At 65.2% G+C, this 54,256-nt stretch carries 61 protein-coding genes (2 of these 61 cut by a window edge); 22 read left to right on the top strand and 39 right to left on the bottom strand.

The features are described 5' to 3' along the window. Together AC1DYL_RS10675 and AC1DYL_RS10670 are read left to right on the top strand one after the other, a co-directional pair. A protein-coding gene (locus tag AC1DYL_RS10675; protein WP_477173112.1) for a zinc-binding dehydrogenase crosses the window boundary here: on the top strand, positions 1-248 show its end. 730 nt of this gene lie to the left of the window's left edge; only the last 248 of its 978 coding nucleotides appear in the window; its start codon lies off the left edge, out of view; its stop codon occupies positions 246-248. A 1-nt stretch (position 249) separates the two neighbouring features. Beyond that, positions 250-942, top strand: a complete 693-nt coding sequence (locus AC1DYL_RS10670; RefSeq protein WP_477173111.1) for a sulfotransferase domain-containing protein — start codon at positions 250-252, stop codon at positions 940-942. Positions 943-1,020: 78 nt separating this feature from the next. Here the strand turns inward: AC1DYL_RS10670 and AC1DYL_RS10665 are convergent, their stop codons facing one another. Further along, on the bottom strand, positions 1,021-2,361 hold the full coding sequence (locus AC1DYL_RS10665; RefSeq protein ID WP_477173110.1) for an NAD(P)H-dependent oxidoreductase: 1,341 nt from the start codon (positions 2,359-2,361) through the stop codon (positions 1,021-1,023). Between the two features lie 44 nt (positions 2,362-2,405). On the opposite strand from AC1DYL_RS10665, the gene AC1DYL_RS10660 reads away from it, so the two are divergent. The 5 genes from AC1DYL_RS10660 (at position 2,406) to AC1DYL_RS10640 (ending at position 7,045) form a co-directional block, all read left to right on the top strand. Further along, on the top strand, positions 2,406-3,422 hold the full coding sequence (locus AC1DYL_RS10660; protein WP_477173109.1) for an enoyl-CoA hydratase/isomerase family protein: 1,017 nt from the start codon (positions 2,406-2,408) through the stop codon (positions 3,420-3,422). 87 nt (positions 3,423-3,509) lie between these two features. Continuing rightward, positions 3,510-3,800 carry an STAS domain-containing protein gene (locus tag AC1DYL_RS10655; protein ID WP_477148484.1) on the top strand — a complete coding sequence of 97 codons (291 nt, stop codon included), beginning with the start codon at positions 3,510-3,512 and terminating at the stop codon, positions 3,798-3,800. A gap of 2 nt (positions 3,801-3,802) precedes the next feature. Beyond that, complete coding sequence (locus tag AC1DYL_RS10650) at positions 3,803-4,162, top strand: response regulator (protein ID WP_055874686.1); 360 nt, start codon at positions 3,803-3,805, stop codon at positions 4,160-4,162. 56 nt (positions 4,163-4,218) lie between these two features. Further along, entirely contained in the window at positions 4,219-6,501 is a 2,283-nt protein-coding gene (locus AC1DYL_RS10645) for a chemotaxis protein CheW (protein WP_477173108.1), read from the top strand. Positions 6,502-6,559: 58 nt separating this feature from the next. After that, positions 6,560-7,045: a chemotaxis protein CheW gene (locus tag AC1DYL_RS10640; RefSeq protein ID WP_477148482.1), complete on the top strand. Its 486-nt coding sequence runs from the start codon at positions 6,560-6,562 to the stop codon at positions 7,043-7,045. A 60-nt stretch (positions 7,046-7,105) separates the two neighbouring features. Here the strand turns inward: AC1DYL_RS10640 and AC1DYL_RS10635 are convergent, their stop codons facing one another. The 3 genes from AC1DYL_RS10635 to AC1DYL_RS10625 are packed head-to-tail and all read right to left on the bottom strand — an operon-like array spanning position 7,106 to position 12,898. Next, positions 7,106-10,444 carry an error-prone DNA polymerase gene (locus AC1DYL_RS10635; RefSeq protein ID WP_477173107.1) on the bottom strand — a complete coding sequence of 1,113 codons (3,339 nt, stop codon included), beginning with the start codon at positions 10,442-10,444 and terminating at the stop codon, positions 7,106-7,108. Continuing rightward, positions 10,441-12,156, bottom strand: coding sequence for a Y-family DNA polymerase (locus AC1DYL_RS10630; RefSeq protein WP_477173106.1), 1,716 nt, complete (start codon positions 12,154-12,156; stop codon positions 10,441-10,443). The genes AC1DYL_RS10635 and AC1DYL_RS10630 overlap by 4 nt, the downstream gene beginning before the upstream one ends. Continuing rightward, on the bottom strand, positions 12,041-12,898 hold the full coding sequence (locus AC1DYL_RS10625; RefSeq protein WP_477173105.1) for an ImuA family protein: 858 nt from the start codon (positions 12,896-12,898) through the stop codon (positions 12,041-12,043). Before AC1DYL_RS10625 ends, AC1DYL_RS10630 begins: the two co-directional genes overlap by 116 nt. Before the next feature lie 175 nt (positions 12,899-13,073). Between AC1DYL_RS10625 and AC1DYL_RS10620 the strand changes: the two genes are divergently transcribed. After that, complete coding sequence (locus tag AC1DYL_RS10620) at positions 13,074-13,505, top strand: tellurite resistance TerB family protein (RefSeq protein ID WP_477173104.1); 432 nt, start codon at positions 13,074-13,076, stop codon at positions 13,503-13,505. 125 nt (positions 13,506-13,630) lie between these two features. Here AC1DYL_RS10620 and AC1DYL_RS10615 read toward each other — a convergent pair whose 3' ends face one another. Continuing rightward, positions 13,631-14,200, bottom strand: coding sequence for a hypothetical protein (locus AC1DYL_RS10615; RefSeq protein ID WP_477148477.1), 570 nt, complete (start codon positions 14,198-14,200; stop codon positions 13,631-13,633). Positions 14,201-14,325: 125 nt separating this feature from the next. Between AC1DYL_RS10615 and ppa the strand changes: the two genes are divergently transcribed. Then, positions 14,326-14,859: an inorganic diphosphatase gene (gene ppa, locus AC1DYL_RS10610; RefSeq protein WP_477148476.1), complete on the top strand. Its 534-nt coding sequence runs from the start codon at positions 14,326-14,328 to the stop codon at positions 14,857-14,859. Positions 14,860-15,045: 186 nt separating this feature from the next. Further along, positions 15,046-15,657: a chloramphenicol phosphotransferase CPT family protein gene (locus AC1DYL_RS10605; RefSeq protein ID WP_477173103.1), complete on the top strand. Its 612-nt coding sequence runs from the start codon at positions 15,046-15,048 to the stop codon at positions 15,655-15,657. A gap of 36 nt (positions 15,658-15,693) precedes the next feature. On the opposite strand, the gene AC1DYL_RS10600 is transcribed toward AC1DYL_RS10605, so the two are convergent. Further along, entirely contained in the window at positions 15,694-16,527 is an 834-nt protein-coding gene (locus tag AC1DYL_RS10600) for an SMP-30/gluconolactonase/LRE family protein (RefSeq protein ID WP_477173102.1), read from the bottom strand. Between the two features lie 137 nt (positions 16,528-16,664). Continuing rightward, complete coding sequence (locus tag AC1DYL_RS10595; protein WP_477156029.1) at positions 16,665-18,167, bottom strand: MDR family MFS transporter; 1,503 nt, start codon at positions 18,165-18,167, stop codon at positions 16,665-16,667. A 534-nt stretch (positions 18,168-18,701) separates the two neighbouring features. On the opposite strand from AC1DYL_RS10595, the gene AC1DYL_RS10590 reads away from it, so the two are divergent. From AC1DYL_RS10590 to AC1DYL_RS10575, 4 genes are all read left to right on the top strand, one after another. Then, a complete protein-coding gene (locus AC1DYL_RS10590) occupies positions 18,702-19,529 on the top strand; it encodes a lysophospholipase (RefSeq protein WP_477173101.1) in 828 nt (275 codons plus the stop codon). 90 nt (positions 19,530-19,619) lie between these two features. After that, on the top strand, positions 19,620-20,042 hold the full coding sequence (locus tag AC1DYL_RS10585; RefSeq protein ID WP_477173100.1) for a DUF5602 domain-containing protein: 423 nt from the start codon (positions 19,620-19,622) through the stop codon (positions 20,040-20,042). Continuing rightward, positions 20,039-20,569: a plastocyanin/azurin family copper-binding protein gene (locus AC1DYL_RS10580; protein WP_477173099.1), complete on the top strand. Its 531-nt coding sequence runs from the start codon at positions 20,039-20,041 to the stop codon at positions 20,567-20,569. The genes AC1DYL_RS10585 and AC1DYL_RS10580 overlap by 4 nt, the downstream gene beginning before the upstream one ends. A 12-nt stretch (positions 20,570-20,581) precedes the next feature. Next, positions 20,582-21,277 (top strand): RNA polymerase sigma factor, encoded by a 696-nt coding sequence (locus AC1DYL_RS10575; protein WP_477173098.1) that lies wholly within the window; start codon positions 20,582-20,584, stop codon positions 21,275-21,277. Positions 21,278-21,280: 3 nt separating this feature from the next. On the opposite strand, the gene dinB is transcribed toward AC1DYL_RS10575, so the two are convergent. Beyond that, positions 21,281-22,528, bottom strand: coding sequence for a DNA polymerase IV (gene dinB / locus AC1DYL_RS10570; protein ID WP_477173097.1), 1,248 nt, complete (start codon positions 22,526-22,528; stop codon positions 21,281-21,283). A 140-nt stretch (positions 22,529-22,668) separates the two neighbouring features. Here dinB and AC1DYL_RS10565 point away from each other — a divergent pair, with 140 nt between their 5' ends. After that, positions 22,669-23,634, top strand: coding sequence for an NAD(P)-dependent alcohol dehydrogenase (locus AC1DYL_RS10565; protein WP_477173096.1), 966 nt, complete (start codon positions 22,669-22,671; stop codon positions 23,632-23,634). Positions 23,635-23,637: 3 nt separating this feature from the next. Here the strand turns inward: AC1DYL_RS10565 and AC1DYL_RS10560 are convergent, their stop codons facing one another. Both AC1DYL_RS10560 and AC1DYL_RS10555 read right to left on the bottom strand, forming a co-directional pair. Beyond that, positions 23,638-24,384 carry an aminoglycoside phosphotransferase family protein gene (locus tag AC1DYL_RS10560; protein ID WP_477173095.1) on the bottom strand — a complete coding sequence of 249 codons (747 nt, stop codon included), beginning with the start codon at positions 24,382-24,384 and terminating at the stop codon, positions 23,638-23,640. After that, positions 24,384-25,034, bottom strand: a complete 651-nt coding sequence (locus AC1DYL_RS10555; RefSeq protein WP_477173094.1) for an NAD(P)-binding oxidoreductase — start codon at positions 25,032-25,034, stop codon at positions 24,384-24,386. The genes AC1DYL_RS10560 and AC1DYL_RS10555 overlap by 1 nt, the downstream gene beginning before the upstream one ends. A 78-nt stretch (positions 25,035-25,112) precedes the next feature. Here AC1DYL_RS10555 and AC1DYL_RS10550 point away from each other — a divergent pair, with 78 nt between their 5' ends. Both AC1DYL_RS10550 and AC1DYL_RS10545 read left to right on the top strand, forming a co-directional pair. Then, entirely contained in the window at positions 25,113-25,937 is an 825-nt protein-coding gene (locus tag AC1DYL_RS10550; protein ID WP_477173093.1) for a polysaccharide deacetylase family protein, read from the top strand. Positions 25,938-26,021: 84 nt separating this feature from the next. Next, the gene (locus AC1DYL_RS10545) at positions 26,022-26,408 is read left to right on the top strand and encodes a YciI family protein (RefSeq protein WP_477173092.1); all 387 of its coding nucleotides are present in this window, start codon (positions 26,022-26,024) and stop codon (positions 26,406-26,408) included. Positions 26,409-26,418: 10 nt separating this feature from the next. Here the strand turns inward: AC1DYL_RS10545 and AC1DYL_RS10540 are convergent, their stop codons facing one another. The 20 genes from AC1DYL_RS10540 to AC1DYL_RS10445 form a co-directional block, all read right to left on the bottom strand. Further along, a complete protein-coding gene (locus tag AC1DYL_RS10540) occupies positions 26,419-27,762 on the bottom strand; it encodes a phospholipase D-like domain-containing protein (RefSeq protein ID WP_477173091.1) in 1,344 nt (447 codons plus the stop codon). A gap of 77 nt (positions 27,763-27,839) precedes the next feature. After that, entirely contained in the window at positions 27,840-29,993 is a 2,154-nt protein-coding gene (locus AC1DYL_RS10535) for a sodium-translocating pyrophosphatase (RefSeq protein WP_477173090.1), read from the bottom strand. 279 nt (positions 29,994-30,272) lie between these two features. Further along, positions 30,273-31,052, bottom strand: a complete 780-nt coding sequence (locus AC1DYL_RS10530; protein WP_477148462.1) for an SDR family NAD(P)-dependent oxidoreductase — start codon at positions 31,050-31,052, stop codon at positions 30,273-30,275. A gap of 49 nt (positions 31,053-31,101) precedes the next feature. Further along, positions 31,102-31,680 carry a TetR/AcrR family transcriptional regulator gene (locus AC1DYL_RS10525; protein ID WP_477173089.1) on the bottom strand — a complete coding sequence of 193 codons (579 nt, stop codon included), beginning with the start codon at positions 31,678-31,680 and terminating at the stop codon, positions 31,102-31,104. A 39-nt stretch (positions 31,681-31,719) separates the two neighbouring features. Further along, entirely contained in the window at positions 31,720-32,028 is a 309-nt protein-coding gene (locus AC1DYL_RS10520) for a DUF167 family protein (protein ID WP_477173088.1), read from the bottom strand. After that, positions 32,025-32,462, bottom strand: a complete 438-nt coding sequence (locus AC1DYL_RS10515) for a GNAT family N-acetyltransferase (protein ID WP_477173087.1) — start codon at positions 32,460-32,462, stop codon at positions 32,025-32,027. Before AC1DYL_RS10515 ends, AC1DYL_RS10520 begins: the two co-directional genes overlap by 4 nt. Before the next feature lie 4 nt (positions 32,463-32,466). Then, positions 32,467-32,760: a YggT family protein gene (locus AC1DYL_RS10510; RefSeq protein WP_477148458.1), complete on the bottom strand. Its 294-nt coding sequence runs from the start codon at positions 32,758-32,760 to the stop codon at positions 32,467-32,469. 96 nt (positions 32,761-32,856) lie between these two features. After that, positions 32,857-33,732: a sigma-70 family RNA polymerase sigma factor gene (locus AC1DYL_RS10505; protein WP_477173086.1), complete on the bottom strand. Its 876-nt coding sequence runs from the start codon at positions 33,730-33,732 to the stop codon at positions 32,857-32,859. A gap of 1 nt (position 33,733) precedes the next feature. After that, positions 33,734-34,189 carry a carboxymuconolactone decarboxylase family protein gene (locus AC1DYL_RS10500; protein WP_477148456.1) on the bottom strand — a complete coding sequence of 152 codons (456 nt, stop codon included), beginning with the start codon at positions 34,187-34,189 and terminating at the stop codon, positions 33,734-33,736. A gap of 70 nt (positions 34,190-34,259) precedes the next feature. After that, entirely contained in the window at positions 34,260-34,874 is a 615-nt protein-coding gene (locus AC1DYL_RS10495; RefSeq protein ID WP_477173085.1) for a DedA family protein, read from the bottom strand. A 152-nt stretch (positions 34,875-35,026) separates the two neighbouring features. Then, positions 35,027-36,841: a translational GTPase TypA gene (gene typA, locus AC1DYL_RS10490; RefSeq protein ID WP_477173084.1), complete on the bottom strand. Its 1,815-nt coding sequence runs from the start codon at positions 36,839-36,841 to the stop codon at positions 35,027-35,029. A 274-nt stretch (positions 36,842-37,115) separates the two neighbouring features. Continuing rightward, positions 37,116-37,307: a hypothetical protein gene (locus AC1DYL_RS10485; protein ID WP_477148453.1), complete on the bottom strand. Its 192-nt coding sequence runs from the start codon at positions 37,305-37,307 to the stop codon at positions 37,116-37,118. After that, a complete protein-coding gene (locus AC1DYL_RS10480; protein WP_477173083.1) occupies positions 37,304-38,743 on the bottom strand; it encodes a radical SAM protein in 1,440 nt (479 codons plus the stop codon). The genes AC1DYL_RS10485 and AC1DYL_RS10480 overlap by 4 nt, the downstream gene beginning before the upstream one ends. Continuing rightward, on the bottom strand, positions 38,727-39,428 hold the full coding sequence (locus AC1DYL_RS10475) for a prolipoprotein diacylglyceryl transferase (RefSeq protein WP_477173082.1): 702 nt from the start codon (positions 39,426-39,428) through the stop codon (positions 38,727-38,729). The genes AC1DYL_RS10480 and AC1DYL_RS10475 overlap by 17 nt, the downstream gene beginning before the upstream one ends. A 42-nt stretch (positions 39,429-39,470) precedes the next feature. Then, positions 39,471-41,600: an EAL domain-containing protein gene (locus AC1DYL_RS10470; protein ID WP_477173081.1), complete on the bottom strand. Its 2,130-nt coding sequence runs from the start codon at positions 41,598-41,600 to the stop codon at positions 39,471-39,473. 90 nt (positions 41,601-41,690) lie between these two features. After that, entirely contained in the window at positions 41,691-42,008 is a 318-nt protein-coding gene (locus AC1DYL_RS10465; protein ID WP_477148449.1) for a hypothetical protein, read from the bottom strand. Between the two features lie 4 nt (positions 42,009-42,012). After that, complete coding sequence (locus AC1DYL_RS10460; RefSeq protein ID WP_477173080.1) at positions 42,013-42,423, bottom strand: hypothetical protein; 411 nt, start codon at positions 42,421-42,423, stop codon at positions 42,013-42,015. Further along, complete coding sequence (locus AC1DYL_RS10455; protein WP_477173079.1) at positions 42,411-42,890, bottom strand: hypothetical protein; 480 nt, start codon at positions 42,888-42,890, stop codon at positions 42,411-42,413. The genes AC1DYL_RS10460 and AC1DYL_RS10455 overlap by 13 nt, the downstream gene beginning before the upstream one ends. Continuing rightward, a complete protein-coding gene (locus tag AC1DYL_RS10450) occupies positions 42,875-43,354 on the bottom strand; it encodes a hypothetical protein (RefSeq protein WP_477173078.1) in 480 nt (159 codons plus the stop codon). Before AC1DYL_RS10450 ends, AC1DYL_RS10455 begins: the two co-directional genes overlap by 16 nt. Positions 43,355-43,568: 214 nt before the next feature. Next, on the bottom strand, positions 43,569-44,795 hold the full coding sequence (locus AC1DYL_RS10445) for an argininosuccinate synthase (RefSeq protein ID WP_477173077.1): 1,227 nt from the start codon (positions 44,793-44,795) through the stop codon (positions 43,569-43,571). Positions 44,796-44,920: 125 nt separating this feature from the next. Between AC1DYL_RS10445 and AC1DYL_RS10440 the strand changes: the two genes are divergently transcribed. From AC1DYL_RS10440 to AC1DYL_RS10430, 3 genes are all read left to right on the top strand, one after another. Then, the gene (locus AC1DYL_RS10440) at positions 44,921-45,388 is read left to right on the top strand and encodes an Lrp/AsnC family transcriptional regulator (protein ID WP_477173076.1); all 468 of its coding nucleotides are present in this window, start codon (positions 44,921-44,923) and stop codon (positions 45,386-45,388) included. A 64-nt stretch (positions 45,389-45,452) separates the two neighbouring features. Next, positions 45,453-46,100, top strand: coding sequence for a LysE family translocator (locus AC1DYL_RS10435; protein ID WP_477173075.1), 648 nt, complete (start codon positions 45,453-45,455; stop codon positions 46,098-46,100). Further along, entirely contained in the window at positions 46,100-46,951 is an 852-nt protein-coding gene (locus AC1DYL_RS10430; protein ID WP_477173074.1) for a 23S rRNA (adenine(2030)-N(6))-methyltransferase RlmJ, read from the top strand. The genes AC1DYL_RS10435 and AC1DYL_RS10430 overlap by 1 nt, the downstream gene beginning before the upstream one ends. Positions 46,952-46,955: 4 nt before the next feature. On the opposite strand, the gene AC1DYL_RS10425 is transcribed toward AC1DYL_RS10430, so the two are convergent. The 6 genes from AC1DYL_RS10425 to thpR all read right to left on the bottom strand — a co-directional run bounded on the left by AC1DYL_RS10425 (position 46,956) and on the right by thpR (position 51,108). Further along, positions 46,956-47,246 carry a hypothetical protein gene (locus tag AC1DYL_RS10425; RefSeq protein WP_477173073.1) on the bottom strand — a complete coding sequence of 97 codons (291 nt, stop codon included), beginning with the start codon at positions 47,244-47,246 and terminating at the stop codon, positions 46,956-46,958. Positions 47,247-47,291: 45 nt separating this feature from the next. Then, positions 47,292-47,756 carry a GNAT family N-acetyltransferase gene (locus AC1DYL_RS10420; protein WP_477148510.1) on the bottom strand — a complete coding sequence of 155 codons (465 nt, stop codon included), beginning with the start codon at positions 47,754-47,756 and terminating at the stop codon, positions 47,292-47,294. A gap of 89 nt (positions 47,757-47,845) precedes the next feature. Further along, positions 47,846-49,072 (bottom strand): dual-specificity RNA methyltransferase RlmN, encoded by a 1,227-nt coding sequence (rlmN, locus tag AC1DYL_RS10415; protein WP_477148439.1) that lies wholly within the window; start codon positions 49,070-49,072, stop codon positions 47,846-47,848. Between the two features lie 161 nt (positions 49,073-49,233). Beyond that, the gene (locus AC1DYL_RS10410) at positions 49,234-49,743 is read right to left on the bottom strand and encodes an invasion associated locus B family protein (protein ID WP_477173072.1); all 510 of its coding nucleotides are present in this window, start codon (positions 49,741-49,743) and stop codon (positions 49,234-49,236) included. A gap of 94 nt (positions 49,744-49,837) precedes the next feature. Next, on the bottom strand, positions 49,838-50,377 hold the full coding sequence (locus AC1DYL_RS10405; protein ID WP_477148437.1) for an invasion associated locus B family protein: 540 nt from the start codon (positions 50,375-50,377) through the stop codon (positions 49,838-49,840). A 191-nt stretch (positions 50,378-50,568) separates the two neighbouring features. Continuing rightward, positions 50,569-51,108 carry an RNA 2',3'-cyclic phosphodiesterase gene (gene thpR, locus AC1DYL_RS10400; RefSeq protein WP_477148436.1) on the bottom strand — a complete coding sequence of 180 codons (540 nt, stop codon included), beginning with the start codon at positions 51,106-51,108 and terminating at the stop codon, positions 50,569-50,571. Positions 51,109-51,392: 284 nt separating this feature from the next. Between thpR and AC1DYL_RS10395 the strand changes: the two genes are divergently transcribed. Both AC1DYL_RS10395 and AC1DYL_RS10390 read left to right on the top strand, forming a co-directional pair. Beyond that, positions 51,393-52,166, top strand: coding sequence for a Bax inhibitor-1/YccA family protein (locus tag AC1DYL_RS10395; protein ID WP_477148435.1), 774 nt, complete (start codon positions 51,393-51,395; stop codon positions 52,164-52,166). An 86-nt stretch (positions 52,167-52,252) separates the two neighbouring features. After that, positions 52,253-52,750: an N-acetyltransferase family protein gene (locus AC1DYL_RS10390; RefSeq protein ID WP_477173071.1), complete on the top strand. Its 498-nt coding sequence runs from the start codon at positions 52,253-52,255 to the stop codon at positions 52,748-52,750. On the opposite strand, the gene AC1DYL_RS10385 is transcribed toward AC1DYL_RS10390, so the two are convergent. From AC1DYL_RS10385 to AC1DYL_RS10375, 3 genes are all read right to left on the bottom strand, one after another. After that, complete coding sequence (locus AC1DYL_RS10385; protein ID WP_477173070.1) at positions 52,747-53,169, bottom strand: GNAT family N-acetyltransferase; 423 nt, start codon at positions 53,167-53,169, stop codon at positions 52,747-52,749. The two genes, AC1DYL_RS10390 and AC1DYL_RS10385, sit on opposite strands and share 4 nt — an antisense overlap. 38 nt (positions 53,170-53,207) lie before the next feature. Further along, positions 53,208-53,606 (bottom strand): DUF2794 domain-containing protein, encoded by a 399-nt coding sequence (locus tag AC1DYL_RS10380; RefSeq protein WP_477156057.1) that lies wholly within the window; start codon positions 53,604-53,606, stop codon positions 53,208-53,210. Between the two features lie 370 nt (positions 53,607-53,976). Then, a protein-coding gene (locus tag AC1DYL_RS10375; protein WP_477173069.1) for a DUF1223 domain-containing protein crosses the window boundary here: on the bottom strand, positions 53,977-54,256 show its end. The gene runs 470 nt beyond the window's last position; only the last 280 of its 750 coding nucleotides appear in the window; its start codon lies off the right edge, out of view; the stop codon is at positions 53,977-53,979.

The raw sequence follows: 54,256 nt of genomic DNA, 5'->3' as shown, positions 1-54,256 counted from the left end.
TGCAGCTCAATCCGGATAACCTCCTTTTCAAGCGGGCGGTGGTGAAGGGGTTCTGGGCTGCGAAGACCTCGACCTTCCACACGCCCGAGCAGATCCGCGGGGCGATCGTCGAGTTCGTCGGCAAGGCGGCGCGCGGCGAGCTGAAGCTGCCGATCGCCGAGGTGTTCTCGCTGGATCAGGCGGCGGAAGCGGCCGAGGCGAGCAACGAGAAGGGCCGGCAGGGGAAGATCGCGATCCGGGGCTCGTGAGGTGATCGTCTGGCTCGCGTCGTTTCCACGCTCGGGCAACACGTTCCTCCGCATCCTGCTCAGCCGGCTGTACGGAGTGCGGAGTTCCACCGTGTATGACGTCGACGGGGTGGCGCTGCGGCTCGGCGAGGGGTTCGTTGGCTACGAAGAGCGGCCGGCGAGCTACGCGGCGATGCGGGCCTCGGACGCGGTGCATTTCGTCAAGACGCACCGGCAACGCGATGCTGACGTCGACGAAGCCGACCGGGCGATCTGTCTGGTGCGCGACGGCCGCGATTGCCTCGTGTCATGGGCGCGGATGATGAGCGAGGAAGATCCCGCGCAGTTCGAGCCGCGGCTGCGTGAGATGATCGAGCGCGACACGCCGACCGGGACCGGCAGCTGGGGCAGGAACGTGCTGAGCTGGCTGCAACCACAGGCGCGCCATCGGATGGTGCTGCGTTACGACGATCTGATCGCCGCGCCGGTGCAGGTGGTCAGTGAGGCGATGGCGGCGGTGGTGCCCGAGGTCCGGCCGGTGGATCGCGCGGAAGCACCGGACTTTGCGGCGCTGCGCGAGGCGGACTGGCGGTTCTTCCGGCGGGGTGTCGTCGGCTCGTATCGGGATGAGCTGCCGGCCGAGCTGCACGAGCTGTTCTGGTCACGGCCAGGCAACGCAGAGGCGATGGCGTTACTCGGGTCGCCAAAAGCATGATGGCGGTGCGCTTGGCGCTCCTCACCCCGGCCCTCTCCCCAAAGGGGCGAGGGGGCGCTGTGGTGCGGCCGGTGGAAGCTAAGCCGTGAGGCCGAACATCTGGTCCTGGCGCTGGCGCAGGGCGTAGAGGCGGGTGGACTGGTCGGGGAGGGCGTTGGCGCGGGTGAGGAGCTGGCCCTTCTTCACCGGGGCGGTGACCTTGCCGCCTTCGAGCAGGCCGACGGGTACGGCGTGCTGGCGGCGGGCGTCTTCGACGGTCAAAATGAAGCTGCGGTAGCAGGTTTCGCCGATGGCATCGAAGGTCTCGCCTACGGCGAGGTCGCGCTTGGCGACCGCGCAGACTTCGGCGACGGGGTTAGGCATCGGCACCATGTCGGGGCGACCGTAGAGCATGATGCGGGCGGCCGTCAGCGGCACCTCGAGCGAGGTCAGGTGGTAGGGGCGGAAGAAGGCGTAGTAGGGGCCCTTGCCGACATGCAGATCGTCCATGCGCTCGATGATGCGAGGGTGCTCGGCCTCGACGATGACGAAGACGCCGGGGGCGACGCCCTTACCGATGGTGAAATCGACGACGCCCTTCTTGTTGAGGATGCCGCCATCGGCCTTGGGGATCAGTACCTTCACCATCTCGTCGCGGTCGGCCTTGGGACCGTGCATGCCCGGGACATCGGGGACGAGGCCGGTGGCGTTGGCGATGCAGGCCATCTCCACCATGGTCTTACTGCCATCGACGAACTCGACCAGCATGCGCGGGTTCATGTTCCGGCGGATCGCTTCCTCGCGATAGTCGTCGGGAACCGCGTCGTGATTGAGCGGGTTGTTCTTGCCCTTGCCGGCGGAAACGATGCGGTAGCCGAGTGCCGAGGCAAACTCGATGAGTTCCATGCAGCTACTGGGCTCGTCGCCGGCGCCGACGGAGTAGATAACGCCGAGGCGATCGGCCTCGTGCTTCAGATAGGGGCCGATGGTGACGTCGGCTTCGACGTTCATCATCACGAGGTGCTTGCCGTGCTCCATCGCGGTCAGACAGTAGTCGGCGGCGACGCCGGGCTTGCCGGTGGCATCGATCACCACATCGATCAGCGGATTCCTGACCAGCGTCTCGGCGGAGGTGACGGCCATCTTGCCGGCCTCGATGGCGGCGGTGACCTTCGACTGCGTGTCGGCCTCGACGGCATGGGCGTCGTCGCCATAGGCGATGGCCATGGCCTCGCGGGCGGTGTGCGGCCGGCGGGTAGCGATCGCCGCTACCTCGATGCCGCGCATAAGACCGCCCTGGGTCACGAGGTCGGTGCCCATTTCGCCCGAGCCGATGACGCCGATTCGGATGGGTTTTCCGCTATCGGCGCGCGCCTTGAGGTCGCGCGCGATGCCGGTCAGATGCACATTGGTGAGCGAGGTGGGGATGTTGGCCTTCATGATGGGCTGCTCTATCACTCACTCGGAAACATGGGAACACACCTATGACCGGCCAGCTCGATGTGATCCGCGAAGGCTATCTCGGGATCATTGCGCTCAACCGCCCGGAGGCGATCAACGCACTCAGCCTCGAAATGATCGACGGCATCACGCGGGCGCTGGAGCAGTGGGCGGATGACGACGAGATCCGGCTGGTGCTGTTCGAGGGCAGGGGCCCGCGCGGCTTCTGCTCGGGCGGCGATGTGCGGGCGGTGCGGCAGATGATGCTCGACGGGCAGCCGGAGCTGGCGGATGCGTTCTTTGCCGCCGAGTACCGGATGAACGGCGTGATCGCACGTTATCCGAAGCCGCTCGTGGCGCTGACGCATGGCGTGGTGATGGGCGGTGGGATCGGGATTGCCGGACACTGCGCGTTCCGGTTCACCACCAACGAGGCGCGGTTCGCCATGCCCGAGGCGGCAATCGGCTTTGTCTGCGACGTGGGGGTGAACTTCATTCTCGGCAAGGCACCGGCGCACCGGGCGCTGGCTTTCGCGATGACCGGGGTGCCGGTGGGGGCGGGGGATGCGCTGGCGCTTGGGCTGACCGATTGCGCGATCGATCCCGCGCGGTTCGATGCAGTGCGGGCAGGGATTGTTGCGGCGGCCGGTGTGGCGCGGGTCGAGGCGGCGCTCGGGGCGTTGATGCAGGCGGAGATGGCGCCGGTGGGCGAGGCTGTGCTGTGCGCTGCGGCCGACCGGCATGAGGGGCTCGACTGGACGGATGCCGAGGCGATCGTCGGGAAGGCAGGGCGGGAGCCGCTGCTGGCGCAGTTGACGTTGCGCTCGCCGACCAGTCTTGTGGCCATTCTCGAGAGCCACCATGCGGCGCGGCGGATGGTCGACGTCGTCGCGGTGCTTGCGGCAGACCTGCGGCTGGCACGGCTGCTGGCGCGGCTGCCGGACTTCGCCGAAGGGGTCCGCGCGGTGCTGGTGGACAAGGACCAAAAACCCGAGTGGCGCCCCAAGTCGCTGGACGGCGTCGACCGGGCTTCGATCCGGGCGGTAATCGGCGTCGGGTAAGTCCTGAAAGCGCCTGAACTTAGCACTTCCTAAACCGTTCCATCGGATGCTGGCGCCGGGCAGAAGTCCATGGGGGCAGCCAAGTAGATGGCTCAGGCACGCAGCAAAACCATCGCCTTGCCGGCGATCGTCGATCTCGACGCGCTCGATCCGATTCGCGATGAATTGGTCGATGCCATCGATTCCGGGCCGGTTGCGGTCTCCGGGGCAGCGATCGAGCGGGTGGCGACCAATGCGCTGTTCCTGCTGCTGAGTGCCGCCGAAACCGCCCGCCGCAACAATTTCGCATTTTCGGTCACCGCGCCCAGCGAGGCGTTCCGGCTGGCCGTTTCGCGGCTGGGGCTCACTGGCCCGTTCGCCGCGATCATGGAAGGGTAATCATGCGTGTACTGACGGTCGACGACTCTAGAACCATCCTTGCGATGCTGCACCATACGCTCAGCAATGCGGGCTTCGAGGTGCTGCAGGCCGAGGACGGCCAGAAGGGCCTCGACGTGCTCAAGAACGAGAGCGTCGATGTGGTGATCACCGACATCAACATGCCGGTCATGGACGGAATCGAGTTCATCAAGAACGTCCGCGCCTCGGGCATGCACAACTCGCTGCCCATCCTGATCCTCACCACCGAAACCAGCCAGGACAAGCGCGACCAGGGCCGCGCCGCCGGCGGTACCGGCTGGATCGTCAAGCCGTTCGACCCGGAGAAGCTGATCTCGGTGATCCACCGCGTGGTGCACTGAGTTCTGCAAGAGCCTAACCGCCTTCCCGGCAACCCAGAAGGGTTCGTGACTAGCCCATGAGCGACCTCGACGACTTCAAGGCCACCTATTTCGACGAGTGCTCGGAGCTGCTGCTCGAACTTGAAGAGCAGTTCGCCGCCATCGAAGAGGGCGACCGTTCGAGCGACCGGCTGAACGCGGTGTTCCGCGCCATCCACTCGATCAAGGGCGGCGGCGGGGCGTTCGGGTTCCAGGGACTGGTGGGGTTTGCCCACGCCTACGAGACGCTGCTCGACCATGTGCGTGATGGGCGCGTCGAGCTCAGCGAGACGGTGACGGCGCTCTGCATCCGGGCCAACGATATCGTCGCCGACTTCGTCGCCGCGGCCAAGGACGGGACCGAGCTCGAAGCGGGCTACGGGGCCGAGGAAAAGCTGCAGTTCGACACGCTGACCTCGGGCGATCCGGACATGGCCGGTGAGCCGATGGAGGAGTTCGACATCGACTTCGTGCCTGTCATGGTGACCATTGCAGGGGCGGAAGACGAGATCGAGGAAGAGGCGGTGGCCGAGCCGCTGAGCCTCGAAGGGCTCGACGATGCGTTCGAGGCGCCGCCGCTGGCGCCGGAAACCGGGCACTGGACGATCCGCTTCACGCCGCATTCCGAGCTTTATGCGCGGGCCAACGATCCGCTGCTGCTGCTGCGCGAACTGGGGACGCTCGGCGACATGCAGGTGCGGGCGGTGCTCGACGAGATTCCGGCGCTCGCCGATTTCGAGCCGTTCGGGGTCTATTGCAGCTGGGAGGTTTCGCTCAGCTCGGAGAGCGCGACCGAGGCGTCGATCGCCGAGGTGTTCGAGTTCGTCGAGGGCAATTGCGACCTGACGATCACACGCGGCACGGCACCGGTCGTGGCCGAGGAAGCGCTCGACGCCGAGATCGAGGCGATGCCGTCGTTTGCCGAGCTGATCGACGTGGCTGCGGACGAGCCGGAAGCCGAGATTGCGGCAGAGGCGCCGACCGCGGAGCTGCTGAGCTTTGCCGAGCTGGCCGAGAGCATGAAGCCGGCACTGAAGGCGGCGCCGCCGAAGATGCCGCCGCCGCTGAAGCAGGCGGCACCATCAGAGGATTTTGACGGCGACAATGATCGCCGCTCGGGCGCCGAAGACCGGCGCAACGGCGTGCAGTCGATCCGCGTCGACCTCGACAAGATCGACCGCGTGGTCAACATGGTGGGCGAGCTGGTGATCACCCAGTCGATGCTCACCCAGCAGATGGATGAGACGCTGCGCGCCCGCTACCAGGAGCTGGTGCGCGGGCTCGAGGTGCTGGCGCAGACGACGCGCGGCCTGCAGGACTCGGTGATGGCGATCCGCGCCCAGCCGGTGAAGACGGTGTTCAGCCGCATGCCGCGGCTGGTGCGCGAGCTGGCCAACAAGACCGGCAAGAAGATCCGGCTCGAGACGATCGGCGAGAATACCGAGATCGACAAGACGATCATCGAGCAGCTCTCCGATCCCCTGACCCACATGATCCGCAACTCGGCCGACCACGGCATCGAGAGCCCGGAAAAGCGGCTGGCGGCGGGCAAGAACGAGAGCGGGGCTATCCGGCTGTCGGCCGAACAGGCGGGCGGCAATATTTTGATCGCGGTGGAAGACGATGGCGGCGGCATCAACCGCGAGCGGGTGCTGCAGGTGGCGCGCGACCGTGGCGTGGTGGGGCCGGAGCAGACGCTGAGCGACGAGCAGATCGACCAGCTGATCTTCGCGCCGGGGTTCTCGACCGCTTCGGAGGTCTCCGACATTTCCGGCCGCGGCGTCGGCATGGACGTGGTGCTTTCGAACATCAAGAAGATCGGCGGCTCGGTGCATGTGAAGAGCTGGACCGGCAAGGGCACGCGGATGACGCTGCGCCTGCCGCTGACGCTCGCGGTGCTCGATGTGATGCTGGTGAAGGTGGCGGGCAGCCCTTACGTGATCCCGCTGAGCTCGATCGTCGAGACGATCCAGTGCGCGCGGGCCAATTTCTCCCGCATGCCGACCGGTGGGCAAGTGCTGCAGGTACGCGGCGAATATGTGCAGGTGGTGGACCTGGCTTCTCGCTTCGAGATGACGACGGACGTCGAGCGCGACAACCGCTTCGTCGTGCTCTGCGAGGCGGAAGGCGGGGTGAAGGTGGCGGTGATCGTCGACGACATCATCGGCCAGCAGCAGGTGGTGATCAAATCGCTGGAGGAGAACTTCCAGTCGATCGAGGGCATCGCCGGCGGCACCATCCTCGGCGACGGCAACGTGGCGCTGATCGTCGACGTGCAGGGTTTGAAATCCGCAACCGCAGCTCACAAGACCGCCGCCTGACGCGGCGCGACCGGACAATTGACGCCGGCCAGGAGGCCGGCAGGAAAGGCAGAAGACCATGGAATCCCTCGCATTCAAGGACGATATCTCCGGCAGCGTCGCGGCTGCCGCCAACTCGCTGCAGCTGATCGCGTTCTCGATCGGCGAGCAGACCTACGGGGTGGAAATCACGACGGTGCGGGAAATCCGCGCCTGGAACGGCGCGACGCCGCTGCCCAATACGCGCGAGTTCGTGCGCGGGGTGATTAACCTGCGCGGTACGATCGTGCCGATTTTCGACCTGCGCGCCCGCTTCGGCGAAGGCGTGACCTCGCCGACCAAGAACCACGTGGTGGTGGTGATGTCGGTGGGCGAGAAGTGGGTGGGGATCCTGGTGGACGCGGTGTCCGACATTCTCACGGTGGCCAAGTCTGACATCCACAACGTGCCCGAGGGCAACTCGATCGACACCGAACTGCTGAACGGCATCGTGACGCACGAGAGCCGCATGGTCGGGCTGATCGACCTGCATGCCGTGGTGTCCGGGGCGAAGATGGACGGCTGAGGCCAGTACATCACTGAAGGTTCAAGGGCCGTCCGCGAGGGCGGCCTTTGTGTTTTTGGGTCAGTGGAAGTTGCGGCCTGAGGGAAGGGCGGCATAGGTCTCGCGGTCGAGCTGTTCGCGGCGGCGGCGCTCGCCTTCGTCGCGCCCGGGTTGCGGGCCGGAGCGGCCTTCGTCGCCGTGCGCCAATATGCCATTGCCGAGATCGAGGCCTTGCGCCAGATCGAGCAGGCTGGGGGTGAAATCGGTGAAGCTGCGGGAGACGAGGTGGGTGACGAGGCCCTCGCGCTGCAGCTGGCCGCGGACAGCCAGCAGGCGCGAACCGAGTACGACGCGGCGATTGTTGTCGAAGGTCTTGTTCCACACGATGATGTTGGCGATCCCCGTCTCGTCCTCGAGCGTCATGAAGATCACGCCGCTCGCCGTCCCCGGCTGCTGACGCACCAGCACGAGGCCGGCCGTTTCGACGATGGCGCCGTTCGGCTTGTCGATCAGGTCAGCGCAGCGCAGCGTGCCGCGCCGGTCGAGTTCGGGGCGCAGGAAGCCCACGGGGTGTCCCTTTAGCGACAGCGACAGCGTCCGGTAGTCGTGCACCACCGATTCACCCGGGGCCATGACCGGCAGGTCGATCTCCGCGTCATCGGGTTTCGAGACCCGCTTGGCGATCGAGAACAGCGGCAGCTGTTCGGCGCCGGCAACGCCGTTCAGCCCGCGGACGATCCACAGCGCCTCGCGGCGGTTTATCCCAAGTGAGCCGAAGGCATCGGCCTCGGCCAGCTTCTCCAGCGTTGCGACCGGGACCCCCGTCCGCACCCAGAGGTCGCGGATCGAGGCATAGCCATCGCCCCGGCGGGCGATGATCAGGTTGGCATGGTCCTGCTTCAGGCCGAGCACCTGCCTCAGGCCCAGCCGGATCGCCTTGTTCGACCAGATGTCGTCGCGCATCTCGGCGTGCTGTTTCATGATCCGCTCGCTCGCCGGGGTGCCGTCCTCCAGCACGTGCAGCCAATCCGAGCGGTTGATGTCGGCTTGCAGCATCTCAACCCCGTGCTCGATGGCATCTCGGACGATCTGCGCCGGCGAGTAAAAGCCCATCGGCTGGCTGTTGAGCAGCGCACAAGCGAACACATCGGGGTAGTGGCACTTCATCCAGCACGAGGCATAGACCAAGAGGGCGAACGAGGCGGCGTGGCTTTCGGGGAAGCCATAATCGCCAAAACCCTCGATCTGCGCGAAGCAGCGCCGGGCGAAATCCTCGGCGTAGCCCTTGTCTTTCATGCCGTTGAGGAAGCGATCCTTGAGCGTATGGATGGTGCCGTTGCGCCGGAACGTCGCCATGGCGCGACGCAGCCGATCGGCTTCGCCCGGGGTGAATCCGGCGGCGACGATGGCGATCTGCATCGCCTGTTCCTGGAACAGCGGAACGCCGTAGGTTCGCTTCATAACCTCGTAGAGGTCGGGTGGCATGGGCTCCACCTTCTCGAGCCCCTGCCGACGCTTCAGATAGGGATGCACCATGCCGCCCTGGATCGGGCCGGGCCGGACGATGGCGACTTCGATGACGAGATCGTAGAACTCTACCGGCTTCAGCCGCGGCAGCATCGACATCTGTGCCCGGCTTTCAATCTGGAACACCCCAATCGTGTCCGCCCGATGCGTCATCCGGTAGACCGGGGCCTTCACCTCCGGATGGGCTTCCTCAGCCATCAGCAGCGGCAGCGTGACATCGCGATCGTAGTGCTGGTGCAGCAGCTCGAACGAGCGGCGCAGGCAGGTCAGCATGCCGAGCGCCAGGATATCGACCTTTAGGATGCCGAGCGCGTCGATGTCGTCCTTGTCCCACTCGACGATGGTGCGGCTCTCCATCGCCGTCTTCGAGATTGGCACCAGGCTCTCTAGAGAATCGCGGGTGATGACGAAACCGCCGACATGCTGGCTGAGGTGGCGGGGGAACGATTTCAGCACCGGCACCACGTTGAACATCTGCGTCAGGGTCGGATCGTCAGGATCGAGCCCGAGCATCTTGATGCCCTTGAGATCGGCGGCGTTGCCCCAGCCCCAATGCAGCTGGTTGAGCGCGCCGATGGTGTCGTCGGAAATGCCGAATACCTTGGCGGTCTCGCGGATGGCGCTCTTGGAGCGATAGGAGATGACGGTCGCCGTCAGCCCGGTCCGCTCGCCACCGTATTTGTTGTAGACGTACTGCATCATCTCTTCGCGCCGCTCGTGCTCGAAATCGACGTCGATATCGGGTGGCTCGTCGCGTTCGGTCGAGATGAACCGGCCGAACACCAGGGTGACCTTGGTGGGGTCGACCTCCGTGATCCCCAGACAGTAGCAGACCACCGAGTTGGCGGCTGAACCTCGCCCCTGGCAGAGGATTCTCAGCTTATGCCGGGCGTAGCGGACAACGTCCTCGACGGTGAGGAAGTAGGATGCGTAGCCTTTGTAGGCGATAAGGCAAAGTTCGCTCCAAAGACTGCGTTTGACCGTATCGGGCACTCCTTCGGGATAGCGGTCGCGTGCTCCCTCCCAGGTCAGGCGCTCCAATGTCTCCTGGGCTGTCTCGCCGTTGTCGATGGTTTCAGTCGGATAGTTGTACTTCAGCTGGTCGAGGCTGAAGCCGATGCGGTTCAGCAGCAGCTGTGTCTGAGCGATGGCATCGGGATGCTCAGCGAACAGCCGGACCATTTCGGTTGCCGGCTTCAGGTGTCGCTCGGCGTTCTGCTGCAGCCGGCGACCGGCGGTCTCGAGCGTCAGGTGCTCGCGGATGCAGGTCACCACGTCCTGGACGATCTTGCGGTTGGGCTCGTGGTAGAGCACGTCGTTGACCGCCAGCAGCGGCACGCCGGCATCGGCTGCCATTGCGGCCAGCCGGTTGAGGCGGGCCCGGTCGGTGCCCTTGAAGGTTGCCGCTGCAGCCAGCCAGACATTGCCCGGACTGAGCTTTGCCAACCGCTCGAGCACGGCGCCGGAATGCTCCCAGCGCGTCTCGTCGCAATGGAGGATCAGCAACTGGCCTTCGATAAAGTCTTCGAGGTCGGAGAAGCGGATGATGCACTTGCCCTTCTCGCTCTCCTTCCCGAGGTTGCCGCGGCTCAGCAGGCGGCAAAGCCGGCCATAGGCCTCGCGGTCAGAGGGATAGGTGACGATATCGGGAGTATCATCGGCAAAGCAGAGCCGGACACCGACGACGTAGCGGAAGTCGGGTGCCTTGTCCTTGAGGTCGCGGTGGGCCACGTAGCCGCGCACCACGCCAGCAAAGCTGTTGCGATCGCAGATCCCGACACCGCTCATTCCGAGCGCGATGGCGGCAGAGACCAGCTCCTCCGGATGCGAACCGCTTCTCAGGAACGAGAAGTTGGACGTCACCATCAGTTCGGCATAGCTGGGGCGGGTCATGCGAAGAACCCGTGCATGAACCAGCGCGGCGCTTCGGCGGCGCCATAGAGCCCGATGCGGAAGATCCAGAACCGCCGGCCGCCGTCATCCTCGATGACGTAGTAGTCGCGGACGGTGGTCAGCGGGTCGAACGCCGCGAGCGCGGAGACATGCTCAGGCTCCTTGGGCTTCTGCTTGTCCGACTTGGGGTCGTCGCGCGGATCGCGCTTCTTGCTGCCGCGCTGGGGCAGCTCCAGCACCTCGAGATTCTTGCCCGAACGCCACCACTCGGCCTCGATCCGTTCCGGCCCCGAGGCCTTGAGGATGCGGTAGGCGATGCGCCGCCAGATGATCCGCATCGGCGGGCCATGCGGCACCTCGGCTATCACGTTGATCGGTTCCGGGTTGGGCAGCAGGCGGAGCGGCCTGCGCAACTCGGGATCAGGGAAGGCCTCGGGATCGTCCTCAGTCTGGGCGATCACCGGCTCCAGCTTCGCTGCCCGCTCGGGGATGTGGGTGTTGACGAATTTCGACCGGGTGAGCGCCATGGGGCCAAGCCGACTGGTCATGCGGTCGTAGAGCCGGTCGAGGTCCTGCGCCCCGTCGCGCACTTCGAACGCCCCGAGCTGGGTGCTCTGCACCTCGGACAACGAACTGGCCGCCAGCCGGATCATGTCGATGCCGAAGCCGGCATCGTACTCGCCTTCGAGGCGCTCCGACCGGTGCACGAACAGCTGGGCAATGTGGTTGGGATCGCGCGTCGCCCGGCCAGCATTGATGGTGAGGTTCATCACCTTGTGGTCGACCCGGTAGAGCAGCAGGTGGAAGGTCTGCGCGCCCAGTCCTTCGGACTCGAGGCGCAGGCCGAGCTGGATGGCGAGATCGCGGGCCGTCATCAGCACGTCGTCCATGTAGCCGATGGGCTCGGCGTAACGGCGCTCGGCATAATATTCGGCAATCGGCAGCCGCGGGGTGATCCGCTCTTCGATCCGGCCCAGCGCCTGGTCGAGCCTGAGGATCAGCGATTCCCCGAACCGGGCCTGCAGGGCCCGCCGATCCCGGCCATAGAGCTGCCCGATGGTCTTGAGCCCCATCTGGTTGAGCCCCGAAACCTGAGACTCTTCGAGCCGCAAGCCGACGATCGGCAGGGTGGCGAGCGCCGTTTCGGTTTCGCCCTTTGGAACGATGCTGCCAGGTGAGAAATGCGCCAAAGCCCAGGCGGCCCCAACCGTATCGGCGATGGCGCCGGAGACAGTGAAGCCCAGGGTGCGCAGCCGGTTGACCAGCACTTCCAGCATTTTTGCCTCGTCGCCAAACAGGTGGGCGACCCCGGTGATGTCGAGGACCAGGTCACCGTAGGGCGCCGCCGCCGAGTGAACGGCGACAATCGGGCTGGCGTTGGAGTGCCAATCGGCAAAATCAGCGAAGACCTGCTCGATATAGGCCCGGTCGATCTCGCGGACTTCGAGCTCCGGCACCAGTGCGCGCGCGTCCGACAGGTTCTGCCCGGATGTCAGGTTTGCCTTAGCCGCCGCGGCATCCACCGCGGCGAGACGCATGGCGCCCTTCTGCTTCTCCCACAGGGCCAGCGGGCGGGTCGAGCGGGCGAGTGCCGGATCAGCCCGCCTGAGACAGTCGGTCGCCCAGCGTGGCAACGACAGGGCGAGATGGCGGCGCCGTTCGGTGAACAGCAGCTCCGGTGCGGTATTCGGGTTCGACTGAAACGAAACCATTTTCTGTCCAGTCCACAAGCATGCTTTTGCCTTCGGCTCGTTGCGTCTTGTCGCCGAGCCGGCCTTTTTCGATCTCGATCTGGAAGCGGGGCGGGCCGGGTGCGCGCGGATCGAACGGCACCTCACCGCTCATTGCCGGCGAAACCCGCCAGCGCAGTTTTGCTGCGCTCGCCTCGCGTCCCCGGCCGTAGCGGATGAGGAACGCCGAGGTGCCGGCCGCAGCTGCACGGAGGCTCAATCGGCGCGACACGGTGAAATCGAGTGCCTTGGGGTGACTTGCGAGATCGGCGATGACCCCGGCGACCGCACGGCAGGCAATTGCTTCCTCCATTGCCCAGAGCAACTCGGTTACGCTCTCGATCCGGCCGATCACCAACCGCGCCGGATCGATGCCGAACTGCTGCAGCCCCGCGCCATAAGGCAGCCCCAGCTCCTGGCCTTCACCTACCAGCTGCAGGTAGAGGATCGCCTGCCGTTCGGTGGTCAGCAGCTGCCGGGCGAGCCCGAAGGCGAAGCCCAGCGCGGCGCCGCTCTGGCGTTGCTCATCGGCAAACACCTCGTGCAGCAGTCCATTGGGTGCGACGAGCACCTCCAGCGGATCGGCAAGCTCCTGCTCGTCATTGGCAGCCTTTCCCAACCCCTCCGCCACCATCGCTGCGCCTTTCGCCAGCAGCGGGCGCTTTTCTAGGGCGGCGATTTTCAGTCGTAGGGCGTCGAGATCGTGGCGTGCGAGGCCCGGCATCTGAGCCTCCCTGTTGTCAGTAATTAGAACAAATAGGGAACACCAGAGTCCGGTCGAGAGTCAAGCAGAAGAGTCAGCACACGCCGTGCTCACATCCTCGCGCTGCGGCATGCGGGCACTTTCGCGATTGGGCGGGAGTGCCTATCTTCCGTCGACCCACCCAAGGACTCCTCCCATGTTCGATGCGCTGCGCTCCATCTTCCAGAGACCCGATGCCACTGTGCTCAGCATGGAGCCGAAGCTGGCGGTAGCGGCCTTGCTCGTTCACCTCGCGGCGATCGACGGCAATGTCAGCGAGGCCGAGCGGCAGGCGCTCGAGGGCACGCTGATGGATTACTACGGGCTCGGCGAGGACGAGGTGCGCAAGCTGATCGTCGAGGCGACCAAGCGGGACCAGGAATCGGTGGATTTCTACCGCTTCACTTCGGCGCTGAGTTCACTGGACGATAGCGAGAAGATCGAGATCATCCGGATGATGTGGCAGGTGGTGTTCGCCGACAAGCGCAACCACGAGCTCGAGGACAACATGGTATGGCGCATCGCCGAACTGATCGGGGTGTCGTCGCGCGACCGCACGGTGCTGCGCAACCAGATGGCGCGGGCTTGAACCAGCTTAAAGAACGTTCCCGCGCTTTCGCGGGAATGACCCGGTGGTTGTCGGCTAGCTGAGGACCGGCGAGGCATCAGGATGGGCCCCTGCCTTCGCCGGGCTGACGCGTTGGTGCAGGGCGCTTAGCGCTTCCAGGCTTCGAACTTGCCGACATATTCGGGCTCGCTCTTCTCGCAGTCGAAATCCTTTGCCTTCTCGTCGGCGGTTTTGCGGGCGAGGGCGTTGGCGTCGGGGTTGGCGAGGGCGTCGATATAGGCGATGTGGCAGGTGGCGCCGGGGGTGACTTTGGTGACGACCAGCACCTGGCCCTCGGGTTTGCCCTCTTCACCCTGGGTGAAGAAGCGGAGGATGGTGGCGAAGGGCTTGAAGTAGCCCTCGGCGTTGGAGACGCGCCACTCGATCTTGTCGCCCAGGTGGTTGAATGGGTTGAGGGTCTGCTCGGCGGCCTTCTCGGTGGTGGAGGTGAGGCCGTAGGAGACGAACATCCGCAGGTCGCCCTCGGTGACCATGACCGGGATGCCCTTGAGGCCGAGGCAAGCCCACATGGTGCCGAAGTCATCGGACTCGATCACCGTGCAATCGACGTTGAGGTTGAGGTCGGTGTAGCTAGATTCGATCTGCTGGGCGCTGGCCGAGCCGGCCCAGCCGATGCAAGCGACATAAAGCGCACTGGCGAAAATGCGTCCGATCACGGCAATACCTCCTCAATACGTCTTGAACACCGCTGGGCTTCGCATGCCACCCGCGCATTCGTATGCCTTGCAATCATGGCCCCGGATAGGCCACAACCCGCCGAAATAGACCTAAGGCAGACCCAATGAACATCGACGCGATCCCGATCGGCAAGAATCCCCCCGACGACCTCAACGTGATCATCGAGGTGCCGCTGGGCGGCGAGCCGATCAAGTACGAGATCGACAAGGCCTCGGGGGCGCTGTTCGTCGACCGGTTCCTCTATACGCCGATGCGCTATCCGGGGAATTACGGCTTCGTGCCGCACACGCTTTGCGGCGACGGCGATCCGCTCGACGTGATCGTGATGAACTCGCGGCCGCTGGTGCCGGGTGCGGTGGTGCGCTGCCGGCCGTTCGGCATCCTGTTCATGGAAGACGATGGCGGCACCGACGAGAAGATCCTCGCCGTGCCGGTGTCGAAGCTGACCAAGATGTATGACGGGATCAACGACATCACCGACATGCAGCCGATCCAGCTGGAGCGGGTGAAGCACTTTTTCACCCACTACAAGGATCTCGAGCCCGGCAAGTGGGCCAAGATCGAAAAGCTCGGCGGCGTCGATGATGCGCGGCGGGTGATTCTCGAATCGATCGAGCGTGCCAAGGCGGCGAAGTAGTGCCGGCGGGTGCGCCGGGAGGCCCGATTGGGCCGCCCCTTGAAACTGTGAAACCGGGTTCACATATATCGGTCAACGGTTGGATCGGGGCGCTGTCCCTCCCGGCGACATGATCCCAGCCTACGAAAGGCGCTCCCCTAACGGGTTGAGCGCCTTTCTCTTTTTCAGCGTGTCGAAGGGTGAGCGATGAGCGGACGGATCGTCATTCTCAACGGGGTGCCGAGGGCGGGGAAATCCTCGATCGCGCGGGCGGTGATGGCGCTGGTGCCGGGGCGGTGGGTGAACCTCGGCGTCGATGCGATGAACGAGGCGCTGCCCAAGGACATGCTGCCTGGGATCGGCTTGCGGCCGGGCGGGGAGCGGGCGGAGCTGGAGCCGACGGTGGTGCGGCTCTATACCGAGCTCTACGACGAGATCGCGGAGCGGGCACTGGCTCGTGGCGATGTGGTGGTCGATGTCGGGCACCATGACGGCTACTCGCGGCCGCTGGGCATACTGGCAGCATCGGCACGGCGGCTTGCCGGGCTGCCGGTGCTGTTCGTCGGGGTGCGCTGTCCGATCGAAATGATCATGGCGCGGCGGAATGCCAATCCGCAGCACGGGTTCGGCCTCTATGTAGCGGGCGAAGGCGTGCCGGAGGCGGTGCGGCGCTGGCAGGGTGCGGTGCATGTGCCGGGGATCTACGATCTTGAGGTCGATACCGGGGTGATGACGCCGGAGCAGTGTGCGGCGGCGATCGCCTCGGCACTTCTGGCGCCGCCGCGGCCGAGTGCCTTCGAGCGGCTCGCAACACTCTAGCGTCAGTGCGGGCTGACCCCCAAAACCAGCTAAGGACTACGGATAACCCGCATGCGGGACGTCGACGCGGGCGCTGAAGACGCGGCCGGTGGGCTTGGTGACATCGACAGTGCCCGTCCATTCATTGGCGACCATGTAGAGCGTCCGGCCATCGGGGCCACCGAGCATGACGGCAAAGCACATGCGGTCGAGCTCGAATCTCTCGACGATCTCGCCGCCATCGCGGACGCGCAGCACGGTGGGTCCGGTCGAGGTCCAGATGGCGCCTTCGGCATCGGCGCAGATGCCGTCATTGCCGTACTCGCCGACATTGGCCCATAGCCTGCGATTGCTGAGGCTGCCGTCCTCGGCGATGTCGAAGGCGCTGAGGTTGCCGTTGAACGACTCGGCGCAGACCAACGTCCTGCCGTCGGCGAGAATGGCCATACCGTTGGGGAAGGCGAGACCTTCGGCCACCTTGCGACTGGTGCCGTCGGGCGAGACCAGTGCGATGAAGCCGGGGCGGAATTCGCCGCCGGGGAAGTCGAAATCGACATTGTTGACGTAGATGTGGCCGCTGGGGTGCACGGTAATTTCGTTGCAGCCGCGGTCCGACAGGCTCGACAGGTCGACGAAACGCGTGAAGCTGCCGTCGGGCTGCCGCACCTTCAGATCGTTATCTGCGGCGTGGACCAGCAGCATCCGCCCATCGGACAGCCAGTCGAAAGAAAAGGGCAACGAGGCGACCTCCGCCTCGACGGTTGACCGGCCTTCGCTGTCGATGGTGTAGAGTTTCTGGCCGACCCAGTCGGCGAACCAGAGCTTGCCGTCATGCCAGCGCGGGCACTCGCCGAGCAGGATGCCATCCATCAGCTGGGTTATCTCAGTCATCGTCGCACTCCCTCATCGCTCTCAGGACAATGTCGGGCGACGCGCGGCCATTTCGACAGGGGCGGGAAAGAAATCGGGCGCCGGAGGGGTGTCCGGCGCCCGAAGGGATTAGTGATTCACGTGAAGCAGGAGCGGCCTTAGTGGCCGCCCATGCCCGCCATTTCGGGGTTCGCCGGCGGCTTCTTGACGAAGAAGGCCGCAACGATGGCGAACGTCGAGATGATGGCGCCGCAGAGGAACCCGGTGCGGATGCCGGCGGCGAGCGCGGTCACCGGCTCGGTGCCGGCGGCCGTCAGCGCGGCGGTCTGGATGGTCATCAGCGCCACGAACAGGGCGACGCCCGCCGCACCCGCGACCTGCTGGACCGAGCCGAGAATGGCCGAGCCATGCGAATATAGCTGCATGGGGAGCGAGCTCAGTGACGCGGTGAACAGCGGCGTGAACATGATGGCGAGGCCGATGCAGAGCGTGATGTGGCCGGCGAGGATCACCCAGATCGAGGTGTTCTGATCGACGAGGGTCAGGCCCCAGAGCACGGCACTGACGAGGATCGAGCCGGGAACCAGCAGGCGTGTCGTGCCCCACTTGTCGTAGAGCCGGCCGACCACCGGGCCGAGCAGACCCATCGTCAGGCTGCCGGGCAGCAGCATCATGCCGATCTGCAGCGGATCGAGCTTGATGACGTTCTGCAGGAACAGCGGCAGGAGGATGATGACGCCGAACAGCGCCATCATGGCGATGGCCATCATCACCACCGACAGCGTGTAGTTGCGGATGGCGAAGGCGCGGAGATCGAGTAGCGCCTTATCCTGCAGGCTGAGCTGGCGCCACACGAACAGCACCATGGTGACGAGACCGACGCCGAGCGGAATCCAGGGCGACATGCTGCCCTCGCCAGTGGCAGCCGACGCCTCGCCGAAGCTCGAGAGGCCATAGACGATGCCGCCGAATGCCAGCGCCGAAAGGACCACCGAGATGAAATCGAGCGGGGTCGAACGCGGGGTCGAGACGTTCTTCATCCGCCACGCGCCCAGTGCCAGGGCGGCCAACGCGATCGGCAGCACCAGGATGAACATGAAGCGCCACTCGAAGTGAGTGAGGATGAAGCCGCCGATGGTCGGGCCGATGGCCGGAGCCACCGACATGACGATCGAGATGTTGCCCATGGTCTTGCCGCGGGATTCGGGAGGCACCAGCGTCATCACCGTGGTCATCAGCAGCGGCATCATGATGGCGGTGCCGGTTGCCTGGATGACGCGGCCGAAGACCAGGAGCTCAAGGCCGGGCGAGAGGGCGCAGATCAGCGTACCGGCCGAGAAGATTGACATGGCGAGCATGTAGATCGGCCGGGTGTTGATGCGCTGCAGCAGGAAGCCGGTGATGGGAATCACCACCGCCATGGTGAGGAGGAACGCGGCGGTGAGCCACTGGGCGGCGCTGGCGGTGACGCCGAGATCGGTCATCAGCGGCTGGATGGCGACGCTCATGATGGTCTCGTTGAGGAACACCACGAAGGTGGAGACGAGCAGCAGCGCGATCACCAGCCGGTTGCGGGCGGCGGTGGAGGAATCAATCGGAGCCGAGGCGGGCGCGAACCCGGCGGCATCGGACGGGACATCGGTGATGGTGTCGGAGGTCATTTGCGGCCTGCCTTGCGAGAAAATGAATCAAAGTACGGGAGGGTGAATGGCACAGATGGGGCGCCTGGAGCCAGCCGCCAAGGCGCATAACGCGGATGCATTGGGGCGGCAATTACTGGTGCGGTCATGAGGAAATCTCCTTGGCTTTCACCAGATCGACGAGTGACGTGCGGTGGAATCGACAGCGGCCGTATCGAAATCAGTTAAGCGGTGACTTAAGCGTTGTTGGAGCGAGAGTCAACGCAAGACGTCCGTGGGAACCGATGATCCGCTCGCACGGCGGCTGTCCTAGCGCAGGGTGGGGGTCTTGAAGCAAGCCCCTTGTGCGCTACATATCAATAATGGAGGGGGGCAGTGCCCACCTCCTTTTTGCTGTCTGCCGGACGCGGCAGCCCACCTCCAAATCCCTCCAGATGCCCATCGGCCCGTCATGGATGTGCTCCGTTACGAGCGCGTCGCAGTGGCGTGAAAGCCTGGTACAGTTCCGCCCGCAGGGTGGGACCGGCGGGTAGCGTCAACTTCTGGAGATTGCACATGCATTATAAGGAAGAGAAATTTGAAGGTCGGGGCGGACTGAGCATTTTTTATCGCTCGTGGCGTCCGGATGGTGCTCCGCGGGCGGTGGTGGTGATCGTCCCCGGGTTCAACTCGCACGGCGGCCAATATGGCTGGGTGGCGGAGCAACTGGTGGCGAGCGGGCTCGCGGTCTATGCGGTTGACCTCCGTGGCCGCGGCAAGTCGGATGGCGAGCGGTTCTATGTCGACAAGTTCGCCGACTACACCGGCGATGTAGACGGGTTGATGAAGATCGCCAAGGCGCGCGAGCCGGGGCAGAAGGTGTTCCTGCTCGGGCACAGCGCCGGTGGCGTGGTCTCTTGCATCTATGCGCTCGAGCATCAGTCGGAACTGGCTGGGCTGATCTGCGAGAGCTTTGCCCACCAGGTGCCGGCGCCGGACTTTGCCCTCGCCGTGCTGAAGGGGCTGAGCCACATTGCGCCACATGCCCAGGTGCTGAAGCTCAACAACGAGGACTTTTCGCGGGACCCCGCGGTGGTGGCGACGATGAACGCCGACCCACTGATTGCGCATGAGACGCAGCCGACCAAGACCGTGGCGGAGATGGTGCGGGCCGACGAGCGGCTGAAGGCGGAGTTCCCGCAGATCACCCTGCCGGTGCTGATCCTCCACGGCACGCTCGACAAGGCAACCAAGCCGAGCGGCAGCCAGTTCTTCTACGACACGGCTGGCTCGAAGGACAAAACCCTGAAGCTGTATGAGGGCCACTTCCACGACCTGCTCAACGACCTGGGCAAGGAAGAGGTGATGGGCGACATCCAGAACTGGATCGACGCGCGCATCTGAGGCGCGGAGCCCGCTCGGGAACCTTTTCCGGGCAACCCACTCCAATGGTCGACGCGGCTCGCTGAGGCTGCGCCGATCATGGAGTTCAAGATGAAGATCCTCTCGCTCGCTCTCGCTTTGACGCTCGCCGGTGCGCTGCCGGCGCTGGCGCACGACGTTCCCGCCGAGATCGCCAAGTCGCCGCCTGCCGGTGACTTCAAGGCGGTCAGCTCATTGGTCAAGCTGCCGGATTTCCTGCCCGGCATGGGACAGCTTTATGTCGATCCGGCATCGCTGCCTGCTGGACCGTTCCTCGCCTATGACCATGACGGCAAGCTGGTCAGCACCATCTACATGCTGCCGATCAAGGACCTGAACCCGGACAAGCGGTTCGAGGACCTCAAGGCGCCGGGCGGCAATGTCGATCATGTCGACGTGTACTTCAACGCCGGGCACCCGGGCGTCGAGGAGCCGCACGTGCATGTGGTGCTATGGCATGTCCCGGTGGCCGACGAGGCGCGGGTGGCGCAATGATCGCAACGCGCAGACAGGCGCTCTGGGCCGGCGGGGGTTTCCTCGCCGCCCTGATGTTGCGCCCGACGCCGTTGCTGGCAGCGGACACTCTCGAGATTGTCATGCACGGGACGCCCGATGGCTCGCATGTGTGGTTCGATCCGGTCGGCATCCTTGTGCAGCCGGGCCAGACCATCCGCTGGACCAACCGGGATGCGGGCAATTCGCATACGGTGACGAGTTACGATCCGAGCCTGTTCGACCGGCCGCGGCGGATACCCCAGGGCGCCAAGCCATGGGACTCGGACTACCTGCTGCCCGACGAGTCGTTCTCGCTGACGCTGACGGTGCCGGGGGTCTATGACTATTACTGCGTGCCGCACGAGCATGCCGGCATGGTGGGTCGGATCGTCGTCGGAACGCCGGGTCCGGAGGCGGCGAACTACGCCAATGCCGGTGCGGGCCTGACCGAACTGCCAGAGATCGCGCTGGCCGGATTTCCGGATGTCGCGGCGATCATGGCCGCCGGTACGGTGAGGCGCGGATAGGGAGGATGGCAGATGCTGACGGTGCTGAAGCCGCGAAGCGAAGTGCGGGATCTGGGCGAGGCCGAGCTGGTGGAGCTGGCACGACGGGGTGGCGAGAACGCCATTCGCACGCTGATCGAGCGCAACAACCAGCGGCTGTTCCGGGCCGCGCGCAGCGTGCTGCGCAATGACGGCGAGGCCGAGGACGTGGTGCAGGAAACCTATGTGAAGGCGTTCACGGCGCTGGCGAGCTTTCGCGGCGAGGCGAGCTTTTCCACCTGGCTGACCCGCATTGCGCTGAACGAGGCGGTGTCCCGGTTGCGACGGCGGCGCAGGAACAGCGATCTAGAAGCGCTGGACCAGGCGGTGAGCGCCGATGCCGGGCTGGTGTCGCTGTTCCCGCTGTCGCTGGTTCCGCTCCCCGCCGATACGGAGGCCGCACGGTCAGAAATGCGCCAGATACTGGAGACAGCCATCGATGGCCTGCCGGAGGGATTTCGCACGGTGTTCGTGCTGCGCGATGTCGAGGGGCTGAGCACCGAGGAGACGGCGGAGCAGCTGACGCTGAAGCCGGAAACGGTGAAGACCCGGCTGCACCGGGCGCGGCGGATGTTGCGGGCGGTGCTGGAAGAGCAGATGCGCGGCTCGTTCGCCGAGCTCTATCCGTTCGACGGGGCGCGATGTGCAAATATGGCGGATCGGGTGATCGCACGGTTGCGCGAGGTGTAGCGATCACAGCGACTTCTCGGCGAGGCCGCGGAAGGCGTCGGGGATGGAGCGGGTGAGTTCGAGGGTGGCGGAGCCGTAGCCGATGGCTTCGCGGCCGAAGCGGGTGCGGACGGTGTCCATGGCGCGATCGGCGATCAGCCGGGCGGCGCCGCTGCGGGTGCCGGGGCGGCGGGGCTCGTCGGCGAGGCCGAGCGGCAGTTCGAGCTGGACCAGCGGGTTGCGCTCGAGGTGCGAGACCGAGATGGCCAGGAGCGTGATGGTGCGCTCGTCGGGGTGGTCGGCTTGCACGACGCGCACCAGGTCTTCGGCGATCTCAGCGAGGCTGACCGTCGCGGCGATGGGGCTGTCGATGGTGACCGATCGGGTGACGGCGCGCATGTCGCGGAAGCGGACGCGCAGGGTGATGGTGTGGCCGTGCCAGGACTTGACCCGAAGGCGCGAGGCGATGCGATCGGCGAGGTGGTGCAGCGTCGGGCGGTAGATGCGCTCGATGAAGGGCTTTTTGCCGAGGGCTGACTGAGCGCCGGCGGAGCGGGCGCGTTGGTTGGTGACAATGGCGCGGGGATCGCGGTTCCAGCTCAGGGCGCTGAGCTTTTCGCCGGTGGCGCGGCCGAGCAGAGCCTGCACCCATTCGACGTGCTTTTCGGCGAGCTGGCCGATGGTGAGGATGCCCTCGTCTTCGAGCTTGCCTTCGGTGACCGGGCCGACGCCCCACATCAGCCCGACCGGCAGATGGTGGAGGAATTCGAGTTCGCGGACCGGGTCGACGACGACGAGGCCATCGGGCTTGGCGACCTGCGAGGCGATCTTGGCGAGATGCTTGGTCCGCGCGACGCCGACGGAGATGGGGAGGCCGAGCTCGGCGCGGACGCGGGAGCGGATGGTCTGGGCGATGGTTTCGGGCGAGCCGAACAGGTGTTCGCAGCCGGCGACATCGGCGAAGGCTTCATCGATGGAGATGCGTTCGACCAGCGGGGTGTAGTCGGAGAGCACGGCGATGGCGGCGTCACCGAGCTGCTGGTACTCCTCGAAGTGGCCGCCGGTGAAGATCAGTTCGGGGCAGAGTTCCTTCGCGGCCCAGCCGGACATGCCGCCGTGGACGCCGAAGGCCTTGGCCTCGTACGAGGCAGCGAGCACTACGCCACCGCCGACGGCGATCGGTTTGCCGCGCAGCTCGGGGTTCAGCAGCTGCTCGACCGAGGCGTAGAAGGCATCGAGATCGGCGTGGAGGATGGTGGCGGCGGACTCCATCCGGGTTCTCCATGGCGGCGTGGGGAACATAAAGTGAACGAAGGGTGCAGCTTGTCAAGCTGAGTCGCGGCTGCCGGGGGCTTGTCTTGCTATCGACAGGTGTGCCGCCTAGGTCTGCTGCTGGGGATCTGGAGGGTGCGATGCGGGCAGTGGTCTATTCGGCTTACGGGATGCCGGAGCAGTTGCGGCTGACGGAGGTGGCACGGCCGGTGCCGAAGGCGGGCGAGGTGCTGATCCGGGTGAAGGCGGCGTCGCTCAATTCTTGGGATTGGGACCTGCTGCGGGGCCAGCCGTTCTTGGTGCGGCTCGGCGGGCTGCTGCGGCCGCCGTACGCGATCCTTGGGGCGGATGTGGCGGGCGTGGTCGAGGCGGCAGGCGAGGGGGTAACGCGGTTCGCGGTGGGCGATGCGGTGTTCGGCGATCTTAGCGGGGCGAGCTGGGGCGGGTTCGCGGAGTATGTCGCGGCGCCTGAAGCTGCACTAGCGGCGATCCCCGCGGGAGTGAGTTTTGAGGCCGCGGCGGCAACGCCGCAGGCGGGACTCTTGGCGTGGCAGGGGTTGCGCTGGAAGGGCGAGGTGCAGCCGGGCGACAAGGTGCTGATCAATGGCGGCGGAGGCGGGGCGGGGACGTTCGCGATCCAGCTGGCCAAGCGGGCCGGGGCCGAGGTGACGGGGGTGGACCGGGCCGAGAAGGCGGAGCTGATGCGATCGGTCGGGGCGGACCGGGTGATCGACTATGCGGTGACGGACTACACGGCTGAGGGGGAGCGATACGACCTGATCCTCGACATGGTGGCGGCGCGGCCGCTGGCGCATTACCGGCGGGCGCTGAGTCCGCGTGGCCGGTTCGTGATGGTGGGCGGGAAGACGTCGACGATCCTCACGGTGGCGCTGGCCGGGGCGATGACATCGAAGCCGGAGGGGCAACAGATGGGGCTGCTGCTGCACCGGCCGGATGTGGGGCAACTGGCGGAGCTTGGGGCGCTGGTGGCAGCGGGGACGATCGTGCCGGCGGTGGAGCGGGTGTATCCGCTGGAACAGGCTGCAGAGGCGTTTCAGCGGATCGGCGACGGGCGGGCGCTGGGGAAGCTGGTGGTGGTGGCGTAGCTGTCAGCCCCCCGCCAGGGCCAGCAGGCGGTCGGTTTCTTCCGGGACGTTCTCCGAAAGGCGGGCTGCGGCGATGATGGGGAGCCAGGCGCGGATTTCGGGGGCGGTAAGGGGGCCGAGGGCCAGGTAGCGCTCGAGATAGGCGTTGGCGAGGTCGGGGCCGGCGCCGTGCAGCATCAGCACGTAGGAGCGGGCGACGTCGGCGGCGGGCGGCCCCGAAGTGGCGTCGGGCCAATCGACGATCATCGCCGTTTCGGGGGTGCCGATGATGTTGAACGGGTGGAAATCGCCGTGGCAGAGGCGGTTGCCATCGGGCAAGCAGGCCAGGTCGGCGAGCAGTTTTGTGCGCAGCGCTTCGTCGAGCTGGGGCACGTGGGCGATGCGGTGCGCCAGGCGAGGCTTCAGCGGCGCCAGGCGCGTTTCCTCGCGGGCGTGCATGGCTAGGTGTAGCTGCACCATGGCTTCGAGCGCGGCGGGGATCTGCGTGGGATCGGCGGTGGCGAGGGTCGCCAGCGGCTCGCCGGTGGCGCGGGACATGACGAGGCCCCAGCGGCCGGCGAACTTGCCGGCTTCGAAAACCTGCGGGGTGGGCAGGCCGTGATCGGCGACGACGGCCAGGATGGCAGCCTCGCTGAAGGCGACGGCGCGGGCGGCAGGGTCACGATAGAGCTTCAGCACGTGCTCGCCGTAGTGGAAGGCTTCGGCCACCTTGCCGGAGCCGAGCAGGTGGCCGATTTCGGGGCGGGTCATCAGCTGAGCGCGGCCTTGAGGGCGATGGCAATCGTGTCCTTCCCGCGGGTGAGCTGGAAGACCTTGCCGATCGACTTGGGCTCTTCGAGCAGGGCGACCACCACCGCGGCGACGTCCTCGCGTGGGACCGACTCCTCGTTGATCGCCTCCTGGCTCAGCACCACCTTGCCGGTGCCGCCGCCATCGGTGAGCTCGCCCGGCTCGAGGATGGTCCAATCGAGGCTGGAGCTGGTGATGTGCTTGGCCGCGGCGCGCTTCTGCTTGTAATAGTCCTTCATCTCGTCGTTCATCGAACGGGTGGAAAGCCCGGTGCTGGCACCGATCGAAGAGATCGAGACGTAGCGCTTCACGCCGGCCTTTTCGGCAGCGCGGACGGTGCGCAGCGTGCCCGTGCGATCGAGGGCGCTGCTTTCGCCGGCGCCGGAGCCGGCCGCGAACACCACGGCATCGGCGTCCTTCATGGCGAAGACGATATCGTCGAAGGCCGATTTATCGAGATCGAGCAGCACGGTTTCGGCGCCGAGCTTCACCATATCGGCCATGTGCCGGGGGTTGCGGATGGTGGCGACGACGGCGTGCCTGGCCGCGATGAGCTTTTCAACGATCAGGATGCCGGTGCGACCGTGGCCGCCGATGACGATGATGCGCATGGGGACACCTCAGTTCCGGAAAGGGTGCCGCAGGTGAGGCGATAGGGCAAGCTCGCTAGGAGTAAGGGAGATGATTCGATGACTGGACGGCAGGTGGTGGTGCACCACGACGACCTGGGGGCGAGTTGGAGCGCCAACATGGCGTTTGTCGAGCTTTGCGAGCAGGGCGTGGTCACTTGCGGCTCGGTGATGGTGCCTTGCCCGTGGTTTCCGCACATGGCGCAGCTGGCGCGGGAGAACCCCGAGCTCGATATCGGCGTGCACCTGACGCTGACCGCCGAGTTCGACCGCTTTCGCTGGCGGCCGATGACGGGCACGGCCGATAATGGCATGTGCGACGCCGAGGGGTTCATGCCGCGTCGCGTGGCGGATACGCGGGGCGCTGATCCCGCGGCAGTGGAGCGCGAGCTCCGGGCGCAGATCGATGCGGCGCTCGACGCGGGCATCGATGTGACGCATCTCGATGCGCATATGGGCACGGTGTGGTTGCCCGAGTTCGTCGAGATCTACGAGCGGCTGGGGGCGGACTACCGGTTGCCGATCTTCCTGCCGGGGCCAACGGATAGCTGGGTGGAGCCTTCGGCGGCGCTGAACCGCGCGACGGAGCGGGCTCAAGGCCGGGGCAACCCGGTGTTTGACGGGGTGGTGTCGACGCCGTTCGGCAATCTCAGCCCGACGGCGGCGGACTATCGCGGGATACTCGATGGTGCGCGGCCGGGGCTCACCTGGGGGGCGTTCCACTTCACCAAGCCGGGCGACATCGCGATGATCTCGGACGACGCGCCGCTGCGGCTCGCCGAGTACGAGCTGTTCCGCTCGGGCGCGGTGGAGGGAATGTATGCCGAGCTGGGGCTGGAGCTGGTGGGGATGCGCGGGTTCCGCGAGCGGATGCGGGGCCGGTAGATCGATTTTCTCCGATGCGGATTCGCGATGTCGAATTGGCGGGCGCGGGTTCGACTAGCCTCGTAAATCCGGAGGGATCGAAAAATGAAGTTCGTTTGTCTCGTCTATATCGACAGTGTGGCCATCGGGGCGCTGAGCGAGGCCGAGGGGCGGCAGCTGGCCGACGACTCGATCGCATTCGACTGGGGCCTGAGGAACAGCGGCAAGCTGATCCTGGCGCAGCCGCTGGAAGCGCCGGGGACGGCGGTGACGGTGCGGCAGCGGGCGGGGAAGTTCTCGCGCACCGACGGGCCGTTCGTCGAGGCCAAGGAGCACCTGGGCGGGTTCTTCATGATCGAGGCTGATGATATCGACGAGGCGATCGCGGTGGCGAAGACGAGCCCGATCATGCGGGTCGCGAGCGTGGAAGTGCGGCCGGTGCTGGAGCAGGTGGATAGCGTTACGGGGTTGGGGCGGCCGGGGTTGCAGTAGCGTCGCCAAACTACTGGACGTGTATCTTCGCCTCGTAGCCGAGAGACCGCAGGGCCTTCGACGTTCTTCCATTTCGGGGCGGGAATCTGTCAGGCAGCGCCCAGCCTACGATCTCGCCGATGGCACTGATGCCCAGCCCATCGATTTTCCATTTTGGGTCGCTGACGGCGTCCCAAAGCCGCTCAGGCAGGAGCGAGTCAGGCCCGCCGTACAGAACGAACGTCAGCATTTCAACAACCGACTTTCGCTCGGCTGATCGGTCGGCCCAAATGCGTGTTGCCAGAGCGCGCACTTTCTGGGGAATGGTGTATTTCGTTCCATCATCGGGCAGCATGACAGAGCGATTGGGAACACGCCTTCCATAATCCAGAATGGCGTGTACTCCCATACACATCTCAATGAAGCCCTCCTTGTCCATATCGCTAAGACCACCCTCCGATAGTGCGGAACGCAAAAAGGGGGCGGTGTTGTTGATCATCCGGTCTTCGTTTTCGGGCGCGTGGGGCAGGCCAGCCCACCATCCCATCGCTTCCGTTAGCGCCTGTTCGCGCCGAGTCCGGTTATCCTCAAAGTGAGCTGCATAATTGGCACGCTGCCCGTCAAAGGTACGCTGGTAGTAGTGGGCGTGGAGAAATTGATCCGCTTGCGCGCCGCTTGGTGCGTCGCCGCTTATCCACATGGGCCGGTATTGCGACTGGCTCACGCGAGTTCCGATATCGCGTAGGTCTTGCAAAGTAGAATGCCACTCTGCGAGAAAATCCTGTCGGCGTTGATCACGGGCCTTTACCCGCCCGGTTTGTACGAGGCCCGACCAGCGCTTAAGGCTTGGGCTCTTCCAAAATGTGGAGTCGTCCACCTTAGCTCTATCTAGCTGCAGTGATCGAGCGACCATCACGTCGTACACCTCCTTGGTCAGGGGTGTTGAATTCTGTTCAATGACGCCGAACAGCCGAGATATATCCTCAGACATCTCGTCGGTAATTTCTTCTTCCGAGAAGAAGCAACCCGCTTCGACGCCCTTGGACCAGGCCTTCTGCGTCAGATTTGCAGACCCCACGTACATACCGTAGCCGCGCCACCAGATAATCTTCGCGTGAAGATGCTCTACAAGTCGGCACACGAAATTTGGCGACCGCCTGCTCAAAAACAATTTCAGCAGATTCGTCGAAACGGCGACGCTCGCGTCCAGCTTCCCGTAGTATCTAAGGGGAATATTGTTGTCCCAGCACCACTCAAGGAGCAAATCGTCCGACGCGTAGGCCACGGCGGCTACGACTTCGGCAGTGCTCGACGCTGCAACCAATGTGATGTTGCGGAGGTACTCACCGTTAATTCCGCCTAGAACCAGATGCATTGCTACCCCGTACGTGTGCAAAGAGGCCCGGGATGTGGTCCCAGGCCTCCTCGTCGTCCAGCAATAAGCGGTGACCCTTAAGCCACCCCACCCATATGGGCCAACACGGCCAGCAACAGTAGCGCCACGATGTTCGTGATCTTGATCATCGGGTTCACTGCGGGACCGGCGGTGTCCTTGTAGGGGTCGCCCACGGTGTCGCCGGTGACGGAGGCTTTGTGGGCGTCGGAGCCTTTGAAGTGCTTGACGCCGTGGCTGTCGGTGAAGCCGTCTTCGAAGCTCTTCTTAGCGTTGTCCCAGGCGCCGCCGCCGGCGGTCATCGAGATGGCGACGAAGAGGCCGGTAACGATGACGCCCATCAGCATGGCGCCGAGCGCGGCAAAGCCCTGGTCGCGGCCGGCGATCCAGAAGATGACGAGGAAGACGACGATCGGCGACAGCACCGGCAGCAGCGAGGGAACGATCATTTCCTTGATCGCGGCCTTGGTGAGCATGTCGACGGCCTTGCCGTAGTCAGGCTTGTCGGTGCCGGCCATGATGCCCGGCTTTTCCTTGAACTGGCGGCGGACTTCCACCACCACCGACTGCGCGGCGCGACCGACGGCGGTCATCGCCATGCCGCCGAAGAGGAACGGCAGCAGGCCGCCGAACAGCAGGCCGACGACGACATAGGGGTTGGCGAGCGAGAAGTTCACCGCCTGCATGCCGTAGAAGAACGAACCTTCGACGGCGTTGGCGACGAAGTACTGCAGATCCTGCGTATAGGCGGCGAACAGCACCAGGGCGCCGAGGCCGGCCGAACCGATGGCGTAGCCCTTGGTGACGGCCTTGGTGGTGTTACCGACGGCGTCGAGCGCGTCGGTGTTGTGACGCACTTCCTTGTCGAGGCCGGCCATTTCGGCAATGCCGCCGGCATTGTCGGTGACCGGACCGAAGGCATCGAGGGCCACGACGATACCGGCGAGCGCCAGCATGGTGGCCACGGCGAAGGCGATGCCGAACAGGCCCGCCAGGTTGTAGGTGACGATGATGCCGGCGATGATGACGATGGCCGGGAGCGCGGTGGATTCGAGCGAGACCGCGAGGCCCTGGATGACGTTGGTGCCGTGGCCGGTGACCGAGGCTTCGGCGATCGAGTTGACCGGGCGGCGGCCGGTGCCGGTGTAGTATTCGGTGATGACGATGATCAGGCCGGTGATGGCGAGGCCGACGACACCGCACCAGAACAGGTGCCACGGGGTGAAGGCCTTTTCGGCGGTGCCGAGTGCGGCATTGAGATCGCCGAACACCAGCCAGAGCACGGGGAGCAGCGCGATCAGCGAGAGGACGCCGGTGGCGATGATGCCCTTGTAGAGGGCGCCCATGATGTTGTTGGAGGCGCCGAGCTTGACGAAGTAGGTGCCGATGATCGAGGTGATGACGCAGGCGCCGCCGATGGCCAGCGGCAGCACCATGCCCATGAGCTTGAAGGCGTCGGGCAGGACGATGGCCGCCAGCACCATGGTGGCGACGATGGTCACCACGTAGGTTTCGAACAGGTCGGCGGCCATGCCGGCGCAATCGCCGACGTTATCGCCCACGTTGTCGGCAATGGTGGCCGGGTTGCGCGGATCATCTTCCGGGATGCCGGCTTCGACCTTGCCCACCATGTCGCCGCCGACATCCGCACCCTTGGTGAAGATACCGCCGCCGAGACGGGCGAAGATCGAGATCAGCGAAGCGCCGAAGCTGAGCGCCACCAGGGAGTCGATGACGACGCGGCTGGTCGGCTCGTTGCCGAGGAACTGGGTGAGGACGATGAAGTAGAGCGCCACGCCGAGAAGGCCGAGGCCAGCGACGAGCAGGCCCGTGACCGCGCCGGACTTGAAGGCGAGGTCGAGACCGCCGGCGAGCGATTTGGTTGCCGCCTGCGCGACGCGCACGTTGGCGCGGACCGAGACGTTCATGCCGATGAAGCCGGCGGCGCCCGAGAGCACTGCGCCGATCAGGAAGCCGACGGCGGCATAGGCGCCGAGCAGGAAGAAGGCGAGGATGAAGATGACCACGCCGACGATGCCGATGGTGGTGTACTGGCGGCGGAGATAGGCGGAGGCGCCTTCACGCACTGCGGCGGAAATCTCCTGCATGCGGGCGGACCCCGCATCGGCCTTCAACAGGCCCTGCGTCGTGACGACGCCGTAAACGATGGAGAGCAGACCGCATATGACGATCGCCCAGAGCAATAGAGTCATAGAAATGTTCCCTCGGTTCTGATCACCGGGGAACGCTCCGTAGTTGCAGCGGCGAACCGCTCCTCCTCGCCCCCCGACGATGCGTGCCAAACTTGTGCCAAATCGCCGCAGGGTGTGCAACGGCTTTGCGACAAGGGGATGCGGGGCGGTCTGCCTTCTCCCCTTGAGGGAGAAGGTGGCGAGCGCAGCGAGACGGATGAGGGGACGGATATCGCGACTGCCCCTCACCCGCCTCGCTTTGCGAGGCACCCTCTCCCTCAAGGGGAGAGGGAAGGGGTGCTAGGCGGCGTAGCGGGAGGCTGGCTTTGAGAGCGACAGGTGGGGTTGGAGCGCGGTGCGCTTTTCGGCCCAGGCCTCGTAGGCGGCGACGGATTCCAGCGAGGGGATGGTGACCAGTTCGCCCGCGTCGAGGCCAGCGAGGGCGGCGTCGACCATGGCGTCGGCGTCCATCACCGCTTCGTCGGGGAGGCCGGCTCCGCCTGATATCATCGGGGTGCGGGTGTAGCCGGGGAGGACGGCCTGGACCTGAACGCCCCTGGCTTTGACATCGAGATCGAGCGACAGCGAGAGGTTGAGCACATAAGCCTTGGAGGCGGCGTAGGCGGCGGCCCCCGGATTGTCGATGAAGGCCATGGCGGAGGCGAGATTGACGATGGCGCCGTTGCCACGGGTGGCGAAGGCCTTGGCCGCGACTGAGGCGAGGCGAGTGAGGGCGACGACGTTGACGGTCAGCATGCTGGTCAGATCGTCGAGATTGCCGGCGCTGAGCGGGCCGCCGCCGATGAGGCCGGCGGAGTTGACGAGGAGGGTGATCGAGGCGTCGGTGTCGAGGCGGCGCTCGACGCGGGCGAGGCCGGCGGCATCTCCGAGGTCGGCGACGATGCGGTCGACGACGACACCGTTGGCAGTGGACAGGCTGGCGGCGAGCGCCTGCAGCTTTTCGGAGTTGCGCCCGACAAGGACGAGGTCATAGCCGCGCTTGGCGAGGCGGTCAGCGTAGATTTCGCCGATGCCGGATGAGGCTCCGGTGATGAGGGCGGTTCCGGGACGTGCGGCCATGATCGATCTCCTGTGAATGGCGACAGGTCATTTACATGATGATCGTAATTTATCGTGACAAGGGTGCGGTCGTGGATTCTTTTGAGAGCAGGCTGTCGGTGGCGGCGGTCAGGAATTCATCGGCGAGGGTGGGGTCGGTGACGGTGCGCGACAGCGTCAGGGCGCCGACCATGCTGGCGTAGATGGCCATGGCGCGGGCGCGGGAGACGCCGGTGGCTTCGACCATCAGGTCGAGGTAGCCGGCGATGCCGGCTTCGAAGGCGGCACGCAGTTCCGGGCTGCCGCGGGCGGCATCCTGCGACAAGGCGGCGATGGCGCAGCCGGCCTCGGTCGCGTCGCGATGTGCGGGGGAGAGATAGAGCCGCACGATGGCAGCAAGCGGATCGGCTGAGGATGCGGCGGCCTGGCGCAGCCGGTCGGTGGTTTCGGCGAAGACGCGGGTGACGGCTTCGGCGGCGAGGGCGTCCTTGCTGGCGAAGTTATTGTAGAAGCCGCCATGGGTCAGGCCGGCGGCCTTCATCAGGTCGGCGACGCCGATGCCGTCAAAACCGTGCCTGCGGAATTCGGTACCGGCGACCTCGACCACATGCGCACGGTTCTTCGCTGCCTGCTCGCGGGTGACCTTCATCGCACGCTCCAGTTTGATGCTGATCGTAATGTAAGATGTCTAGCCAAGCTTTGCGAGGGCGGCGGCGAGGGCAGCGGGGTCGCCGGCAATGTGCAGGGTCTTGAAGCGGGCGGTATCGCCGGAGACGAGGGTGATCGCGGATTTCGGGATGCCGAGGGTCTTGCCGAGGAGGGCGATGACGGCGGCGTTGGCCTTGCCCCTGTCGGGGACGGCCTTGACGCGGACTCGCAGGACGGTGGTGCCGTCGTCACGGGTTTCGATGCCTTCGACGCGGTCGACGCCGGCATTGGGGGTGACGCGGAGGTGTACGCGGACGCCGTCGGGCAGCTGCTCGACCGCGGAACTCACGAGCGGGGGTAGAGGTCGGTGCGGAGGATCGCCATCAGCCGCTCCGGGCGCTCGATCGGCGCGAAGCCGTAGCGCTCGTAGAGGCCGTGGGCGTCGGCGGTGACCAGCATGAAGCGCCTGAGGCCCTGGAGATCGGGGTGGGCGACGACGACGTCCATCAGGCCCTTGCCGAGGCCGAGGCCCTGGCGGCCTGGGTCGATGAAGACGTCGGCGAGCCAGGCGAAGGTGGCACGGTCGGTAATGACGCGGGCGAAGCCGACCTGCGCACCGTTGGGGGCATAGAGGCCGAAACTCAGGGCATTGGCCACCGAGCGGGCGACGACATCACGCGGGATGGCGCCGGCCCAGTAGCTCTGCTCGCTCAGGTAGCGGTGTACGTAGTCGAGGTCGATCCGGGCCGGATCGGTGGAGACTTCGTAGCCCTGCGGCAGCATCTGGCTAGATGAAGCGGCCGACCGCCATCGACGCGATCCAGTTCTGCAGGAAGAAGATGATGACGAAGACGATCAGCGGCGACAGGTCGAGCCCGCCGACCGGCGGAATGATGCGGCGGATCGGCTTCAGGATCGGCTCGGTGATCTGGTTGAGCACGCGCCAGACGGAATTGACGAACTGGTTGCGGGTGTTGATCACGTTGAAGCTGATCAGCCAGCTCATGATGATCATGATCAGGAAGATCCACCAGACGATGTTCAGGATGAAGCTGAGCGTCTGCAGAATGGCGAAGATCATCGTCGGGCCCTCAAGGTGTCGGCCCTATTTAGGGGGCGACGGCGCGCCCGGCAAGCGGGCGCGACGATTTTGCCTTTGAGTGTGGTGGGTTGGCGCCTAGTGGACCGCCGCGCCCTCGATATGGCCGAGCTTGTCCGGGTTGCGCATGATGTAGAGGCCGACGATCTTGCCATCGACGATTTCGAGCGCGGTGGTCTGCAGTTCGCCATCGGCCTCGAGCGTGACGTAGCCGGGCAGGCCGTTGATCATCGCCACGCGGACGAGCTGAGACGGCGCGCGGGCGAACAGCCGAGCCATCCGCTCCATCAGCTGCAGCACGTCGTCCAGGCCGACGATCGGAACCGGACCGGCCGGGCGCTTGCCGCCGCCATCGGCGGTAACCGTGATGTCGGCTGCGAGCATGGATTTGAGCGTCGCCATGTCGCCGGTCTGCGAGGCAGCGAAGAAGGCCTCGGCCATCTCCATGCCGCGGCGCTGGTCGACGGCGAAGCGCGGGCGGGCATCGTGGACGTGCTGGCGGGCGCGGGCGGCGAGCTGCCTGCAGGCGGCGGGCTCGCGGCCGATGGCACCGGCGACTTCCTCGAACTCCATGCCGAAGACGTCGTGGAGGAGGAAGGCGGCGCGCTCAAGTGGGGAGAGCCGTTCGAGTGCCAGCAGCAAAGGCAGCGTCACGTCCTCGGCGAGGTCGGCCTCGGTATCGACCACCGGCTCGGGGAGCCAGGGGCCGATATAGGTCTCGCGCTTGCGGCGGGACGACTTCAGCACATCGAGGCAGAGCCGGGTAACGACGCGGACGAGGAAGGCTTCCGCGTTGTCGACCTCGGAGCGATCGGTGGTGTGCCAGCGCAGGAACGCGTCCTGCACCACATCCTCGGCATCGGCGACCGAGCCGAGCATGCGGTAGGCGACGCGGGTGAGGCGGGGCCGATGAGGTTCGAAGCTGATGGCCGCATCGGCCCGCCCGGCATCCATGTTACGCAGCCACCTTGATGACCGCCGAACGCGGCGGGTTCACCTGGAAGCCGGCATTGATGCGGTTCCAGGTATTGATGTTGCCGATCATCAGGGTGAGGACGATCTGTTCGGCCTCGCTGAACTCGGCCGACAGCAGCTCGTAGGCCGCCTCGGACGTATGATCGAGCCTGGTCAGCGCTTCGGTCCAGGCGAGGGCGGCCCGCTCGCGGGGCGTGAAGTGGGGGGCTTCCCTCCAGGCGTCGAGCAGGTAGATGCGCATTTCGGTCTCGCCGTCCTGGCGGGCCTCCTGGCTGTGCATCACGAGGCACACGGCGCAGCCGTTGATCTGGCTCGCGCGGATCTTGACGAGATGGGCGATCGCCGGCTCGAGCCCGACATCGGGAACGCCGTGGCTGTAGTCGATCAGCGGCTGGATGAGGTCCATCCGGGCATAGGGGTTGGTGCGCTTAGTCATCATTGTCTCCATGTCATTTCGATGATCACGACAACAAGACGACCGGGGCCCTAGCGCTGTGACATGGGCCTCAGTTTTTTTCGCCGGCGCGGCTCGGCCGCCAGGTGAAGAGGCGGAAAATGTAGAGGCCGACGACGGCGATGAGGACCAGCCAGGTGACGGGATCGAGCCAGCTTTCCACGAGGTGATAGTGCTCGTGGAGGAGGTAGCCGGCGCTGACCAGCACGGTGTTCCAGATCAGCATGCCGATGGCCGAAAACAGCGCGAAGGCGAGGAAGTTCATCTTGGCGAGGCCGGCAGGGACCGAGATCAGCGTCCGGAGGATCGGGAACAGCCGCCCGACGAGGACGATCGGCCGGCCCCAGCGGTCGAAGATGCGGGCGGCGTAGTCGATCTCGTCGGCATTGAAGGCGAACCAGCGGCCGATGTGGTCGGCGAGCCATTTCACGCGCTCGAGGCCGAACAGGCCGCCGACGAAGTACCAGGGCAGCATGCCGATCAGCGAACCGATGGTGGCGGCGAGGATCACGCCGAAGAAGTTGAGTGTGCCCTCTCCGGCGGCGAAACCGGCGAACGGCACGATCAGCTCGGAGGGGATCGGCGGGAACACTGCCTCGAGCAGCATCAGCAAGGCGATCCCGACATAGCCGAGGTCGGTGATGATCTGGGTGATCCAGGTGGCCATGCGTGTTCGCTGCTCCGTCGTTTCCGGCGTTCAGTAGCCCACAGGGTCAGTGCCGCGAAAGCGGAAACGCTGTTTCGAGGCTCAAAAACGAAAATCCCCGCTCGTCGCGGGGATCTTCAGTTCTGTCTGGTGCCGGAGACCGACGCCGGTGATTAGCTCGCCTTGGCGGCGCGCATCATGCGCTTGCGGTCGTTCGGGTCGAGCCAGATCTTGCGCAGGCGGATGGATTTGGGCGTCACTTCCACGTACTCGTCGTCGGCGATGTAGCCGAGCGACTGCTCGAGGGTGAGCTTCTTGGGCGGGGTCAGGCGGACCGCCTCGTCCTTCGACGTGGTACGGATGTTGGTCAGCTGCTTGCCCTTGAGCGCGTTGACTTCGAGGTCGTTCTCACGGGCGTGCTCGCCGATGATCATGCCCTCGTAGATGTCGACGCCGGCATCGATCATGATCGGGCCGCGCTCTTCGAGGTTCCACAGCGCATAGGTCACGGCCTGGCCGGTGCCATTCGAGATCAGCACGCCGGTGCGGCGGCCCGGGAGGGCGCCCTTGAACGGCTGGTACTCGTGGAACAGGCGGTTGAAGATGGCGGTGCCGCGGGTATCCGACAGCAGCTCGGGCTGGTAGCCGATGAGCGAGCGGGTCGGAACGTAGAAGCGGAGGCGCGTACGGCCGACGCCCGAGGGACGCATGTCGACGAGGTCGCCCTTGCGCTCGGTGAGCTTCTGCACGACCACGCCGGTGTGCTCGTCATCGACGTCGATGATGACTTCCTCGATCGGCTCGAGCTTCTGGCCGTTCTCCTCGCGGATAACGACGCGCGGGCGGCCGATGGTGAGCTCGAAGCCCTCGCGGCGCATGTTTTCGATCAGCACGGCGAGCTGCAATTCGCCGCGGCCGGCGACGTCGAACGAGTCGTTGTCCTCGCCCTCGGTGACGCGGATGGCGACGTTGCCCTCGGCTTCGCGCATCAGGCGCTCGCGGATGACGCGGGACTGCACCTTATCGCCTTCACGGCCGGCCAGCGGGCCGTCATTGATGCGGAAGGTGACCGACAGGGTCGGCGGATCGATCGGCTTGGATGGCAGCGGCTCGTTGACCGAGGGAACGGTCAGGGTGTCTGCGACGGTCGAGGTCTCGAGGCCGGCAATGGCGACGATGTCGCCGGCTTCTGCGACGTCGATCGGCGTGCGCTCGAGGCCTCGGAAAGCGAGAACCTTACTGACGCGGCCCTTTTCCACTTCCTTGCCGTCACGGCCGAGCGAGTGGATGGCGTCACCGGCCTTGACCGCACCGGAGGTGATGCGGCCGGTGAGGATGCGGCCGAGGAAGGGGTTGCGCTCGATGGTGGTGACCAGCATGCGGAACGGGCCGGTTTCGACCTTGGGCTCGGGCACATACTCGAGCACCTTGTCGAGCAGCGGGGCGAGCGAGTCCTTGGGACCTTCCGGCTTGTCAGACATCCAGCCGAGCTTGGCGGCGCCGTAGAGGACCGGGAAATCGAGCTGCTCGGGGGTGGCGTCGAGCGCGATGAAGAGGTCGAAGATCTCTTCGAGCACTTCGAGATGGCGCTCGTCGGGGCGGTCGATCTTGTTGATGGCAACGATGGGGCGGAGGCCCTGGGCCAGGGCCTTGCCGAGCACGAACTTGGTCTGCGGCATCGGGCCTTCGGCGGCGTCGACGAGGATCACCACGCCATCGACCATCGACAGGATGCGCTCCACCTCGCCGCCGAAGTCGGCGTGGCCGGGCGTGTCGACGATGTTGATGCGTGTGTCTTTCCAGACCAGCGAAGTGACCTTGGCCAGAATGGTGATGCCGCGCTCGCGCTCGAGATCATTGCTGTCCATGGCGCGCTCTTCGACGCGCTGGTTGTCGCGGAACGAGCCGGACTGCTTGAGGAGGACGTCGATCATGGTGGTCTTGCCATGGTCAACGTGAGCAATGATTGCGATGTTACGCAAAGACATGAGGGGCGGCCGATCAGATTTTCCGGAGATTAGCCGCGCCCCATATCGGACAAGGGTCACATTCTCAAGACAATTCGCGGAATGGGAGGGTTGCGGCATCTCGCGAGAGGGGTGAGGACGCCCCCGTTACCCCAGCGCGAAAACTGCGGGGACGCCCCACCCAACGCAGAGGCGACGCATCAAGCGTGCCTCCGCACCGACATGACGGATGGGCGAGGGCCCGATCGACATCGGGCGCGAAATATTCTGGCAGGTGGTGAGCGGCGGGCCGCAACTAGCGCCTGAAGGTCGCCATCAGTATTGCGATGCCGCCCCAGGTGAAGGCCCCGCCTATGATGAACCACCAGATCCACATGGCGATTGCGGAAAAGCCGTTAGAAGCAAACATCAGGCCGAACCCGAGCGTGCACAGCCCCGGCAGTAGCAGGAGCAATCCAGCGATGACGGCGAGAATGCGCCCGATCATGCGATGGCCCGTTGCCGATCCAGCCGCTCACGGATCGGGCCGATCTCGCCATTGCGGTAGAACAGGTTGTAGGTCTCGAACGGTATGATCTGGCCGTTCGGGGTGACGAAGTGGATGCAGCTGCGCTTGGCGGCGGGCACCGAGAAGTTGTGGCGATCCATGAAGTTGATGACGGCGACGCGGAACACCGAGGAGTAGTCGAGCCCCTGCGGCACTGGCACTTCGGGCAGGCAGCAGAGCAGCGCCGTCATCTTTTCGGTGATGGTGCCCTCGCCGACCGACAGCGAGAAGAGATCGAAGATACGGCGCTTCAATTCGGGGTAGCGCTCGAAGGTGACCGAGTTGGGCACGGAGTCGAGCAGCATGTCGCGCGGGATCATCGAGGTGACGGGGGCGACGGTGCGGCCGTTGCGCAGACCATAGCCGATGGTGATGGCGTCTGGATTGCAGGGCAGCGGGATCATGTCGGCTTCGCCGAACAGGCCGTGCTCGTCGACGATGCGGCGGCGCACCTCGGAGAGGGTGAGGCGATTGTCGCGGAGGCTGAAGCCCTCGTTGCGGCCGGCATCCTGGATAGGCTGGAAGGTGACGCCGCGGACGCATTGCCAGCCCAGCGCGTGATCGATGATGCCTGGCACCTCGTGGTCGTTGACGCCCTTCTTTAGCGTCGCGACCAGCGTGGTCGAAATGTTGTGGCGCTCGAGCGCTTCGAGCGCCTGCTGGCGGATACGGCGGAGGTCGGCGCCGCGCAGGTCCATCAGGGCGTCGCGCTCGAGGCTGTCGAACTGCAAGTAGATTTCGAGACCCGTTTTGCGCGCGGCCAGAGCCTCGACGAAGGCCGGGTCCTGGGCGATGCGGATGCCGTTGGTGTTGATCATCAGGTGGCGGATCGGGCGGGCCTGGGCGGCGTCGATCACGGCGAGGATGTCGGGGTGGATGGTGGGCTCGCCGCCCGAGATCTGGAGCAGATCCGGCTCGCCCTCGCTGCGGACCAGGGCGTCCATCATGCGCTCAATGGTCGAAAGCGGCAGGTGCTCGGTGTGTTGGGGCGAGGAGCCGGCAAAGCAGACCGGGCAGGTGAGGTTGCAGTGCTGGTTGATCTCGATGATGGCGAGGCAGGAATGCTGCTCGTGATCTGGGCAGAGGCCGCAATCATAGGGGCAACCGTAATCGGTGTGGGTCTGCACCTCGAGCGGACGGTCGCCGGGCTTCAGGAAGTCCTTCTGCCACCTGAAGAACTCGATATCGGTCGAGACCAGCACCTTCTGCACGCCATGGGTGCGGCATCGCTTCTCGTACCAGACGGCGCCATCGCTGAACTGGATCTTGGCCGGCACGAGCGCCAGGCACTCGGCACAGAGCGAGGTGGTTTCGCCGTAGAAGATGTAAGGTTTAATCTTTCGAACCGGGGCCGGTTCTTCAAACGCGTCGAGCATTTGCCTGATTATCCCTCAATAATATTGTCAAGGCGTAGAACACCAGACCGACACACACAATCTGAAATATCGTGAGCCCGGCGAATAGTGCTGGATAGGGTTTGAGGAACTCCAGTGCGAACCGCTGCAGGCCGTAGAGCAGGACCAGCAGCGCAAAGCCGTTGCGGAGCACCCAGGGGTCGCGGCGGAACAGGGCGACGCCGTAGGCCAGCGCGAACAGCGCAAGCGCCGCGGACTCGTAGAGCTGGACCGGGTGGCGCGGAATACCGTCACCGAAGTCATGTGCCCAGGGCAAGTCGGTGGGAGTGCCGTAAGTGAAATCGTCGAGGCCCGCGAAGTAGCAGCCGATCCTGCCGACGGCGATGCCGACGGCGACCGGCAGCGCGTAGAGCGCGGCAGTACGGCCGCGCATGCCGACGCGGAGCTTGTAGAGCTCCACCGCGAGAATGGCGCCGGCCAAGGCACCCTCGATCGAGCGGGCGAAACCGGGGAGACCCGCAAGCCAGAGGTTCAGGCTACCGACGGTATAGGCCCCCAAGGCGGCGCCGATGACCAGGGCGGCGAGATAGCCCGTCCCGACCTTTCCCGCGGAAGGGAAGGCGCCGGGCATGAAGCGGCGGAGGGCGAAGGCGACCAGCGCCGCAGCCAACCAGGCTAGCCCATCGAAGACGGCGTGGACGTCCATGCGACCCCCGGGTCCTCGATCTCAGGTATCAGATATCAGATATCAGGAGACCCGGCGCAGCTTGGGGCGGGTGGCGGCTTCTTCGGCCAGCATCTCGGTGACCGCCTGGGCACTGATCGGAGGCGAGAACAGGAACCCCTGGACTTCGTTGCAACCCTGATCGCGGACGGCGGCGAGCTGTTCCTCGGTCTCGATGCCTTCGGCGGTGGTGGACATGCCGAGCGATTGGCCGAGGCCGATCACCGCCTTGATGATGGCGAGGCTGTCGCCCTTCGACTTGAGATCGCGCATGAAGGTGCGGTCGATCTTGATCTTGTCGAAGGGGAATGAACGCAGGTAGCTCAGCGACGAGTAACCGGTGCCGAAATCGTCCATCGAGATGCGAACGCCGAGTGCCCGCAGCTTGTGCAGGGTCTTCAGCGTCGGCTCGTTGTCGGAGAGCAGCAGCGACTCGGTGATCTCGAGTTCGAGCCGGGTGGGGGAGAGACCGGTATCGCGGAGCGCGGCTTCGACCGTCTCGAACAGGCGCTTGTTCTTGAACTGCACGGGCGAGAGGTTGACCGCGACGCGCACACCGGGCGGCCAGTTGGCGGCAGTGCGGCAGGCTTCGCGCAGGACCCATTCGCCGATCTGGACGATGAGGCCGGTTTCCTCGGCGATCGGTATGAACTCGGTCGGCGAGATGGTGCCGCGATCAGCGGTATCCCAGCGCAGCAGCGCTTCGAGGCAGGTGATGCGGTTTTCCTTCAAGCCGACCAGCGGCTGGAACACCAGGCGCAATTCGCCCTTGGCGAGGGCGAGGCGGAGGCCGGCCTCGATGGTGCGGCGCTTCTGGATGGCGGCATCCATGCCGGACTCGAAGAAATGGAAGGTCGAGCGCCCCTCGTTCTTGGCCTTGTAGAGCGCCAGGTCGGCGTTCTTCATCAGGATCTCGGAGGTCTCGCCGTCCTGTGGGGCCATGGCGATGCCGACCGAGGTGCCGATGACCAGCTGGTGGCCGTCGATGGTGAAGGGGTTGGCCATCGCCGTGACGATGCGCTCGGCGATGGTGGCGGCTTCCGCCGGGTTGTCGACGCCGCGCAACATGAGCGCGAACTCGTCGCCGCCGAGCCGGGCCAGCAGGTCGTTTTCCCGGGTGGCGCCCCACAGGCGCGCCGAGACCTGCTGCAGCAGCTTGTCGCCAAGCGAATGGCCGAGCGTGTCGTTGACCGACTTGAAGTGATCGAGATCGATGCAGAGTACTGCGATGTGCTCGCCGCGCGCCAAGCCGGGCTCGGCCGCTGCCATCTCCTCGAGGAACTGCACGCGGTTGGGCAGCTGGGTCAGCGCGTCGTGGCGCGCGAGGTGGCGGATGCGCTCTTCGTGCTGGCGCTGCTCGGTGATGTCTTCGTGGGTGGTGACCCAGCCACCATCCTTCATCGGATGGTGCTGCATCATGATGGTGCGGCCGTTGAGTTCGTGGATGTTCTTGCCGTACTCGCCGCGCGAAATCACCTCGCGGCGCCAGCGGATGTAATCCTCGCGGTTGGCGCCGGCCTGCATGCCCTCGTCGAACAGGTGGCCGAGGATGTCGTCGAGCTGGGTGCCGGGCTTCAGCAGGTGCTCGGGCAGGTTGTAGATGCGCTGGTAGGGCTGGTTGCAGATCACCAGGCGACCCTTGGGGTCGTACATGCAGAGGCCCTGGGAGATGTTGTTGACCGCCGCATCGAGCCGGATGTTCTGGCGTTCGAGCTCGCGCTTGCGCTTCTGGATGATCTCGGAGGACGCGATCTCCTCGGTGACATCCTCGTGCGTCACGACCCAGCCGAGGCCGGGCGAGAAAGCGTGCGCGGTCTCGAGCCAGCGGTCGCCGGCAACCCGCTCGCGCACCTTGGAACGGGCGCCGCCGCGGTTGCCGAGCAGTTCCTTTTTGTAGGCGGCAAGGAACTCTTCGGGGGATTGGTCGGGGTGGTTGCCCATCTCGGAGGAAAGCTTGACCACTGCCTCCAGCGTCATGCCCTTGCGGACGCGGCGGGTGGGAAAGCCGTAGATGTCGAGATAGTGCTGGTTGAACATCACCAGCTTGAAATTGGGCGACCAGACGCAGAACCCGTAGGGGACCGACTGCAGCGCCGCATCGAGCAGCAATGCATCTGCGGCCTTGTGGTCGGAATCGACGGACAGCGCCTTCACTTCTGGTCAGGCTCCCAATTCCCGTTATTCGGGCCTGGGAACGCTAGCGATGGGTGGTTAAGAACGCTTTAAGCAAAAGCCGTTCGCCCGTTACTCGAGACCGACCTTCAGCATCTCGATTTCGGCTTTCAGCTTCTGGATTTCGAGCTCGTAGAGCCGGGCGCAATTGAGCCGGGTGGGGGCTTCGCCGAGCGGAATGATGACGCGGGCATAGGCGACGGCGCTCTGCGGTGCGCTATCGTCGATGCCGTAGTCGTCGCTGGAATACGCACTCGACAGGTCGCCGCCCGCGACGCCGAGATCGAGATAGCCGCCGGAGGAGTTGATCGACTGGCTGCAGCGCACCCCCTCGGAGGTCGTGATCGAGTCTTCGCCGCCCGGTCCCACAGGAGGTGGCGGGAGGAGCAAGCCGTCAGCCGCCGACGCCGGCCATGCGGCCAGTGTAGCGACCACAGACGCGCGGCAGAATCGGACCATCGAGTGCTTTAGGCATGACACAGAGCGCAATTGTCCGCTCCTTCTTGGTGGGATCGATATCGAAGGTCACGATGACCTGGCGGGCGAAGCCGGGCGCCATGGTGAGTTCGGCGGGCCTGATGACGACGCCGCCGATGGGCGTCTGGTAGTCGGAGGCGAGGGGCACGAGGACGAATGTCATCCGGCGGTTGTAGGGATTGCCGACGGTCAGCTTGAAAGCCTTCTTGTCCGAGGGCGTGACGCCTGATTTCTCGAGCGGCGACAGCGATTGCGCGGCGACCGGGGCGGCGAGGGCGAATGTGGCGGCAATCGCCATCGGCAGGATGGCAAGCTTCAGGGATGGCATGTGACGACGGTCCTCGTTCCATAGGTGCCGGGCGCAAAGCCGTTGGGGTTCAAGATGCGGTTGTTGATCGTGATCGTGATCGACAGGCCGGAGAGAATGCCCGTTGCCTGGAAGCTGGTCGTTGCGCTCGTGTAGGATTGGCTGGCGCCGGGAAAGAGACCGAGTACGGAGGCGGCGCTGTAGGCGACCTGCAGCGTCTCGGCACTGGCATTGTAGCCCGACGCCGTCTGGATGCGCGTCGGGGGCGCGACGTCGATGGTCGCAGTGCCGTCGAGCAGCGTCAGGACGCTCGTCATGGTCCCCGGGGTGGTTCCGTTGACCTCCGAGCCGAGCATGGTGTTGTCGTTCGATGCGCGCAGGGTACCGGGCGACTGCACGTTAAGCGTGCAGGCCAAAGCAGGCAGCGGCGCCAGTAGTACCGCGCCGATGAGCGCTCCAGCGGCTATGTGGCTCAGGGCTGCGCGCATGTGACCACGGTCCGCGTCGTATAGGTGGCCGCGGGAAAGCCACTGGAGTTGCGGATCCGATTGTTCACCGTCAGCACCGAGGCGGCGATGGTGCCGAGGGGCTGTGTGGTCTGGCTGGACGTGTAAGCCTGGGTGATGCCCGAGAGGCCGGAGGCGCCCGTGTAGGAGACTTCGACGATCTCGGTGCCCACCGAATAGCCACCTGGCGCGGTGGAGGTGCGGGTGGGTGCGCCGATGGTGAGCGTCGAGCCGCCGATCGACAGGACGGTGACGGAACCGGGCGTGCCGCCGGCCTCCTCCGAACCAAGTGTGGTGCCCGTGGTGAGGTTCAGCCCCAGCGTACCGTTGGTGCTGGCGACGATTGTGCAGCCAGCCGTTACGGTGCCGGTGAAATCGACGTTGGCCGCTGCCGCGGGCACGGCGCCGGCCAGCAGGGCGAGGGTGGTTGCGGCAAGTAAACGCATCACTTTACTCCGGGTACGCGATGAAACTCGCCCGGAGTGTCAGTATTTCATGGTTAATGAGTGCTAAATATTGATCGCACTAGGCGTTAGTGCGCAAATCAACAACACACCAACGCGCCGACCGGCAAGAAATGCCTACCGGTCGGCCACGCAGTAACACGCACATGTGTACGTTGAAGGTAGCGGTAGCCGCGGTCGCGCCGCGGCCGCCGGGCTACTTCTTGCCGAGGTTGAGCCGGCGTGCGGCGTAGGTCTTGAGGCGCAGGCCGTTGAGGCGGATGAAGCCCTCGGCGTCGTGATGGTCGTAGGCCACGGCGCCTTCCTCGAAGGTCACGAGGTCCATGTTGTAGAGCGAGTAGGGCGAGGACCGCGCGATGACGCTGGCCGAGCCCTTGTAGAGTTTCACGGTGACGTCGCCGGTGACGAACTGCTGGGACTTGTCGATCAGCGCCTGCAGCATCTCGCGCTCGGGCGAGTACCAGAAGCCGTTGTAGATGAGCTCGGCATATTTCGGCATCAGCTCATCCTTGAGATGGGCCTCGCCGCGGTCGAGGGTGATCGACTCGATGCCGCGGTGCGCCACCAGCATGATGGTGCCGCCCGGGGTCTCGTAGAGGCCGCGCGACTTCATGCCGACGAAGCGGTTCTCGACCAGGTCGAGCCGGCCGATGCCGTGCTTGCCGCCGAGTTCATTGAGCTTGGTGAGCAACTCGGCCGGGCTGAGCTTGATGCCATTGACCGAGACCGGGTCGCCCTTCTCGTAACCGATAGTGATGATCTCGGCTTCGTTCGGGGCCTTCTCGGGGTCGAGGGTGCGCTGGGCGACATAGTCGGGTGCTGGCACTGCCGGATCTTCCAGCACCATGCCCTCGGACGAGGTGTGGAGGAGGTTGGCGTCGACCGAGAACGGCGCTTCGCCGCGCTTGTCCTTGGCGATCGGAATCTGGTGCTTTTCGGCGTAGTTGAGCAACGCGGTGCGCGAGCGCAGGTCCCATTCGCGCCAGGGGGCGATGACCTTGAGGTCCGGCTTCAGCGCATTTGCGGTGAGCTCGAAGCGGACCTGGTCGTTGCCCTTGCCGGTGGCGCCATGGGCGATGGCATCGGCGCCGGTTTCCTCGGCGATCTCGACGAGATGGCGGGCGATCACCGGACGGGCGATCGAGGTGCCGAGCAGGTACTGGCCTTCGTAGAGGGCGTTGGCGCGGAACATCGGGAAGACGAAATCGCGCACGAATTCCTCGCGCACGTCGACGATGCGGATGTCCTTGATGCCGAACATCTCGGCCTTCTTGCGGGCCGGCTCCAGTTCCTCGCCCTGGCCGAGGTCGGCGGTGAAGGTGACGATCTCGGCCTGATAGTGCTCCTGCAGCCACTTCAGCATGATCGACGTGTCGAGGCCGCCCGAATAGGACAGGACGATCTTCTTGATGTCTTTGCTCATTTTGTCTCTCGGCATGATTTGGCGGCGACGCTACACCGGCGCGAGCGCAACGTCCTTGCGAAAACGTCACTACTGGCGCAGTTTGTGGCAGATAATGCCAATAGCTGGTGCAGGAGCAGCGCAAAGTGCCAGAAGTGCTTGATGCCATCGACCGCCGGATCCTGAATGCCCTGCAGCGCAACGGCCGGATGTCGAATGTCGAGCTCGCCAACGAGGTGGGGCTGTCGCCTTCGCCCTGCCTGCGCCGGGTGAAGCTGCTCGAGGAATCCGGGGTCATCGACAAGTATGTCGCGGTTCTCAATGGACCGAAAGTGGGCTTGGGGCTGACGGTGTTCGTGCGGGTCTGGTTCAAGACGCAGGATTCGACCGTCACCGAGAAATTCGCCGAGACGGTGCGGCAGTTCCCCGAGGTGGTCGAGTGCTATCTCACCACCGGCGAGTGCGATGCGATCATGCGGGTGGTGACGGCGGACCTCCACGCCTACTGGCGCTTCCAGTCGGATCACCTCGCGCGCATCCCGAGCGTGCAGAGCGTCAAGACCGACGTGCCGATGGAGACGATCAAGCGCAGCCACGAGTTGCCGCTGGGGTGAGGCGGCTGGCCAATCCGACTGCGGCATGCCATTGCTCGGCCGAGTTCTCCCTGCCGAGGTCCCCATGCCCGCTTTCATTCCCGACCTTGCCGTAATCCTCGCCTTCGCGCTTGCGGGCGTGATCCTTGCGATCACTCCCGGCCCGGATATGGCGCTGCAGCTGAGCCGGGCCATCAACTACGGCCGGGCACATGGGTTGGCTTGCGCTGCCGGCGCGATGACCGGGGTGCTGGTGCATACGACACTCGCGGCGCTCGGCATCTCGGTGCTGATCGTTGCGGCGCCGGCGCTGTTCCTGGCGCTGAAGATCGTCGGGGCCGTGTACCTCATCTGGCTCGCCTGGCAGGCGATCGTCCATGGCGGCGGCCTGCGGCTTGCCGCGGCGGCCAAGAAGGCACCGACGCTGCGCCAGAGCTACATGACCGGCGTGGGGATCAACCTGCTCAACCCCAAGGTGGTGCTGTTCTTCGTGACGTTCCTGCCGCAGTTCGTCGATGCGCATGACCCGGCTGCGAGCGGCAAGCTGTTCTTCCTCGGTGCCGAGTTCATCGTCATCTCGATCCCGCTCGCCGTGCTGACCGTCTATGCGGCCGAATGGATCGCCGCGGCGTTCAAGCGCACCAAGTGGGTCGAGAAGGCACTGAACTGGAGTTTTGCGGGCATCTTCACGGCGTTCGCCACGACCATCCTCACGGCGCAGGCGCGCCACTGATGAACTATTCCCACGCCTTCCACGCCGGGAACTTCGCCGATGTGATGAAGCATCTCATCGTTACGCGGCTGGTCGAGTACCTGAAGAAGAAGGACGCGGCGTTTCGGGTGATCGATACGCATGCGGGGATCGGGCAGTACGACCTGACCGGGGCAATTGCCAAGCGCTCGCCGGAATGGATCGACGGTATAGGCAAGGTGCTGAAGGGCGGCCTGCCGCAGAAGGCGCAGGCGCTGGCGGAGCCGTATCTCAAGGTGCTGGCCGAGCTGAACCCGGGCGACAAGCTCGAAACCTATCCGGGTTCGCCGCTGCTGGTGCGCAAACTGTTCCGGCCGCAGGACCGGCTGTCGGCGCTGGAACTGCACCCCGAATATGCGGAGCGGCTGGGCAAGCTCTTCGAGGGTGACGTGCAGGTGCGGGTGATCCATCTCGATGGGTGGCTGTCGCTCAACGCGCATGTGCCGCCCAAGGAGAAGCGCGGGCTGGTGCTGGTCGATCCGCCGTTCGAGGAGCGCGGCGAGTTCGAGCGCATCGTCGACGGGCTGGTGAAGGCGCATGGCAAGTTCGCCACCGGGGTCTACGCGCTGTGGTATCCGCTGAAGGACACGCGGGCGGTGCACGATTTCATCTCGGCGCTGCGCGATACGGGCATTCCGAAGATGATGCGCGCCGAGGTCAGCATCCGGCCGGCATCGAACCCGCCGCGGCTGCACGGTTCGGGCATGATCCTGGTCAACCCGCCGTTCACGCTGGAAGCGGAACTGCGGATCCTGCTGCCGGCGCTGGCGCAGTTGCTGGGCGATCCAGGCGTCGGACGGCACAAGCTCGAGTGGATCCGCGGCGAGGAGTGACGGGCTAATAGTCGACGCTGTCGACCAGAACGAAGCTCGTCAGCTGCGGCGTATGGATCAGGCCGCGCGCTTCGGCCCCTACCCACATCTGCCGGAGCGCTGCCGTCATTCGTTCGGCGGCTTCGCGTGTTGCGAACTCCAGCTCAATCATGACGTGGTTGGGATTGTCGGCATGTCGGCCGACACGATGGCGCAGTACGCCCATCTGGCGGCGCCCTAGCGGATCGCTGTCGAAGCCCTGGCGGCGCCAGGTGTCGTAGTCGGGAACCGAATGCTCGATGTGCAACACATACATTTCGTTCTCCCTGTTATCACCCTCAGTCGTAGCGCAATGGCGGGGCTAGAGCTCGAACTCGTAGTAGATCATTGCATCGCCGGTGCCGCCGATCTTGCGGTAGAGGCCGTTGGCTTCGAGGTTGTCGAGCTCGGTGCCGAGCCAGGCTTCGCGACAGCCCAGCTCGCTGCCCCAGCTGAACATGGCCGACACCAGGCGCGTGGCGATGCCCTGGCGCCGGTGGGTCGAGGCGGTGCCGACCTCGTCAATGTAGAGCTCGGTCGCCTTGTCGGGATGATGGTGGATGACGGCGGCGCACTGGCCGACGACGACGCCGTTGTCGAAGGCGAGGAGCATCAGGTGGCCGGGCTCGAGCAGGTAGGTTTCGAGGCGCTCGGGATGGATGGGCTCGTCGAAGACGTCGGGGGCGATCTCGGTGAAATCGAGTTCGTCGCCGGGGTGCATGCGTTTGATGTCGATGGGCATCGGCTGGACTCCTTGCTGGGAGGCGTCACCGATTGGGGATCGGATCAGACGTGCCGACGGGCACCGCGCCGTGGGTGCCGCGCTCTGAACGCGGCTAGACGATCCTAGACGGGGTTTAGCGGCTCGCCAAGATGTCAGGCGGTGAGCGCGTCGCGCTCTTTCTTGGTCAGCCGCTCGGTCTCACTCTTCAGTTGCCCGCAGGCGGCGAAGATGTCGCGGCCCCGCGGGGTGCGGACGGGGCTGGCGTAGCCGGCATTGTTGACGATGTCGGCGAAGCGCTCGATGCGCGAGGACGACGAGCAGTCGTAGTTGGTGCCGGGCCAGGGGTTGAACGGGATCAGGTTGATCTTGGCCGGGATGCCGGCAAGGAGGCGCACCAGCTCACGGGCGTCGGCGTCGGAATCGTTGATGTCCTTGAGCATCACGTACTCGAAGGTGATGCGGCGGGCGTTCGACAGGCCGGGATAGTCGCGGCAGGCCTGGATCAGCTCTTTCAGCGGATACTTCTTGTTGATCGGCACCAGCATGTCGCGCAACTCGTCGCGCACTGCATGGAGCGAAATGGCCAGCATGACGCCGATCTCGCGGCCGGTGGGCTCGATGAACGGCACGACCCCGGAAGTGGAGAGGGTGATGCGGCGCTTCGACAGCGAGATACCGGCCTCGTCCGAAGCGATCAGCAGGGCCTGCTTGACGTTGTCGTAATTGTAGAGTGGCTCGCCCATGCCCATCATCACCACATTGGTGATGGCGCGGCTGTCGCCTTCGGAGCCGCCCGAACCGCGCGGCGCCGGCACGAGGCCGCCGTCATCGGGGCGGACGCCGCCGGGGAAATCGCCGAGGCGCTCGCGCGCCATCAGGATCTGGCCGAGGATCTCGCCGGCGGTGAGATTGCGCACCAGCTTCTGCGTGCCGGTGTGGCAGAACGAACAGGTGAGGGTGCAGCCGACCTGCGAGGAGACGCAGAGCGTGCCGCGGTCTTCCTCGGGGATGTAGACGGTCTCGACTTCGACAGGCGGCAGCAGAGGATTCTTGGGATCGCGGAAGCGGAACAGCCACTTGCGTGTGCCGTCGATCGAGACCTGCTCGGTGACGATCTCGGGGCGATCGAGCAGGAACGTGTCGGCGAGCTTCTGGCGGAAGCCCTTCTGGATGTTGGTCATCCGGTCGAAGTCGGTGACGCCGTTGTGGTAGATCCAGTTCCACAGCTGGGAGGCACGCATCTTGGCCTCGCGCTCGTCGAGGCCGATGCCCATCAGCGTCTCGCGCAGCTCGGGCTTCATCAGGCCGACGAGCGACGTCCGCCCGGATTTCGGGCGGTCGACGTGGGCATGATGGTCAAGGTCGAGGGCGATGGACATGTGCGGGCGGCGGCTTCCGAGCGTTTCAGGGCGCGGCACATAACATAGTAGCACGGATCGCGCAAAACACGGCGGTGGGAGGCTGGCTTGCACCGAGTGGGTGGTGGCCCCCTCCACCAGCTTCGCTGGTCCCCCCCGCCACGCGGGGGAGGATCAAGGGATTAGCCGGTGCAGTCTTCGATGGCGCGGCTGGCGGAGGTGGCGCCGCTCAGCGAGAAGGTTTCGGTGATCCGGATGCCCTTGTCGCTGGTGCCTTCGATGACGACCGAGGAGCCGGCGCGGAGCGCACCAGCGAGGTTCTCGTTCTCGCTCGGGTTCTGCAGCCAGGCGGCGTCTTTTTCGGTGAACAGCTCGAAGCTCTGGCCGCTGACCGTGGCAGTGGCCGTGGTGTCCGGGGCGAACATGAAGCCGGCAACGAGGTTGAGCTCGTTGCTGACGCTCTCCGAGGGGCGATTGGTAAGGTAGAGCCAGGCCTCGGTGAAATCGTCGGGGCTGGGCGTGACTTCAGTGGGCCGCGACAGTGCGAAGCAGACCGGGCCGGTCGACTCGGTGGCGGTGTAAGCGGTCCAGTCGCGATACTCGCCGAGCAGCTTCACCGACTGCGCCATGGCTGAGCCGGCCAGCAAGGGCACGGTCAGCGTGGCGAGGGCAGCGAGAGCGCGGAGTTTCATGAGCAGGGCCTCAACAGTTCGGCGGTTGGTAGCAGGCAAAGCCTGATGGGTTCAATCGCCGAACGTTCCAGAAGGGCGCGGGGTTTCACGCCGCTCAGCTGCAGGCCTTGTTGATTTCACCCAGGGCGGCGGTGACGCCTGACAGGCTGTAGCTGTCGGACATCTTGTTGCCCTTCTGCGAGGTGCCGTTGACGGTGAGCTTAGTGCCCGCCTTCAGCGCTTCGACGAAGGTCGCTTCGTCCGCCTCGACGGCGAGCCAGGCGGCTTCGCCTTCGGTGACCATGGGGAAGGTCTTGCCGTCGACCGTCGCAGTGACGGTGGCATTGGTGGGGTGGAACGGGTAGCCGACCTGGGTCTGCACTTCGTTCTTGGTGCCCAGGCCCTTGCGGTTGATCACCAGGAAATGGATCGGGCTGCGCCGCACCGGGCTGCCGTTCACTTCCTTGGGGGTCCAGTCATCGGGCGAGGCCGAGATGTAGCACATGGCGCCATTGGCATCGGTACCGGTCCAGGCGGTCCACGCCTTGAAGGTCCCCAGTTGCTTGATTTCCTGCGCTGAGGCCGGCACGGCCGCCAGTGCGAGGCAGAGGCTTCCGGCAACGAGACCTGCCAGCGCCAAACGAGATGATGTCATCGCCCGAACATCCTTGTCCGAAGTTGCGCAACCAGCACCTGGGCATCCTGCCATGGCATGGTTACCAAGGTCTCAAACCGGTCGCGCATTTTGAGTAAGTCGCGACATTAGCGGCAATCTTGTCGGCAATTTGACAGGGCAAATCGCCGAAAATCCTGTTTGGGCCCGCATGGTGAAAGAAGCGTTAACGCTCACGCCGCCAGCGGGTAGCTCTGCTCCACCAGATAGGGCCCGCCGCCGACCGAGTCACGGCTCGAGAACAGGACGAAGCGACCGACCTTGAACTCGAGCGGGGTGAAGCGGCCGGAAAAGGCGATGAAGCTCGCGACTTCCTCGGCGGAGACGCCGCGGAGCCGGGCCAAAGCCACGTGCGGCACGAATTTCCGGCCTTCCGGCGCGAGGCCGCAGCGTTGCAGCACCCGCTCCTGCGCCGCCTGCAAGCGTAAGAGAGCGGCATTGGCGGAGCAGCCGGCGAACAGGGCGCGGGGGGTGTTGCCACCGAACGAACCCAGGTGATCGAGCTTGACCGTGAAGGCCTCGCTGTCGGCCAGGCGGTCGAGCATGTCGGTGACTTCGCTCGCCACATGGTGATCGACGTCGCCGATGAAGCGCAAGGTAATGTGATAGTTCTCGGTGTCGATCCAGCGGGCGCCGAACAGGCCTCCGCGCTTGAGCGAGAGGGCGAGGCCCACCTCTGGAGGGACCTCGATTCCGGTAAAGAGCCTGGGCAATCGACCCTCCCTTTGCCGCTGTGAGCCACGTGATTCGCGCTCATCTACACAAGAAACGTAGCGACGGAGGATGGCTCCCGCAAGACACGCAGCACAGCGTGGTAAAGCGGCTGCGCCGTGAGGCGAAAAGGCTCGGATAAACCGTTGAAGAATTGCGACATTACGGAACGTTAAGGTGGGATCCCGAAGTCTTGTATTCGCCAGGGCGTGCCCTCATATTGTGTGATCGACGGCAGTGGCTCGGAGGAGCGCCCCGTCACGTCGCCAGGAAAAGGAATTTCGTCATGGCTGAATTCGACCGTCCGACTATCGCCGCTCAGCGGGCCGGAACCGCCGCGGCCATCGATGAGGGCCTGCGCAGCTACATGCTGAAGGTCTACAACTACATGGGCATCGGTCTGGTGGTGACCGGCCTTGTTGCCTATTTCGGCAACTCCTTCGCCACTACCACCGACCCGAGCCAGGCTGTGGCGCAGCTGACCAATGGCACGATGCTCACCTCGTGGGGCGCACTGCTCTATACGTCGCCGCTGATGTGGGTGATCGCCTTCGCGCCGCTGGCCTTCGTGCTGGTGCTGAGCTTCGGCATCAACAAGCTGTCCGGCGCGACCGCGCAGCTGCTGTTCTGGGTGTTCGCGGCCGTGATGGGCCTGAGCCTCTCGTCGATCTTCATGGTCTATACCGACGCCTCGATCGCCAAGGTGTTCTTCATCTCGGCGGCAACGTTCGGCGCGATGAGCCTCTACGGCTACACCACCAAGCGTGACCTCACGAGCATCGGCAACTTCCTGATCATGGGCCTGATCGGCCTGATCATCGCCTCGATCGTGAATATCTTCCTTGCTTCGAGCATGCTCGACTTCGCCATCTCGGCGATCGGCGTACTGATCTTCGTGGGCCTGACCGCCTACGACACGCAGAAGATCAAGGAAGGCTACAACGAGGGTTATGGCGCCGAGGTGCTGCACAAGACCGCCGTCATGGGCGCTCTCAGCCTCTACCTCGACTTCATCAACCTGTTCCTGATGCTGCTGCGCCTGTTCGGCAACCGGGAATAATCCCAGCAATCAGCAAGTCTGATTGGAAGTTTGAAGGGCCGCGATCTACTAGAGATCGCGGCCCTTTCGTTTGCAGCGAGCTCTCAATGTCCGACGTCGTCTTCCGCCCGTTCGCCTGGTCAGACATCCCGGCGATCACGGCCATCTACCGGCCCTATGTCGAGGAGACGGTGATCACGTTCGAGACGGAGCCGCCGGGCGAGACCGAGATGGCGGAGCGCTTCGGCAAGCTGAAGGCGCTGGGCCATCCGCTGATCATCGCCGAACGGGACGGCAGGGTGCTCGGATATGCCTATGCCTCGTTCTACCGGCCGCGCGCCGCGTACCGGTTCACCTGCGAGGACTCGATCTACCTAGCGCAGGATGCGGTGGGGCAGGGGATCGGCGGACGGCTGCTCGACGAGCTGATGGCGCAGAGCCGGGCGGCGGGGTTCAAGCAGATGATCGCGGTGATTACCGCTGAGCGGGCGAACTCGGTGCGGCTGCACGAGAAGGCCGGGTTCCGCCATGTCGGGCGCTACGATGCAGTGGGCTACAAGTTCGCCCGCTGGCTGGATATCGTCCACATGCAGAAGGCCCTCTAGAGAGGCTTTTCCATTGGGTAGCACACCATGCCGCGATCGGCCTCGCAGGGGCCGGCTTCGTGCCAGCCTGACGCGAGGTAGAAGCGCCGGGCTGTGCCGGTGCTGGTGAGCTTGCCGCGGGTAGCGCCAGCCTGGCGGATGCGGTCCTCCATGTCGGCCAGGAGGGCCTTGCTGACGCCGGCAAAACGGTGGCCCGGGGCGACGTAGTTGAGCGCAATCTCGTCTGTGCCGTTGAGGCAGCCGACGGCTGCGACCTCGCCGTCATGCTCGGCGACCAGCAACTGGGCGTTCGGGTTGTCGAACATCCGCAGCACCATTTCGGGCGTCTTGTTGCGCAGCCAGCCGGCGAGGATTTCGGGGTCGTTGCGGTGATCGGTGGTGCAGAGGTCGCGGATCGAGGCGGTGAGCACGGCGCTCATGGCCGCTGCATCCGCCGGCTCGGCCGGGCGGACGGTGATCATTTGACGAGGGCGAGTTCCAGGACGCGCAGCACCGTCGACAGGTCGTGGCCGCGCTTCAGGATGCGGCCGTCCTGGCTCAGCACCATGTACTGGCCCTGCTTGAGACGGAGCTTTGGGTTCTTCTCGACCACGTAGAGCGGGCGCTCGGAGGCGCGCTTGTAGATCGAGAACAAGGCGCGGTCGCGCAGGAAGTCGATCGCATAGTCACGCCACTCGCCGTCGACGACCTTGCGGCCATAGAGGTTAAGGATGGTCTGGAGTTCTTTGCGCTCGAAGCTAACCGCCGGAACGAAGCGGTTGTGGTTGGCCGGTTGGGGCTCTGCAGGACCAGGGCTCGCGGCTGCCGCGAAATCGATGAGAAGCCCTGATCCAAGCTGCTCGGGTTCGTCCACCATTCCTCGCCTCGTCACCTCAATGTCATGATCGCGTCATTCGCAACGCTTGGCAAGCCGGTCGGGATGCATCGGCGTTACGCCGTGGTGACGACGTAAGCACCTGCCGCAGTGGTTAACGTAGAATCCCCAATTCGGTCACAATCCCTCCCACTTGGCGCCAGATTGGCCCGGCACCTTATCCATATTGCCTCCAGTGGCCGGCAAGCGGGCTGACCGAGCCCCCAAACCACGATGCTCGTTTGCCGGCCGCCTCTTACATGCACAGTCATTCTCCTCCCGCCTGCGCAAGCTGGCGGGAGTTTTGTTATGGCGGCGAGGCGCCCCGCCCCGGCCCGGGACTAGCTGAAGGCTGACGGGAGGTCGGTGGGGGTCAGCGGGTGAAGCTGGCGGCGCCGAGGATGGGGCCGGGGAGGCCGTCGCGGTCTTCCTGGATGAGGATGACGGCGCCGTTGGAGCGGCCGGTCAACGCTTCGGCGAGCGGCAGCGTCAGCTCGGCGCCGGTCTCGTGGTTCCACATGCCCAGCACCTGGCGGCCGGTGACGATCTGCGAATAGGCGACGTGTTTGCCTTCGTTCTCGCCACGCTCGATGGCGACATCGGCGCGATCGAGGAAGGTGACGAGCCAGATCATGGCGTCGCCATGCGCCGCG

The organism is Devosia sp. P1_H9, from assembly GCF_056405135.1.
Note: the sequence above shows the minus strand (reverse complement) of the source record. Positions and strands in the feature narration are given on the sequence as shown.

Coding starts and splice junctions, on each gene's coding strand:
- AC1DYL_RS10665 (WP_477173110.1), bottom strand. CDS start 2,361: ATGAAGGCCAACATCCCCACCTCGCTCACCAATGTGCATCTGACCGGC.
- AC1DYL_RS10660 (WP_477173109.1), top strand. CDS start 2,406: ATGACCGGCCAGCTCGATGTGATCCGCGAAGGCTATCTCGGGATCATT.
- AC1DYL_RS10655 (WP_477148484.1), top strand. CDS start 3,510: ATGGCTCAGGCACGCAGCAAAACCATCGCCTTGCCGGCGATCGTCGAT.
- AC1DYL_RS10650 (WP_055874686.1), top strand. CDS start 3,803: ATGCGTGTACTGACGGTCGACGACTCTAGAACCATCCTTGCGATGCTG.
- AC1DYL_RS10645 (WP_477173108.1), top strand. CDS start 4,219: ATGAGCGACCTCGACGACTTCAAGGCCACCTATTTCGACGAGTGCTCG.
- AC1DYL_RS10640 (WP_477148482.1), top strand. CDS start 6,560: ATGGAATCCCTCGCATTCAAGGACGATATCTCCGGCAGCGTCGCGGCT.
- AC1DYL_RS10635 (WP_477173107.1), bottom strand. CDS start 10,444: ATGACCCGCCCCAGCTATGCCGAACTGATGGTGACGTCCAACTTCTCG.
- AC1DYL_RS10630 (WP_477173106.1), bottom strand. CDS start 12,156: ATGGTTTCGTTTCAGTCGAACCCGAATACCGCACCGGAGCTGCTGTTC.
- AC1DYL_RS10625 (WP_477173105.1), bottom strand. CDS start 12,898: ATGCCGGGCCTCGCACGCCACGATCTCGACGCCCTACGACTGAAAATC.
- AC1DYL_RS10620 (WP_477173104.1), top strand. CDS start 13,074: ATGTTCGATGCGCTGCGCTCCATCTTCCAGAGACCCGATGCCACTGTG.
- ppa (WP_477148476.1), top strand. CDS start 14,326: ATGAACATCGACGCGATCCCGATCGGCAAGAATCCCCCCGACGACCTC.
- AC1DYL_RS10605 (WP_477173103.1), top strand. CDS start 15,046: ATGAGCGGACGGATCGTCATTCTCAACGGGGTGCCGAGGGCGGGGAAA.
- AC1DYL_RS10600 (WP_477173102.1), bottom strand. CDS start 16,527: ATGACTGAGATAACCCAGCTGATGGATGGCATCCTGCTCGGCGAGTGC.
- AC1DYL_RS10595 (WP_477156029.1), bottom strand. CDS start 18,167: ATGACCTCCGACACCATCACCGATGTCCCGTCCGATGCCGCCGGGTTC.
- AC1DYL_RS10590 (WP_477173101.1), top strand. CDS start 18,702: ATGCATTATAAGGAAGAGAAATTTGAAGGTCGGGGCGGACTGAGCATT.
- AC1DYL_RS10585 (WP_477173100.1), top strand. CDS start 19,620: ATGAAGATCCTCTCGCTCGCTCTCGCTTTGACGCTCGCCGGTGCGCTG.
- AC1DYL_RS10580 (WP_477173099.1), top strand. CDS start 20,039: ATGATCGCAACGCGCAGACAGGCGCTCTGGGCCGGCGGGGGTTTCCTC.
- AC1DYL_RS10575 (WP_477173098.1), top strand. CDS start 20,582: ATGCTGACGGTGCTGAAGCCGCGAAGCGAAGTGCGGGATCTGGGCGAG.
- dinB (WP_477173097.1), bottom strand. CDS start 22,528: ATGGAGTCCGCCGCCACCATCCTCCACGCCGATCTCGATGCCTTCTAC.
- AC1DYL_RS10565 (WP_477173096.1), top strand. CDS start 22,669: ATGCGGGCAGTGGTCTATTCGGCTTACGGGATGCCGGAGCAGTTGCGG.
- AC1DYL_RS10560 (WP_477173095.1), bottom strand. CDS start 24,384: ATGACCCGCCCCGAAATCGGCCACCTGCTCGGCTCCGGCAAGGTGGCC.
- AC1DYL_RS10555 (WP_477173094.1), bottom strand. CDS start 25,034: ATGCGCATCATCGTCATCGGCGGCCACGGTCGCACCGGCATCCTGATC.
- AC1DYL_RS10550 (WP_477173093.1), top strand. CDS start 25,113: ATGACTGGACGGCAGGTGGTGGTGCACCACGACGACCTGGGGGCGAGT.
- AC1DYL_RS10545 (WP_477173092.1), top strand. CDS start 26,022: ATGAAGTTCGTTTGTCTCGTCTATATCGACAGTGTGGCCATCGGGGCG.
- AC1DYL_RS10540 (WP_477173091.1), bottom strand. CDS start 27,762: ATGCATCTGGTTCTAGGCGGAATTAACGGTGAGTACCTCCGCAACATC.
- AC1DYL_RS10535 (WP_477173090.1), bottom strand. CDS start 29,993: ATGACTCTATTGCTCTGGGCGATCGTCATATGCGGTCTGCTCTCCATC.
- AC1DYL_RS10530 (WP_477148462.1), bottom strand. CDS start 31,052: ATGGCCGCACGTCCCGGAACCGCCCTCATCACCGGAGCCTCATCCGGC.
- AC1DYL_RS10525 (WP_477173089.1), bottom strand. CDS start 31,680: ATGAAGGTCACCCGCGAGCAGGCAGCGAAGAACCGTGCGCATGTGGTC.
- AC1DYL_RS10515 (WP_477173087.1), bottom strand. CDS start 32,462: ATGCTGCCGCAGGGCTACGAAGTCTCCACCGATCCGGCCCGGATCGAC.
- AC1DYL_RS10510 (WP_477148458.1), bottom strand. CDS start 32,760: ATGATCTTCGCCATTCTGCAGACGCTCAGCTTCATCCTGAACATCGTC.
- AC1DYL_RS10505 (WP_477173086.1), bottom strand. CDS start 33,732: ATGGATGCCGGGCGGGCCGATGCGGCCATCAGCTTCGAACCTCATCGG.
- AC1DYL_RS10500 (WP_477148456.1), bottom strand. CDS start 34,189: ATGACTAAGCGCACCAACCCCTATGCCCGGATGGACCTCATCCAGCCG.
- AC1DYL_RS10495 (WP_477173085.1), bottom strand. CDS start 34,874: ATGGCCACCTGGATCACCCAGATCATCACCGACCTCGGCTATGTCGGG.
- typA (WP_477173084.1), bottom strand. CDS start 36,841: ATGTCTTTGCGTAACATCGCAATCATTGCTCACGTTGACCATGGCAAG.
- AC1DYL_RS10485 (WP_477148453.1), bottom strand. CDS start 37,307: ATGATCGGGCGCATTCTCGCCGTCATCGCTGGATTGCTCCTGCTACTG.
- AC1DYL_RS10480 (WP_477173083.1), bottom strand. CDS start 38,743: ATGCTCGACGCGTTTGAAGAACCGGCCCCGGTTCGAAAGATTAAACCT.
- AC1DYL_RS10475 (WP_477173082.1), bottom strand. CDS start 39,428: ATGGACGTCCACGCCGTCTTCGATGGGCTAGCCTGGTTGGCTGCGGCG.
- AC1DYL_RS10460 (WP_477173080.1), bottom strand. CDS start 42,423: ATGCCATCCCTGAAGCTTGCCATCCTGCCGATGGCGATTGCCGCCACA.
- AC1DYL_RS10455 (WP_477173079.1), bottom strand. CDS start 42,890: ATGCGCGCAGCCCTGAGCCACATAGCCGCTGGAGCGCTCATCGGCGCG.
- AC1DYL_RS10450 (WP_477173078.1), bottom strand. CDS start 43,354: ATGCGTTTACTTGCCGCAACCACCCTCGCCCTGCTGGCCGGCGCCGTG.
- AC1DYL_RS10445 (WP_477173077.1), bottom strand. CDS start 44,795: ATGAGCAAAGACATCAAGAAGATCGTCCTGTCCTATTCGGGCGGCCTC.
- AC1DYL_RS10435 (WP_477173075.1), top strand. CDS start 45,453: ATGCCCGCTTTCATTCCCGACCTTGCCGTAATCCTCGCCTTCGCGCTT.
- AC1DYL_RS10430 (WP_477173074.1), top strand. CDS start 46,100: ATGAACTATTCCCACGCCTTCCACGCCGGGAACTTCGCCGATGTGATG.
- AC1DYL_RS10425 (WP_477173073.1), bottom strand. CDS start 47,246: ATGTATGTGTTGCACATCGAGCATTCGGTTCCCGACTACGACACCTGG.
- rlmN (WP_477148439.1), bottom strand. CDS start 49,072: ATGTCCATCGCCCTCGACCTTGACCATCATGCCCACGTCGACCGCCCG.
- AC1DYL_RS10410 (WP_477173072.1), bottom strand. CDS start 49,743: ATGAAACTCCGCGCTCTCGCTGCCCTCGCCACGCTGACCGTGCCCTTG.
- AC1DYL_RS10405 (WP_477148437.1), bottom strand. CDS start 50,377: ATGACATCATCTCGTTTGGCGCTGGCAGGTCTCGTTGCCGGAAGCCTC.
- AC1DYL_RS10395 (WP_477148435.1), top strand. CDS start 51,393: ATGGCTGAATTCGACCGTCCGACTATCGCCGCTCAGCGGGCCGGAACC.
- AC1DYL_RS10390 (WP_477173071.1), top strand. CDS start 52,253: ATGTCCGACGTCGTCTTCCGCCCGTTCGCCTGGTCAGACATCCCGGCG.
- AC1DYL_RS10385 (WP_477173070.1), bottom strand. CDS start 53,169: ATGAGCGCCGTGCTCACCGCCTCGATCCGCGACCTCTGCACCACCGAT.
- AC1DYL_RS10380 (WP_477156057.1), bottom strand. CDS start 53,606: ATGGTGGACGAACCCGAGCAGCTTGGATCAGGGCTTCTCATCGATTTC.